50 protein-coding genes and 1 pseudogene (2 of these 51 running past the window's edge) are annotated in these 55,537 nt (G+C 71.9%); 30 read left to right on the top strand and 21 right to left on the bottom strand.

The genetic code is table 11. The features are described 5' to 3' along the window. Window positions 1-388 carry the 5' end (the start) of a metallophosphoesterase family protein gene (locus C7444_RS01095; protein ID WP_110398970.1) on the bottom strand. 599 nt of this gene lie to the left of the window's left edge, so the window shows 388 of its 987 coding nt (coding positions 1-388); the start codon lies at window positions 386-388; its stop codon lies beyond the left edge, outside the window. A gap of 87 nt (window positions 389-475) precedes the next feature. On the opposite strand from C7444_RS01095, the gene C7444_RS01100 reads away from it, so the two are divergent. Further along, window positions 476-1,603 carry an aminotransferase class V-fold PLP-dependent enzyme gene (locus C7444_RS01100; RefSeq protein ID WP_110398971.1) on the top strand — a complete coding sequence of 376 codons (1,128 nt, stop codon included), beginning with the start codon at window positions 476-478 and terminating at the stop codon, window positions 1,601-1,603. A 94-nt stretch (window positions 1,604-1,697) separates the two neighbouring features. Next, on the top strand, window positions 1,698-3,377 hold the full coding sequence (locus tag C7444_RS01105; protein WP_110398972.1) for a magnesium transporter CorA family protein: 1,680 nt from the start codon (window positions 1,698-1,700) through the stop codon (window positions 3,375-3,377). A gap of 12 nt (window positions 3,378-3,389) precedes the next feature. On the opposite strand, the gene C7444_RS01110 is transcribed toward C7444_RS01105, so the two are convergent. Genes C7444_RS01110 through C7444_RS01125 form a run of 4 tightly spaced genes read right to left on the bottom strand, consistent with a single transcriptional unit; the run spans window position 3,390 to window position 9,578 of the window. Continuing rightward, window positions 3,390-4,385 (bottom strand): LLM class flavin-dependent oxidoreductase, encoded by a 996-nt coding sequence (locus tag C7444_RS01110; protein ID WP_110398973.1) that lies wholly within the window; start codon window positions 4,383-4,385, stop codon window positions 3,390-3,392. Window positions 4,386-4,393: 8 nt separating this feature from the next. After that, the gene (locus C7444_RS20145; protein ID WP_170130584.1) at window positions 4,394-5,248 is read right to left on the bottom strand and encodes a hypothetical protein; all 855 of its coding nucleotides are present in this window, start codon (window positions 5,246-5,248) and stop codon (window positions 4,394-4,396) included. 30 nt (window positions 5,249-5,278) lie between these two features. Further along, on the bottom strand, window positions 5,279-8,998 hold the full coding sequence (locus C7444_RS01120) for a hydantoinase B/oxoprolinase family protein (protein ID WP_110398974.1): 3,720 nt from the start codon (window positions 8,996-8,998) through the stop codon (window positions 5,279-5,281). 37 nt (window positions 8,999-9,035) lie between these two features. Next, window positions 9,036-9,578 carry a winged helix DNA-binding protein gene (locus C7444_RS01125; RefSeq protein WP_245909347.1) on the bottom strand — a complete coding sequence of 181 codons (543 nt, stop codon included), beginning with the start codon at window positions 9,576-9,578 and terminating at the stop codon, window positions 9,036-9,038. Between the two features lie 287 nt (window positions 9,579-9,865). Between C7444_RS01125 and C7444_RS01130 the strand changes: the two genes are divergently transcribed. The 3 genes from C7444_RS01130 to C7444_RS01140 are packed head-to-tail and all read left to right on the top strand — an operon-like array spanning window position 9,866 to window position 12,734. Further along, window positions 9,866-10,843, top strand: coding sequence for a TRAP transporter substrate-binding protein (locus C7444_RS01130; RefSeq protein WP_110399153.1), 978 nt, complete (start codon window positions 9,866-9,868; stop codon window positions 10,841-10,843). A gap of 18 nt (window positions 10,844-10,861) precedes the next feature. Next, window positions 10,862-11,422 carry a TRAP transporter small permease subunit gene (locus tag C7444_RS01135; protein ID WP_110398976.1) on the top strand — a complete coding sequence of 187 codons (561 nt, stop codon included), beginning with the start codon at window positions 10,862-10,864 and terminating at the stop codon, window positions 11,420-11,422. Window positions 11,423-11,432: 10 nt separating this feature from the next. Then, on the top strand, window positions 11,433-12,734 hold the full coding sequence (locus C7444_RS01140; protein ID WP_110398977.1) for a TRAP transporter large permease: 1,302 nt from the start codon (window positions 11,433-11,435) through the stop codon (window positions 12,732-12,734). An 81-nt stretch (window positions 12,735-12,815) separates the two neighbouring features. Here the strand turns inward: C7444_RS01140 and phaP are convergent, their stop codons facing one another. The 3 genes from phaP to C7444_RS01155 all read right to left on the bottom strand — a co-directional run bounded on the left by phaP (window position 12,816) and on the right by C7444_RS01155 (window position 15,686). Continuing rightward, window positions 12,816-13,397 (bottom strand): TIGR01841 family phasin, encoded by a 582-nt coding sequence (phaP, locus tag C7444_RS01145; protein WP_110398978.1) that lies wholly within the window; start codon window positions 13,395-13,397, stop codon window positions 12,816-12,818. 125 nt (window positions 13,398-13,522) lie between these two features. Next, the gene (locus tag C7444_RS01150; protein WP_110398979.1) at window positions 13,523-15,241 is read right to left on the bottom strand and encodes an AAA family ATPase; all 1,719 of its coding nucleotides are present in this window, start codon (window positions 15,239-15,241) and stop codon (window positions 13,523-13,525) included. A gap of 100 nt (window positions 15,242-15,341) precedes the next feature. Further along, window positions 15,342-15,686 carry a hypothetical protein gene (locus C7444_RS01155; RefSeq protein ID WP_110398980.1) on the bottom strand — a complete coding sequence of 115 codons (345 nt, stop codon included), beginning with the start codon at window positions 15,684-15,686 and terminating at the stop codon, window positions 15,342-15,344. A 99-nt stretch (window positions 15,687-15,785) separates the two neighbouring features. Between C7444_RS01155 and trhO the strand changes: the two genes are divergently transcribed. The 3 genes from trhO to C7444_RS01170 are packed head-to-tail and all read left to right on the top strand — an operon-like array spanning window position 15,786 to window position 19,392. Beyond that, window positions 15,786-16,616, top strand: coding sequence for an oxygen-dependent tRNA uridine(34) hydroxylase TrhO (gene trhO, locus C7444_RS01160; RefSeq protein ID WP_110398981.1), 831 nt, complete (start codon window positions 15,786-15,788; stop codon window positions 16,614-16,616). Between the two features lie 40 nt (window positions 16,617-16,656). Next, entirely contained in the window at window positions 16,657-17,556 is a 900-nt protein-coding gene (locus tag C7444_RS01165; protein ID WP_245909348.1) for a pseudouridine synthase, read from the top strand. A gap of 30 nt (window positions 17,557-17,586) precedes the next feature. Next, on the top strand, window positions 17,587-19,392 hold the full coding sequence (locus tag C7444_RS01170; protein WP_110399154.1) for a SulP family inorganic anion transporter: 1,806 nt from the start codon (window positions 17,587-17,589) through the stop codon (window positions 19,390-19,392). A gap of 15 nt (window positions 19,393-19,407) precedes the next feature. On the opposite strand, the gene C7444_RS01175 is transcribed toward C7444_RS01170, so the two are convergent. The 3 genes from C7444_RS01175 to C7444_RS01190 all read right to left on the bottom strand — a co-directional run bounded on the left by C7444_RS01175 (window position 19,408) and on the right by C7444_RS01190 (window position 22,425). Next, window positions 19,408-20,244, bottom strand: coding sequence for a DNA/RNA non-specific endonuclease (locus C7444_RS01175; protein ID WP_211317456.1), 837 nt, complete (start codon window positions 20,242-20,244; stop codon window positions 19,408-19,410). A gap of 132 nt (window positions 20,245-20,376) precedes the next feature. Further along, window positions 20,377-21,459 carry a 3-deoxy-7-phosphoheptulonate synthase gene (locus C7444_RS01185; protein WP_110398983.1) on the bottom strand — a complete coding sequence of 361 codons (1,083 nt, stop codon included), beginning with the start codon at window positions 21,457-21,459 and terminating at the stop codon, window positions 20,377-20,379. 33 nt (window positions 21,460-21,492) lie between these two features. After that, on the bottom strand, window positions 21,493-22,425 hold the full coding sequence (locus tag C7444_RS01190; protein WP_110398984.1) for a LysR substrate-binding domain-containing protein: 933 nt from the start codon (window positions 22,423-22,425) through the stop codon (window positions 21,493-21,495). A gap of 364 nt (window positions 22,426-22,789) precedes the next feature. On the opposite strand from C7444_RS01190, the gene C7444_RS01195 reads away from it, so the two are divergent. From C7444_RS01195 to C7444_RS01230, 8 genes are all read left to right on the top strand, one after another. Then, window positions 22,790-24,895 carry a bifunctional rhamnulose-1-phosphate aldolase/short-chain dehydrogenase gene (locus C7444_RS01195; protein WP_110398985.1) on the top strand — a complete coding sequence of 702 codons (2,106 nt, stop codon included), beginning with the start codon at window positions 22,790-22,792 and terminating at the stop codon, window positions 24,893-24,895. Window positions 24,896-24,924: 29 nt separating this feature from the next. Further along, window positions 24,925-26,217, top strand: a complete 1,293-nt coding sequence (rhaI, locus tag C7444_RS01200) for an L-rhamnose catabolism isomerase (protein ID WP_110398986.1) — start codon at window positions 24,925-24,927, stop codon at window positions 26,215-26,217. Window positions 26,218-26,341: 124 nt separating this feature from the next. After that, window positions 26,342-27,334: a rhamnose ABC transporter substrate-binding protein gene (rhaS, locus tag C7444_RS01205; protein WP_110398987.1), complete on the top strand. Its 993-nt coding sequence runs from the start codon at window positions 26,342-26,344 to the stop codon at window positions 27,332-27,334. An 85-nt stretch (window positions 27,335-27,419) separates the two neighbouring features. Continuing rightward, window positions 27,420-29,009 (top strand): sugar ABC transporter ATP-binding protein, encoded by a 1,590-nt coding sequence (locus tag C7444_RS01210; protein WP_110398988.1) that lies wholly within the window; start codon window positions 27,420-27,422, stop codon window positions 29,007-29,009. Further along, on the top strand, window positions 29,006-30,067 hold the full coding sequence (locus C7444_RS01215) for an ABC transporter permease (RefSeq protein WP_110398989.1): 1,062 nt from the start codon (window positions 29,006-29,008) through the stop codon (window positions 30,065-30,067). Before C7444_RS01210 ends, C7444_RS01215 begins: the two co-directional genes overlap by 4 nt. Continuing rightward, window positions 30,064-31,032 (top strand): ABC transporter permease, encoded by a 969-nt coding sequence (locus C7444_RS01220; RefSeq protein WP_110398990.1) that lies wholly within the window; start codon window positions 30,064-30,066, stop codon window positions 31,030-31,032. Before C7444_RS01215 ends, C7444_RS01220 begins: the two co-directional genes overlap by 4 nt. A gap of 17 nt (window positions 31,033-31,049) precedes the next feature. Further along, window positions 31,050-31,406 (top strand): L-rhamnose mutarotase, encoded by a 357-nt coding sequence (locus C7444_RS01225; protein ID WP_110398991.1) that lies wholly within the window; start codon window positions 31,050-31,052, stop codon window positions 31,404-31,406. A 19-nt stretch (window positions 31,407-31,425) separates the two neighbouring features. After that, window positions 31,426-32,862 carry an FGGY-family carbohydrate kinase gene (locus tag C7444_RS01230; protein WP_110398992.1) on the top strand — a complete coding sequence of 479 codons (1,437 nt, stop codon included), beginning with the start codon at window positions 31,426-31,428 and terminating at the stop codon, window positions 32,860-32,862. Between the two features lie 10 nt (window positions 32,863-32,872). Here the strand turns inward: C7444_RS01230 and C7444_RS01235 are convergent, their stop codons facing one another. The 3 genes and pseudogenes from C7444_RS01235 to C7444_RS01245 all read right to left on the bottom strand — a co-directional run bounded on the left by C7444_RS01235 (window position 32,873) and on the right by C7444_RS01245 (window position 35,151). Next, on the bottom strand, window positions 32,873-33,238 hold the full coding sequence (locus tag C7444_RS01235) for a 6-pyruvoyl trahydropterin synthase family protein (RefSeq protein WP_110398993.1): 366 nt from the start codon (window positions 33,236-33,238) through the stop codon (window positions 32,873-32,875). Window positions 33,239-33,257: 19 nt separating this feature from the next. Next, a pseudogene (queE, locus tag C7444_RS01240) lies at window positions 33,258-33,894 on the bottom strand (7-carboxy-7-deazaguanine synthase). A 60-nt stretch (window positions 33,895-33,954) separates the two neighbouring features. Next, window positions 33,955-35,151 carry an MFS transporter gene (locus tag C7444_RS01245; RefSeq protein ID WP_110398994.1) on the bottom strand — a complete coding sequence of 399 codons (1,197 nt, stop codon included), beginning with the start codon at window positions 35,149-35,151 and terminating at the stop codon, window positions 33,955-33,957. Window positions 35,152-35,300: 149 nt separating this feature from the next. Between C7444_RS01245 and C7444_RS01250 the strand changes: the two genes are divergently transcribed. From C7444_RS01250 to C7444_RS01285, 8 genes are all read left to right on the top strand, one after another. Continuing rightward, window positions 35,301-36,332 (top strand): AraC family transcriptional regulator, encoded by a 1,032-nt coding sequence (locus C7444_RS01250; RefSeq protein ID WP_110398995.1) that lies wholly within the window; start codon window positions 35,301-35,303, stop codon window positions 36,330-36,332. A gap of 57 nt (window positions 36,333-36,389) precedes the next feature. Next, a complete protein-coding gene (locus C7444_RS01255; protein WP_110398996.1) occupies window positions 36,390-36,599 on the top strand; it encodes a hypothetical protein in 210 nt (69 codons plus the stop codon). A gap of 123 nt (window positions 36,600-36,722) precedes the next feature. Further along, window positions 36,723-37,142, top strand: a complete 420-nt coding sequence (locus C7444_RS01260; protein ID WP_245909349.1) for a response regulator — start codon at window positions 36,723-36,725, stop codon at window positions 37,140-37,142. A 14-nt stretch (window positions 37,143-37,156) separates the two neighbouring features. Then, window positions 37,157-38,548, top strand: a complete 1,392-nt coding sequence (locus C7444_RS01265) for a CHASE3 domain-containing protein (RefSeq protein WP_110398998.1) — start codon at window positions 37,157-37,159, stop codon at window positions 38,546-38,548. A gap of 39 nt (window positions 38,549-38,587) precedes the next feature. Further along, the gene (locus C7444_RS01270) at window positions 38,588-38,950 is read left to right on the top strand and encodes a YciI family protein (protein ID WP_110398999.1); all 363 of its coding nucleotides are present in this window, start codon (window positions 38,588-38,590) and stop codon (window positions 38,948-38,950) included. A 92-nt stretch (window positions 38,951-39,042) separates the two neighbouring features. Then, entirely contained in the window at window positions 39,043-40,137 is a 1,095-nt protein-coding gene (locus tag C7444_RS01275) for a response regulator (RefSeq protein ID WP_110399000.1), read from the top strand. Beyond that, entirely contained in the window at window positions 40,134-41,264 is a 1,131-nt protein-coding gene (locus C7444_RS01280) for a PAS domain-containing protein (RefSeq protein WP_146219321.1), read from the top strand. The genes C7444_RS01275 and C7444_RS01280 overlap by 4 nt, the downstream gene beginning before the upstream one ends. Next, window positions 41,261-45,127 carry a PAS domain S-box protein gene (locus C7444_RS01285; RefSeq protein WP_110399002.1) on the top strand — a complete coding sequence of 1,289 codons (3,867 nt, stop codon included), beginning with the start codon at window positions 41,261-41,263 and terminating at the stop codon, window positions 45,125-45,127. Before C7444_RS01280 ends, C7444_RS01285 begins: the two co-directional genes overlap by 4 nt. Window positions 45,128-45,200: 73 nt before the next feature. Here C7444_RS01285 and C7444_RS01290 read toward each other — a convergent pair whose 3' ends face one another. Both C7444_RS01290 and C7444_RS01295 read right to left on the bottom strand, forming a co-directional pair. Then, window positions 45,201-45,572: an HPF/RaiA family ribosome-associated protein gene (locus C7444_RS01290; protein ID WP_110399003.1), complete on the bottom strand. Its 372-nt coding sequence runs from the start codon at window positions 45,570-45,572 to the stop codon at window positions 45,201-45,203. Window positions 45,573-45,623: 51 nt separating this feature from the next. Then, entirely contained in the window at window positions 45,624-46,571 is a 948-nt protein-coding gene (locus tag C7444_RS01295; protein WP_110399004.1) for a LysR family transcriptional regulator, read from the bottom strand. A gap of 139 nt (window positions 46,572-46,710) precedes the next feature. On the opposite strand from C7444_RS01295, the gene C7444_RS01300 reads away from it, so the two are divergent. Then, entirely contained in the window at window positions 46,711-47,493 is a 783-nt protein-coding gene (locus C7444_RS01300; protein WP_110399156.1) for an SDR family NAD(P)-dependent oxidoreductase, read from the top strand. Window positions 47,494-47,521: 28 nt separating this feature from the next. Here the strand turns inward: C7444_RS01300 and C7444_RS01305 are convergent, their stop codons facing one another. Next, window positions 47,522-49,036: a S53 family peptidase gene (locus C7444_RS01305; protein WP_110399005.1), complete on the bottom strand. Its 1,515-nt coding sequence runs from the start codon at window positions 49,034-49,036 to the stop codon at window positions 47,522-47,524. A gap of 217 nt (window positions 49,037-49,253) precedes the next feature. Here C7444_RS01305 and C7444_RS01310 point away from each other — a divergent pair, with 217 nt between their 5' ends. The 4 genes from C7444_RS01310 to C7444_RS01325 are packed head-to-tail and all read left to right on the top strand — an operon-like array spanning window position 49,254 to window position 52,052. Continuing rightward, window positions 49,254-49,511 (top strand): PepSY domain-containing protein, encoded by a 258-nt coding sequence (locus C7444_RS01310; protein ID WP_110399006.1) that lies wholly within the window; start codon window positions 49,254-49,256, stop codon window positions 49,509-49,511. 20 nt (window positions 49,512-49,531) lie between these two features. Continuing rightward, the gene (locus C7444_RS01315) at window positions 49,532-50,074 is read left to right on the top strand and encodes a cytochrome b/b6 domain-containing protein (RefSeq protein WP_110399007.1); all 543 of its coding nucleotides are present in this window, start codon (window positions 49,532-49,534) and stop codon (window positions 50,072-50,074) included. Then, window positions 50,071-50,724: a response regulator transcription factor gene (locus tag C7444_RS01320; RefSeq protein ID WP_110399008.1), complete on the top strand. Its 654-nt coding sequence runs from the start codon at window positions 50,071-50,073 to the stop codon at window positions 50,722-50,724. The genes C7444_RS01315 and C7444_RS01320 overlap by 4 nt, the downstream gene beginning before the upstream one ends. Further along, complete coding sequence (locus C7444_RS01325; protein WP_110399009.1) at window positions 50,721-52,052, top strand: sensor histidine kinase; 1,332 nt, start codon at window positions 50,721-50,723, stop codon at window positions 52,050-52,052. Before C7444_RS01320 ends, C7444_RS01325 begins: the two co-directional genes overlap by 4 nt. Here the strand turns inward: C7444_RS01325 and C7444_RS01330 are convergent. Together C7444_RS01330 and C7444_RS01335 are read right to left on the bottom strand one after the other, a co-directional pair. Then, on the bottom strand, window positions 52,021-52,350 hold the full coding sequence (locus tag C7444_RS01330; RefSeq protein ID WP_110399157.1) for a DMT family transporter: 330 nt from the start codon (window positions 52,348-52,350) through the stop codon (window positions 52,021-52,023). The genes C7444_RS01325 and C7444_RS01330 overlap by 32 nt on opposite strands. Before the next feature lie 70 nt (window positions 52,351-52,420). After that, window positions 52,421-53,275, bottom strand: a complete 855-nt coding sequence (locus C7444_RS01335; protein ID WP_110399010.1) for a hypothetical protein — start codon at window positions 53,273-53,275, stop codon at window positions 52,421-52,423. A gap of 129 nt (window positions 53,276-53,404) precedes the next feature. On the opposite strand from C7444_RS01335, the gene C7444_RS01340 reads away from it, so the two are divergent. Beyond that, entirely contained in the window at window positions 53,405-54,664 is a 1,260-nt protein-coding gene (locus C7444_RS01340; RefSeq protein ID WP_110399011.1) for a DEAD/DEAH box helicase, read from the top strand. Window positions 54,665-54,685: 21 nt separating this feature from the next. On the opposite strand, the gene mepK is transcribed toward C7444_RS01340, so the two are convergent. After that, window positions 54,686-55,243, bottom strand: a complete 558-nt coding sequence (gene mepK, locus C7444_RS01345; protein ID WP_110399012.1) for a peptidoglycan L,D-endopeptidase MepK — start codon at window positions 55,241-55,243, stop codon at window positions 54,686-54,688. A 10-nt stretch (window positions 55,244-55,253) separates the two neighbouring features. Beyond that, window positions 55,254-55,537: the final stretch of a L,D-transpeptidase family protein gene (locus C7444_RS01350; RefSeq protein ID WP_245909350.1), read on the bottom strand. The gene runs 1,309 nt beyond the window's last position; only the last 284 of its 1,593 coding nucleotides appear in the window; its start codon lies beyond the right edge, outside the window; its stop codon occupies window positions 55,254-55,256.

Raw genomic sequence — 55,537 nt, forward strand, 5'->3', positions numbered from 1 at the left:
GCAGGGCCGCCGCGGAGGCCAGGGCATCGAAGTCGGTCCACAGCGTGCTGCCGATGAAGCGCACGCCGTCGATCCGCACCACCTGCTCGTCGAGCCAGACGATGCCCAGGCGCTCGCAGGCCGAGCGCAGCCGCAGCCGGGTCACGCCGTGCTCGAGCGCGTCGTATTCGTGGTTGCCGGGCACGTAGAGCACCCGCTTCCAGCCCGCCCCCGGGCGCAGCGGCGAAAAGCGCCCGAGCCCGAAGTCCGCCTCGTTCATCAGCGCCGAGCCCGGCTGGTAGGAGCCGATGTCCCCGGCCAGCACCAGCAGGTCGACCCCCGGCGCGGGGCGGGCGACGAACCCGGGGCTGGATTCGAGGTGCAGGTCGGAGAGCAGTTGCAGGCGCATGGTCACGGCAGTCTAGTGGTCTGCGGCGCGGTGATAAGCTGAAACGGTCCGCTTGCCGAACCCACCCGATCCGATACGGAGCCCAAGATGCCCGCCCTGCTGCCCGACGTCGATCCCGACGGCCTGCTCGAATATTCGGTGGTCTACACCGACCGTGCGCTCAACCACATGTCGGCCCGCTTCCAGGGCGTGCTGAAGGACATCTCCAGCGTGCTGAAGGAGGTCTACGGCGCCCGCTCGGCCATCGTCGTGCCGGGCAGCGGCACCTTCGGCATGGAGGCGGTGGCGCGCCAGTTCGCCACCGACCGCCGCGTGCTGGTGATCCGCAACGGCTGGTTCAGCTACCGCTGGACGCAGATCTTCGACATGGGCCGCATCCCGGCCGCATCGACGGTGCTGAAGGCGCGCCGCATCGCCGACGAGCCGCAATCGCCGTTCGCTCCGGCGCCGCTCGACGAGGTGCTGGCCACCATCGCCGCGCAGCGCCCCGAGGTGGTGTTCGCGCCGCACGTCGAGACCGCCTCCGGCATGCTGCTGCCCGACGCCTACCTCCAGGCCGTGGCCGACGCGGTGCACGCGGTGGGCGGGCTGTTCGTGCTCGACTGCATCGCCTCGGGCACGGTCTGGGTCGACATGGCCGCCACCGGCGTCGACGTGATCGTCAGCGCGCCGCAGAAGGGCTGGAGCGGCCCGCCGTGCTGCGCCCTGGTGATGCTCGGCGAGCGCGCCCGCGCCGCCATCGACGCCACCACCAGCACCAGCTTCGCCTGCGACCTGAAGAAGTGGCTGCAGATCATGGAAACCTATGAAAGCGGCGCCGTGGCCTACCACGCCACCATGCCGACCGACGCGCTGGCGCAGCTGCGCGACGTGATGCTCGAGACCCGCGCCTACGGCTTCGCCAGGGTCAAGGCCGAGCAGATCGAGCTGGGACGCCAGGTGCGTGCGCTGCTGGCGCGCCAGGGTTTGCGCAGCGTGGCGGCGCCCGGTTTCGAGGCACCGGGCGTGGTGGTCAGCTACACCGACGATCCGCTGATCCACAACGGCCAGAAGTTCCGCGCCGAGGGTCTGCAGATCGCCGCCGGCGTGCCGCTGCAGTGCGACGAGCCGGCGGACTTCCGCACCTTCCGCATCGGCCTGTTCGGACTCGACAAGCTGCACCACGTCGAGCGCACGGTCGAATGCCTGGATCGGGCGCTGAGCCAGCTGGCCTGAGCGCGGCGCGGCCCCCGGGCCGTGACCTCCTGGCGGCCCCCTAGGGGACAACCTGCATGCCCATGGCGCCGGCCTGCCGCTCCAATCGGCAACCATGTCCTCCTGCACCGTGCGCCACTTTCACCAGAGCCTGCTCTGGCCCCTCCAGCTCATGCCGGGCGAGGGGGCCCGGCGCCTGGAGCCGCCCTGGCAGGTGCTGCTCCAGGCCGGCGGGCCGTGGCGCGAGGTGCACGACGAGTTCACCGGCGACCACCGCGATTTCCACGAGCGCCACTACAACGAGTTCGTCACCTTCCTGCCCTTCGTGCAGCGTTTCCTCTATGGCGACGGCACGGCGCGCGGCGCGCGGGGGCGCACCGGCGGCAGCTCGTCGATGCGGGTGCTGCGCCGCGACGACGTGCGGGCGGTGCGCCTGCAGCTGGCCGAGGGGGAGCCGGCCTTCGAGCTGCAGGTCGAGCAGGTCGACCTCTACTTCTTCCATGACGTCGACGTCATCCTGCTCCAGGTCGCGGTCCAGGGCCACGACCTGCCGCTGGCCCGCGTGCAGGAGCTGCTCTACCGCTTCGGCCGGGGGTATCCGCCGGGCTGGGACGGGCAGGGGCGCGGCCTGCACTGCCCCGCGGCGGTGGCCTGGCTGGACGCGGCCGGCCAGGCGCTGGCGGCATCGGACGCCGGTGACCGCGAGGCTTTCCTCGGTTTTGTCGGCCGCCACCGCGCGCCGCGCCTGGCGGCCCACTGGCGCTGGCTGCTGCAGCCGCTGATTCCCGATCACGAGGAAGAGGCCGGCGCGCTGCGCTTCCGGCAGATCGAATACCACCGCATGCCGGTCATGGCCTATCTGGCGCTGGACGAACCCGCCGCGCTGCAGCGCGCCGACTTCGTCCGGCTGGGCCTCGTGTCGGGCCAGGGGGACGGGGCCGAGGCGGCCGTGTCCACGGCCGATGACGACGACGCCTGGACGGGCGCGGGCGAGCTGCCGTTTGCCGAGCAGCACCTGGCCGACTTCGAGCAGCGCCACTGCTACGACCGCTTCTGGTGCCGCCGGGGCGCGGCACCGCAGACGCGCTACCTGTGCTGCGGCCATGCGCTGGTGGTGGTCGGCCGGGCCGATGCGGCCTTCTTCACCGATGCCGAGCGTGGGGTGCTGGCGCAGTTCCGTCACCAGCATTTCCTGCTCTTCCTGATCGCGCACTTCCAGAAGGCGGCGCTGCTGATGTTCTCCGACCGCCTGGTCGTGGCGCTGGACGCGCTCAGCATCGCCGACGCCGACTCGGTCAAGCGCTTCAAGCGGGCGGTGCGGGCGAACTTCGAGAACTTCCTGCGCTTCACCCACCGCTACTGGTTCCACGACATCTCCGAGCAGGTGCAGACGCGGGCGCTGCACCGCCTGTGCGTCGAGCACCTCGGCCTGGAGACGCTCTACCGCGAGGTGCGCGAGCGGGTCGGCGAGATGAACACCTACCTCGACACCGACAGCCTGCGCCGCCAGGCCAACACCGTCGTGCGGCTGACGGTGGTGACCATCGCCGGGCTGATCGGCACGCTGTCCACCGGCTTCCTCGGCATGAACCTGCTGGCCGAGGCCGAGGCGCCCTGGAGCCGGCGTGCCGCCATCTTCGGCTTCACGCTGCTGGCGGCCTTGCTGGTGACGGGCTACACCATCGTCAAGTCCAAGCGCCTGTCGGACTTTCTGGACGTGCTGTCCGACGAGCGCCTGAGCCTGGCGGAGAAGTTCGGCGCCTGGCGCTCGGTGTGGCGCCACGAGGGCGGCTGAGCCGCCGCGGCGTCAGTCGCGGCCGGGGGCGCAGGCCATCGCCAGCTCGTAGGAGCGCAGCCGCGCGTGGTGGTCGTGCATCGCTGCGGCGAGGATCAGCTCGTCCGCGCCGGTGCGCTCCACCAGCGCCTGCAGGCCGCGGCGCACCGTGCCGGGCGAGCCCACCACCGACACCGCCAGCATGCGTTCGACCTGATGCTGCTCGGCCGGGCTCCACAGCCCGTCCATGCGCTCCACCGGCCGGGGCAGCGGCCCGCGCCGGCCGCGGATCATGCCCAGGAAGCGCTGCTGGATCGACGTGAAGTGCCAGGCGGCCTGCTCGTCGGTGTCGGCGGCGATGACGTTGGCCGCCACCATCGCGTGCGGCCGCGCCCATTCGGCCGACGGCCGCCAGGTGCGGCGGTAGATCTCGAGCGCGTCCATCAGCAGGTCGGGCGCGAAGTGCGAGGCGAACGCGAAGGGCAGGCCCAGGTGAGCCGCCAGCTGGGCGCTGTAGAGGCTCGAGCCCAGCAGCCAGATCGGCACCTTCGTGCCGGTGCCGGGAATGGCCCGCACGCTGCGGTCCGGGCGGGCGTCACCGAGGTAGTCCTGCAGCTCGACCACGTCGCGCGGAAAGCTGTCCTCGCCGGCGCTGGCCAGGTGGTGGCGCAGCGCGCGGGCGGTCGCGCCGTCGGTGCCGGGCGCGCGGCCCAGACCCAGGTCGATGCGCCCGGGGTAGAGCGTGGCCAGCGTGCCGAACTGCTCGGCCACGACCAGCGGTGCGTGGTTGGGCAGCATCACCCCGCCCGAGCCGACCCGGATGCGCGTCGTGCCTCCGGCGATGTGGCCCACCAGCACGGCGGTGGCCGAGCAGGCCAGGCCGTCCATGTTGTGGTGCTCGGCGAGCCAGTAGCGCTGGTAGCCCAGGCGCTCGGCGTGGCGCGCCAGGTCCAGGGCGTGGTGCAGCGCGGTGGCAGCGTCGCTGCCTTCGGCGATGGGGGCGAGGTCGAGCACGGACAGCGGAGTCATGCATGCCATCATGCCGCGCCCTCGCGGCCGACGTGCGCGCACGGGTTTGGGCCGAGCCGGCGGGCCCCCGCGGCGGCCAGCACGGCCGCGGCCATGCCCAGCGGCCAGACCAGCGCGGGCGGCGCCCGGTCCAGGCCGAGCGCCATCACCGTCGTGTAGGCGACCATGCCGTGCAGGCCGCGTGCGAAGCCGGCCAGCAGGCGCACGGTGGCCAGCGCCCCATGGCGCGGCAGCGTGAAGCAGGGCAGCACGCTGCCGGCGATCGGCAGGGCCAGCAGCGCACCGCTGAAGGTGTCGGGCAGGCCCATCGGCGCGCCGGCCAGCACGGTGGCCGCCAGGGCGACCGCGGCGACGATGCGCAGCCCCAGCTCGCCGTTCGGGATGGCCACCGCCCCGGTGCTGGTGTCCACCCGGCCCGACCGGTGCAGCGCCTGCTGCAGGCGGTCGGCCTGCCGCTGCAGCCCCCACGTCGCCAGCGACGGCAGGCCCAGTGCCAGCAGCACGGCCGCCCCGACGGGCGGGCGCCAGGTCAGCAGCCCGGTGGCCAGCATGGCGAAGGCGAGGGTGGCTCCGGTCATGCAGCGTGGCCAGGACCCGCCCCGCTGCGCCAGGGCGGCAAACACCACGCTGTGCAGCAGCATCGCCGGCAGGCAGACCAGCGTGGCCGCGGCCATGGCCTGCGCCTGGGCCGCCCGGCCGTCGAGCAGCAGCAGCCCGAGCACCGGGCCGACCACCATGGGCAGGCCCGACAGCAGCCCGGCCATCGCATGGCCGCTGCGGCGGGCGGCCAGGCTGGCCAGCAGCAGCGCCGTGGCCACCAGCAGCAGCTTGAGGGCCAGGCCGGCGAGGGCGGCGCCGGTCATCGCTGGCCGCGCCCGGCGTGCGCCGCCACCTCAGCGGTCCTGCGGCGCGCCGCAGCCACCGCCGCCCGGGGTCTCGATCACGAAGACATCCCCGGCCTGCATCTGCACCTCGCCGAGGTGGCCCAGCACCTCGACCGTGCCGTCGCTGCGCTCGACGAGGTTGCGCCCGACCTGGCCCGGCCGGCCTCCGGCCAGGCCGAAGGCGCCGCTCAGCCGCCCGTTGCTGAGGATGGAGGCCGTCATCGGCTCGAGGAAACGCAGGCGGCGCGTGCCGCCGTGGCCCCCGCGCCAGCGGCCGGCCCCACCCGAGCCGGGCCGGATCTCGTAGCCCTCGAGCCGCACCGGGTAACGCCACTCCAGCACCTCCGGGTCGGTCAGCCGCGAATTGGTCATGTGGGTCTGCACGACGCTGGTGCCGTCGAAGCCGGGGCCGGCGCCCGAGCCGCCGGAGATGGTCTCGTAGTACTGGTGGCGCTCGTTGCCGAAGGTGAAGTTGTTCACCGTGCACTGGCTGGCCGCCATCACGCCCAGCGCACCCAGCAGCGCGTTGGTCACGCAGGTGGAGGTCTCGACATTGCCCGCGACCACCGCCGCCGGCGGCTCGGGCGCCAGCATGCAGCCGGTGGGGATGATGACCTGGAGCGGCTTCAGGCAGCCGGCGTTGAGCGGGATGTCGTCGTCCACCAGCGTGCGGAAGACGTAGAGCACCGCGGCCATCGTCACCGCCTTGGGGGCGTTGAAGTTGTTGGGCTGCAGCGCGCTGGTGCCGGTGAAGTCGATGGTCGCGCTGCGGGCGCTCGTGTCCACCCGCACGCTGACCTGGATGCGCGCGCCGTTGTCCAGCGGCAGCGTGAAGTCGCCGTCGTGCAGCGCCGTGATGACGCGGCGCACCGACTCCTCGGCGTTGTCCTGCACATGGCGCATGTAGGCGGTCACGGTGTCGCGGCCGAACTGCGCCACCATCGCCTGCAGCTCCTGCACGCCCTTGCCGTTGGCGGCCACCTGGGCCCGCAGGTCGGCCAGGTTCTGCGCCGGGTTGCGTGACGGATGGCGCCCGCCCTGCAGCAGCGCCATGATCGCGGCCTCGCGCAGCACCGGGCCGTCGGGGCCGGCCTCGATCAGCTTCACGTTGTCCAGCAGCACGCCCTCCTCGTCGATGTGGCGCGAGAACGGCGGCATCGAGCCGGGCGTGATGCCGCCGATGTCGGCGTGGTGGCCACGCGAGGCGACGTGGAAGGCCGGCCGCGGCTCGCCGTCGAGGAAGACCGGCGTGATCACGGTGACGTCGGGCAGGTGGGTGCCGCCGTGATAAGGGTCGTTGAGCACGAACACCTCGCCGGGCCGCATGTCCGGGTTGCGCTCGATGACGGTGCGGATCGACTCGCTCATCGAGCCCAGGTGCACCGGCATGTGCGGCGCGTTGGCGATCAGCTGGCCGGCCGGGTCGAACAGCGCGCAGCTGAAGTCCAGCCGCTCCTTGATGTTCACCGAGTGGGCGGTGTTCTGCAGCCGCAGGCCCATCTGCTCGGCGATGTTCATGAACAGGTTGTTGAACACCTCCAGCATCACCGGGTCGGCGGCCGTGCCGATGGCGTGGCGGGTCACGCGGGGGCGCACGCGCTGCAGCTCCAGCGCGCCCGAGGCGCTCAGGCGGGCGCACCAGCCGGGCTCGACCACGGTGGTGGCGTTGCGCTCGGCGATGACCGCCGGGCCGTGCACCACGGCCCCGGGCTGCAGGGCCTCGCGCCGGAACAGGCCGGCCTCGCGCCAGCCCGCCGGCTGCTCGTCGGCGTCGCAGTGCATCCGCACCCGGGTCAGCGGCGTCGCGGCATGCTCGATCGCCGGCGCCGCCGCCGCGCCCGGGTCGACCGACGCTCCCGCGGCGATCGCCTCCACCGACACGGCCTCGATCACCAGCGGCTTGCCCGGCATCAGGAAGGCGAAGCGCTGGCGGTAGGCCGACTCGAAACCGCCCTGCAGCGCCTCGATCAGCGTGTCGGTATCGGTGCCGCCGCGCGGCGGCAGCGGCACCGGCAGCGCGGTGTCGGTGCCCTGGTAGCGCAGGTGCAGCTGCTGGCGGTGCAGCACGTCGCCGGGCGCCACGCCCTGCTGCACCAGCTCCGCCGCGGCGGCGTCGGCCAGCGTGTCGGCCCGTTGCCGGGCCTGCTGCAGGCCGGCCTGGTCCAGCGTCTGCTCGACCGAGGCCTCGCGCAGGGCGATGCGGTCGGCCAGGCCCATGCCGTAGGCCGACAGCACCCCCGCCAGCGGATGGATGAACACGCGGCTCATGCCCAGGGCATCGGCCACGCCGCAGGCGTGCTGGCCGCCCGCGCCCCCGAAGCACTGCAGCGTGTAGCCGGTGACGTCGTAGCCTCGGGCCACCGAGATGCGCTTGATGGCATTGGCCATGCTGGTCACCGCGATCTGCAATGCCCCGGCGGCGACCTGCTCGGCGGTGGTGTCCCGGCCGCTCGCCAGGATCATGTCATGAGCCATTCTGGTGAAGCCCTGCACGACCGCGTCCCGGTCCAGCGGCTCGTCGGCCTTCGGACCGAAGACGGCCGGGAAGTGCGCCGGCTGCAGGCGCCCGAGCATCACGTTGGCATCGGTCACCGCGAGCGGGCCGCCGCGGCGGTAGCTGGCCGGCCCCGGATGGGCGCCGGCCGATTCGGGGCCGACCCGCAGGCGAGCGCCGTCGAAGCGGATGATCGAGCCGCCACCGGCGGCCACGGTGTGGATGCTCATCATCGGCGCGCGCACCCGCACCCCCGCCACCTGGGTGTCGAAGGCCCGCTCGAACTCGTCCTCGTCCTGCAGGCCGGCCGCGAAGTGGCTCACGTCGGTGGACGTGCCGCCCATGTCGAAGCCGATCACCTGGCGGTGGCCGGCGGCCCGGGCGGTGCGCACCATGCCGACGATGCCGCCGGCCGGGCCCGACAGGATCGCGTCCTTGCCGGCGAAGCGCCGCGCCTCGGTCAGCCCGCCCGAGCTCTGCATGAAGTACAGCGGCACGCCGGGCATCTGTGCGGCCACCTGGTCGACGTAGCGCCGCAGGATGGGGCTGAGGTAGGCGTCGACCACCGTGGTGTCGCCGCGCGCGACCAGCTTCATCATCGGGCTCACCTCGTGCGACACCGACACCTGGGTGTAGCCGATGGCGCGTGCCAGCGCGGCGGCGGCCTGTTCGTGCCCGGTGTGGCGCCAGCCGTGCATGAACACGATGGCGCAGGCCCGCAGGCCGTCGTCGTGGGCCGCCTGCAGCGCCAGGCGCAGCGCCGCCGCGTCGAGCGGGCGCACCACCTGGCCATCCGCGCCGATGCGCTCGTCGGCCTCGATCACGCGCTCGTGCAGCAGTTCGGGCAGCACGATGTGGCGGTCGAACAGGCGCGGCCGGTTCTGGTAGGCGATGCGCAGCGCATCGCGGAAGCCCCGGGTCGTCACCAGCAGCGTGCGCTCGCCCTTGCGCTCGAGCAGGGCGTTGGTCGCCACCGTCGTGCCCATCTTCACGCACTCGACCTGCGCCGTCGTGATCGGCTCGCCCGGCTGCAGCCCCAGCAGCCGCCGGATGCCCTCGACCGCCGCGTCACGGTAGTGCTCGGGGTTCTCGCTGAGCAGCTTGGCGGTCTCGAGCGTGCCGTCGGGGCGGCGCGCGACGATGTCGGTGAAGGTGCCGCCCCGGTCGACCCAGAACTGCCAGCGGGCAGGGGCGGTGCGGTCGGGCTCGGGCAGGTCGTCGCAGGCTCGGGTCATGGTGGGGTGCTCGTGGACGGGTTGCGGGGCAGGGGAGTCAGAGGGAGCTGGCGGCGCGGGCGGCCTGGTCGTAGAGCGCGGCCATCGAGCGCAGCAGGCGGGCCAGCTCACCGATGTCGCGGTTGAGCTCGGTGTCGAGCGCATCGATCAGGCAGCTCTCGCGCACCTCGCGGTAGCGCAGCGCCAGCGCCTCGCCCTCGGCCGTCGGGCTGTAGTAGACCTCCTTGCCGACCTTGTCGGTCTGCACCAGGCCGGCGGTGACCAGCTTGCGCAGCGCATAGGTCACCACGTGGGTGTCCTCGAAGTTCAGCACGAAGCAGATGTCGGCGAGCTTCTTGTTGCGTGCGCGGTGGTTGACGTGGTGCAGCAGCAGCACCTCGGTCGACGTCAGGTCGCTGCGGCCGGCGGCGGCCATGCAGCGCACCACCCAGCGCGAGAAGGCGTTCCATGACACCGTCATGCCGAATTCGAGCTCCGACAGCTCGACGCTTCGGGGCGAGACCAGGTGCGACGACGAGACGAAGTGGCTGCCGTCGGCTGGTGCATCGTGCACATCGGCAGCGCGTGCCGTGCGTCGCACGCTGGTGCGCTCCGCGGGGCCCGAGCGTGCGGTCCGGCTGGTCGACGGAAGAACGGGCTCATGGGGTGAGCCTGAGTTGACGAGGGGGCGTGCGGTTTTGATGGGCATGATCTTCTCTTCGAGGAGATGACGTTTTATCGACAATTTATTGAAATGGTCTCTCCACATCAAGCAACCCCGGGGCCAGCCCGGGCTCTGGCCGGCGTGGCCGCTGCGCAGGTCTGGCACGGCCGCTGCTTGGAAGGCAGCATCCAACCCGACCTTGTGAAGGAAGCCTGATGAAGACGATGCGTCGTTCCTGGATCCTCGCGCCGCTGGCGCTGGTGGCTGCACTGGGCGTCGCCCCGGCGCAGGCCCAGACCCGCTGGGACCTGCCCAGCGCCTACCCGCCGGCCAGCTTCCACGTCGAGAACATGACCCAGTTCGCCAGCGACGTCGACAAGGCGAGCGCCGGCAAGCTGAAGATCACCATCCACAGCAACGCTTCCCTGTTCAAGGCACCGGAGATCAAGCGTGCCGTGCAGGGTGGCCAGGCGCAGCTCGGCGAGATCCTGATGGTCAGCTTCGCCAACGAATGGCCGGTGTACGGCGTGGACGGCCTGCCCTTCCTGGCCGACAGCTACGACGAGGCCGCCCGCCTCTACAAGGCCCAGAAGCCCGAACTCGAGAAGAAGCTGGCCTCGCAGGGCATGATGCTGCTCTACAGCGTGCCGTGGCCGCCGCAGGGCATCTTCTCGCGCAAGCCGGTGGCCGCGACCGCCGACCTCAAGGGCACCAAGTGGCGTGCCTACAGCCCGGCGACCTCGCGCATCGGCGAGCTCGTGGGCGCCCAGCCCGTGACCGTGCAGCAGGCCGAGCTGAACCAGGCGCTGGCCACCGGGGTGGTCGACACCTTCATGACCTCCGGTGCGACCGGCTACGACGCCAAGGTCTTCGAGCAGGTCAAGCACTACACCGACACACAGGCCTGGCTGCCCAAGAACGCGCTGCTGATGAACCGGGCCGCCTACGACGCGCTCGACAAGCCGACCCAGGCCGCGCTGCTCAAGGCGGCGGCAGACGCCGAGGCACGTGGCTGGAAGCTCAGCGCGCAGAAGAACCTCGAGTACATCGAACTGCTGAAGAAGAACGGCATGCAGGTGACGGCCCCGACGCCGCAGCTCAAGGCCGAGATGAAGAAGATCGGCGACACGATGCTGACCGAGTGGCTCGGCAAGGCCGGCCCGGAGGGCAAGAGCGTGGTCGACCATTTCACCAAGCCCTGATCCCCTGAAAGGCGCACGATGAGTTCCGCAACGGGCATCGCCCTTCCTGCCGCGCCTGCGCGGGGTCTCGGCCGTCGTGCGCTCGACGGCCTCTATGAAGCGTCCATGGCGCTGGCGGCGCTGGCCATGATCGGGCTGCTGCTCATGGTGCTGCTGTCGGTGCTCGGCCGGCAGGTCGGCTGGAACGTGCCGGGGATCGATGCCCACGCGGGCTACCTGATGGCCGCCTGCGGTTTCCTGGCGCTGGCCGGCACGCTCAAGCGTGGCGAGCACATCCGCGTGACGCTGCTGCTCGGGACGCTGTCGGGCACGCCGCGCCGCGCCTTCGAGATCGGCTCGCTCGGTCTGGCCGCGCTGCTGGCGGCGCTGAGCGCCTTCTACGCCGGCCGCCTGGTCTGGCAGTCCTGGCTGTTCAACGACATCTCCACCGGCAACGACGCGACCCCGCTGTGGATCCCGCAGCTGGCGATGGTCGTCGGCACGGTGGTGCTGGCGATCGCCTTCATCGACGAGTTCATCCTCGAGTGCCGCGGGCTGCGGGCCGTGCCGCAGTCGGGCGAAGCCAGCCACAACGAATGAAGGAGTCGAGATGAACGATCTGGCAATCACCTCGCTGCTGGTGCTCACGCTGTTCCTGATCCTGGGCAGCGGCGTGTGGATCGGGCTGGCCCTGTCGGGCGTGGCCTGGATGGGCATGCAGCTCTTCTCGGCCCGCCCGGCCGGCGACGCGATGGCCGTGACCATCTGGGGCGCCTCGTCGAGCTGGACGCTGACGGCGCTGCCGCTGTTCATCTGGATGGGCGAGATCCTGTTCCGCACCCGGCTGAGCTCGGACATGTTCCGCGGCCTGGCACCGTGGATGCAATCGCTGCCCGGGCGACTGCTGCACATCAACGTGGTCGGCTGCGCCATCTTCGCGGCGGTGTCCGGCTCGAGCGCGGCCACCTGCGCGACGATCGGTCGCATGTCGCTGCCGGAGCTGCGCCGCCGCGGCTATCCCGAGGCCATCGCCGTGGGCTCGCTGGCCGGTGCCGGCACGCTGGGCCTGCTGATTCCGCCGTCGATCATCATGATCGTCTATGGCGTGGCGGCCGACGTCTCGATCGCGCAGCTGTTCATCGCCGGCATCATCCCCGGCCTCCTGCTGGCGGGGCTGTTCTCGGGCTACCTGATGCTGTGGGCGCTGCGTCATCCGGACGAGGTGCCTGCCGCCGACGTGCGCATGACCTTCCGCCAGAAGGTGGCCGAGTCGCGTCATCTGCTGCCGGTCATCGTGCTGATCGCCTCGGTGCTCGGCTCCATCTACAGCGGCATCGCCACCGCCACCGAAGCGGCCGCCGTCGGCGTGCTCGCCTCGCTGGTGCTGTCGGGGCTGCAGGGCTCGCTCGATCGGGACAGCTTCGTGGCCGCGCTGCTCGGTGGCGTGCGCACCTACTGCATGATCGCGCTGATCCTCGCCGGCGCGGCCTTCCTCACGCTGTCGATGGGCTACATCGGCCTGCCGCGCCACCTGGCCGAGTGGATCGGCTCGCTCGGCCTGCCGCAGTGGCAGCTCATCGTCGCGCTGATGGGCTTCTTCATCGTGCTGGGCTGTTTCCTCGACGGCATCTCGATGGTGGTGCTGACGATGGGCGTGCTGCTGCCGACGATCCAGAAGGCCGGCATCGATCCGCTGTGGTTCGGCATCTTCGTGGTGCTGGTGGTCGAGATGGCGCAGATCACGCCGCCGGTGGGCTTCAACCTGTTCGTGCTGCAGGGCATGACCGGGCGCGAGGTCGGCTGGATCGCCCGCGTGACGCTGCCGTTCTTCTTCGTGATGGTGCTGGCCGTGGCCCTGATCTGGCTGGTGCCCGAACTGGTCACCTGGCTGCCCATGCGCATGCGCGGCTGAGGCGGACGAAAAAAAGCCCGGCAGGGGCCGGGCTTTCGAGGCACGGCGGGCGCCGTGCCGAGCGGACGGGCCGCTCGGGACTCAGCTGGCGCGCTTGGTGGCGGCGGCAGCGGTCTTCTTGACGGCGTCCGCAGCGGCCTTGGCCGAGGTCTCGGCGTTGGCGGCCAGGGTCTTGAAGTTGGCTTCGGCGGTGGTGGCGGCCTGCTTGGCGGCCTTCTGCACGCTCTCGAAGGCCGTGCTGGCGTTGGCCATGGCGGTCTTCATCATGGCGGTGGCGCTTTCGCTGCCGGCCGGGGCGTTCTTGACGGCGTCGTCCATCAGGGTCTTGAACTGGGCCTGCACGTTCTGGATCTGCGTCTCGGCCAGCTTGGTGACTTCAGCTTGCGTCGAGGCGGCGATGTCGGCGACCTGGCGGCCATAGGCCAGCGCCTTTTCCTGTGCCGGCTGGATCAGGCTGGCCTGCAGGTCCAGCAGGCCCTTGGCGTCCTTCACGCCCATGGCGGCCTTGGCCTTCTCGGCGGTGTCTTCCAGCGTCGAGCGGGCGGCCTGCAGGTTCAGTTCGACCAGGGCTTCGAAGCCCTTGAAGGTCTGCTGGGTCAGCGCGACCAGGGATTCGAGCTGGGCCTTGTTGGCGGCGGCGAGTTGTTCAGGGGTCAGGGACATGTGGAGCTCCGGTTGGATGGTGTTGACAGCGTGATTCGGGCGGTGCTTTTGTTGCACTGCAGCATGACTTCAGTATAGGGGCGTACCAGCGCTTTGCAAGGGTGCATGCTGCACTGCAGCAAAGTCTAGGGGCGACACTCTATTTCGCGGCCCTGCGCCGCGGCCTCGAGCGCCGCCGCGACGCGTTCGATCCAGGGGGAGTGGCCGTGCGCGGAAAGCACCAGCGTGTCCGTGCAGCGGGTCAGCGCCATGCCCAGCACCCGCAGGGTGTCGTCGGGGGTGTCGTCCTGCTGCGCCAGCGCCTGCAGGCCGGCGACCAGGACCAGGCCGGCTTCCAGGCCGCGTGCGGCGGCCATCGTCATCAGCTTCAGGCTGGGCGCGTTCCAGTCGAACTGGCGCCAGCCGGGCGAGGCCATCGACTGCACCGCCACGCCCCGCTGCTGCAGCGCGTGTTCGATCGGGCGCATCAGGTAAGGCGCGCGGCACAGCACCAGCATGTCCTGCACGGGCCGGCCGGCCTCGCGGGCGGCCAGCACCCGTGCGGCGATCAGCTCGGCCTCGTGGGTGCCGTGGCGGGCGAGCATCAGCTCGGGCACGGGCACGGGCACGGGCACGCCAGTGACGATCGGCCGGGGGGCGCCGGTCAGCTGCCGCAGCAGCGCCTGCACCCCGGCGGGGCTGCGCAGCGGGCGCTCGAGCGTGAGCGCCTCGGCCTGGCTGCGCAGGTCGCTGTCGTCGAGCAGCCCGCGGCGACGCCGGCGCAGCGTCGCCGGCAGGGTCTGCGCCTCGTCGCAGAACAGCAGCAGGTGCGGGCGCGACGGCTCGGTCAGCCGCGCGACGGTGCGCAGCCAGGCGGGCTCGAAGTCCTGGGCCTCGTCGATCAGCACGGCCGCGTGGCGGCCCGAAGGCATGCGGCCCGATTCGAGCGCCCGCTCGACCGTGCGGGCCAGCGCGGCGAAATACTCGTCGCCATGGGCGGTGGCGGGCACGTCGAGCCGGTGCTGGCGCACCATGTCCTGGCACCAGTCGTGGAAGGTGCGCACCACGAGACCGGCTGCCGCCGGTGTCGTGCCCAGCAGCAGGCTCAGGCGGTCGGCCAGGAAACGGTTCAGGCACAGCACGAGCACCGGCGACCCGGCCGTGGCGGCGAGCTGCCGTGCACGGGCCAGCAGCAGGCGGGTCTTGCCCGAGCCGGCCGGCCCGTGCACGAGCCGCACGCCGTCGTCGAGCCGGTGCAGGATCGCCTCCAGCGCCCCGTCCAGCGTGCGCGGCGAGGCGGGCGGGCCGTCCAGTCGATGCGTCGGGAACAGGTGGCCCCGCAGGCGGTCCAGGCCGTCGGCGTCGAGCGTGTGCGGATAGTGCACGGTGTAGAGGCCGTGCAGCCGGCGCTCGAAGGTGCGGGGCTCGAGTTCCGGTGCCAGGTCGTCGGCGTGCAGCAGGCGGTGCGGTGCGCAGCCGGGGAGCGGGGGCGTGGTGTCGTGGCCCCGAGGGCGCGGGCCGGGCATCACCAGGCCCCAGCCGCAGGGCGAGCGCAGCCGGCCGGCGAAGTGGCCGTCGGCGTGCACCAGCCGCGCATCGCCGGCCATCTGGCCGACCAGGGTCTGCAGCTGTTCGCGCACGATCGGTGGCCGGTCGGCCCCGGGCGCCATCACCTGCAGCAGCAGCACGCCCCAGCGCGGGCTGAGCACGACCAGGTCGACCGGCTGCGCCGCCTCGCCCACGGGCAGGTGGTGCCAGATCAGGTGCTGGTCATCGAGGCAGCGTCGAAGCTGGTGAAGGACGGGGCGCTCCTCGGCACGGCAGCGTGCCTCGAGGCGCTCGAATCCTTGCGGAAACTGGGCCATGGCTGATCGTTTTCCCCGTGCCGGACGGGCCGGCACGGTCCCGCAGGGCGGGACAAAAATGAAAAAACGTTCACCTTACCACCGGAACCACCCGGCCCGGTCAGCGGGTGTCGGCGGGCCGCAGCGGCGCACGCGCCTGGGCGATGGCCTGCAGCGCCGCATGTTCGCTGCGCAGCGAGTCCTCGAGCGGCGAGCGGCACAGCCCGGCATGGGCGTAGTGCAGGTTCTCGTAGAGCTCGGCCGTGGCCGGGTGGGTGTCGAGCACCACCTGCAGCACGGGGCCGGGTTCGGCGGTTTCCAGGGCCTTGCCCAGGCGCTGCATCAGCAGCCGGTACTGGTCGATGCCGGCGCCGGTCGGGTCACGATCCAGGCGCTCGAACAACTGGGCGAGCGAGATCAGGTTCTGCATCCTGGCACTGGGGCGCAGGGTCTTGGCGGTCGACATGGATGAATGCTCCTTGATACAGCCTTGTGCATCTGTCACACGATCGGATGTCGGGGTGGGGCTCCCGACTTCAAGAGCGCGGGCGGCGAGAATCGGGGCATGACCGACACCCTGCTGCACAGCTCGTTCTACCGATTTGTCCCGTTGACCGATCCCTCTGCCGTGGTGAGCACGCTGCGCGAGCGCAGCGCGGGGGTGCTGGGCAGCATCATCGTCGCGGCGGAGGGCCTCAGCGGGGTCGTTGCCGGGACACCGGCGGCGGTCGAGGCCTTCGAGCAGATGCTGCTCCATGATCCTGTTTTCGGCGGGGCGCTGGCCGGCTTGAGCTTCAAGCGCAGTCGCTGCGTGACCCCGCCGTTCGCCCGGCTGGCGGTGCACCTCAAGCCGGAGCTGGTCGCCTACGGCCAGCCGGGGGTCAGCGGTGCGCCCGACGCGGCCACCCACCTGAGTCCGGCGCAGTGGCGCGAGCTGCTGGCCCGTGACGACGTGGTGCTGATCGACAACCGCAACAGCTTCGAGTTCCGGCTGGGGCATTTCCGCGGCGCGGTCGACCCCGGGGTCGACAACTTCCGCGACTTCGCCGCCTGGCTGCACGAGCAGATGCCGGACTGGCAGGCGCAGGGCCGCACGGTGGCGATGTACTGCACCGGTGGCATCCGCTGCGAGAAGATCGGCCCCTGGCTGCGCGAGCGTGGCCTGCCGCTGCTGCAGCTCGACGGCGGCATCCTCAACTACCTGCAGAGCCTGCCCGATGCCGAGCGGGAGTGGCAGGGCGAGTGTTTCGTGTTCGACAACCGCATCGCGCTGGATGCCCGCCTGCAGGAGACGGCGACCACCGCCGAGCAGGTCTACGACCCGGCGCGGCCCGACGAGGCCTGGCGCCTGGAGCGCGCCCGCCGGCTCGACGACAGCGTGGCCGCGCGCGACTGAGCCGCCGATGGCCCGCCCGCGTCCTGCCTGGAGTCCGCCGATGCGCGACGGTGTCGGCGCCAGCCGGGTGTCGGTGCCCGCGGGCAGCTGGCCCGACCTGGCCAGCTTCCTGGCCGAGCGGCTCGACGCGGTCAGCCTCGATGGCTGGCGCCAGCGCCTGGCGCGCGGCGACGTGCTCGATGCCGACGGCCGGCCCCTGCCGGCCGATGCGCCGTGCCGGGCACACCAGACGCTCTGGTACTGGCGCCAGCTCGACGCGCCCGAGCCGCTCATCCCCTTCGAGCACGAACTGCTGCACCACGATGCCCGCCTGCTGGCCGTCGACAAGCCGCATTTCCTGCCGATGACCCCCAAGGGCCGCCATCTGCAGCAGACCCTGCTGGTGCGGCTCAAGCGCCAGCTCGGCCTGGAGACGCTGGTGCCCATCCACCGCCTCGACCGCGAGACCGCGGGCGTGGTGCTGTTCTCGGTCGACCCGGCCACCCGCCCGGCCTACCAGGCGCTGTTCCGCGAGCGCCAGGTGGTCAAGGTCTACGAGGCGATCGCGCCCTGGCGGGCCGACCTGCCGCTGCCGCTCGAGCGCAGCAGCCGCCTCGAGCAGCGCACCGACGCCTTCATGCAGATGCAGGAGCTGCCCGGCGAGCCCAACGCCCACACCCGCATCGAGCTGATCGAGCGCCTGGGCGGCGAGCCCGACCGGGCCCGGTACCGCCTGTGGCCGCACACCGGCCGCAAGCACCAGCTGCGGGCCCAGCTCAGTGCGCTGGGCCTGCCCATCGAGGGCGACCGCATCTACCCGCAGCTGCAGCCCGAGCCATCACCGTCGGCCGAGCCCGACTGGTCCGGACCGCTGCAGCTGCTGGCGCGTGCCATCGAGTTCACCGACCCGGTCAGCGGCGAGCGGCGGCGGTTCGAGAGCCGGCGCACGCTGTCCCCCTGAGCCGGGGCGGGTGCCAGAATGGGCTCGACCATGCGCCCCGATCCTGCTGCCCGAGCCGACTTCATCGTGCCCCCGCCCGCCGCGGCCTGGCGGCGCTGGCTGCCGGGCCTGGCGCGGCTGGTGGCCTGCCGGCTCGACGGCCTGCGCCATGACCTGGTGGCCGGCGTGGTCCTGACCGCCGTGCTGGTGCCGGTCGGCCTGGGTTATGCCCAGGCGTGCGGGCTGCCGGTGATCCACGGCCTGTATGCGTCGATCGCGGCGCTGGTCGCCTATGCCGCGTTCGGCCCGAGCCGCTACCTGATCCAGGGGCCGGACTCGTCGCTGACGGCGCTGATCGTCGCCAGCACCGTGCCGCTGGTGGCCGCCTCGGGGGTCCCGGCCGCGCCCCTGGCCGCGCTGCTGGCGCTGCTGGCCGGGGCGCTGTGCGCGCTGGCGGGGCGGCTGCGCCTGGGCCTGGTCACCGACCTGCTGTCGCGGCCGATCCGCCAGGGGTATCTGCACGGCATCGTGCTGACCGTGCTGGCGGGCCAGCTGCCGCGCCTGCTCGGGGTGCCGACCGACGGCAGCAGCCTGCTGTCCGCGCTGGCGCACCTGGCGAGCCAGCTGCTGCAGGGCCGGGTGCACGGGCCGACCCTCACGCTCGGCCTGGGCACGCTGGCGGTGATCCTGCTGCTGCGCCGCCGGTGGCCGGCGCTGCCGGGGGTGCTGATTGCCCTGGTCGCCGCCACGCTGCTGATCGAAGGCCTGGGCGGGCCGGGCGCGTCCGGCGTGGCCGTGGTCGGGGCGCTGCCGCAGGGGCTGCCGTCGCTGGCCTGGCCGCCGCTGACACCCGCCCTGCTGTCGCAGCTGCTGCCGGGGGCGGTGGCGATCGCGCTGGTGGCGTCGGCCGACACCAGCGTGCTGTCGCGCACCTATGCCGCGCGCACCGGCGATGCGGTCGACAGCAACCAGGAGCTGATCGCGCTCGGGGCGGCCAACCTCGCGGCCGGGCTGTTCCAGGGCTTTCCGGTCAGCGCCAGCGCCTCGCGCACGCCGGTGGCCGAGGCGGCCGGCGCCCGCTCGCCGCTGACCGGGCTGGTCGGTGCGGCCTGCATCGCCGGGCTGCTGCTGTGGGCGCCCGGGCTGATCGCGGCGCTGCCGCAGGCGGCGCTGGCCGCGGTGGTCATCGCCGCCTGCCTGTCGCTGGTCGACCTGCCCGGCTGGCAGCGGCTGCACCGGCAGCGCCGCAGCGAATGGGTGCAGGCGCTGGTGGCGCTGGGCGGGGTCGCGCTGTTCGGCGTGGTCAGCGGCATCTTCATGGCCGTCGGGCTGGCGCTGATGATGTTCGTCTGGCGCGCCTGGCGGCCGCACGACGCGGTGCTGGGCCGGGTCGACGGCCTGAAGGGCTACCACGACATCACCCGCCACCCCGAGGCCCGCCGCATCGACGGGCTGGTGCTGTTCCGCTGGGATGCGCCGCTGTTCTTCGCCAACGCGGAGGTGTTCCGCGAGCGGGTGCTGCAGGTGCTCGACCAGGCCCCGACCCCGCCCGCGTGGCTGGTGGTGCTGGCCGAGCCGGTCACCGACATCGACACCACCGCCGCCGAGATGCTGCTCGCGCTCGACGCGCGGCTGAAGGCCGCGGGCGTGCACCTGTGCTTCGCGGAGATGAAGGGCCCCGTCAAGGACCGGCTGCGCCACTACGGCCTGTACGGCCACTTCGAGCGGCAGGGCTTCTTCCCGACGGTGGGGCAGGCGGTCTCCAGCTACCTGAAGGCCACCGGCGTGCCGTGGCACGACTGGGACGAACACCCCGCCGGGCCGCCGCGCGGGGGCGCCGAACCCTGCCGCGACTGAGCCGGTGCCGCGCCGTCAGCCCAGCCCGCAGCCGGCAGGCAGCGCCCAGGTGCTGGCCGGCTTCGACTGGCGCACCGCCAGCGGCAGCGTGCCCAGCCCGACCCGGTCCGCCCCCACCTGCTGCTCCAGCGCCTCGATGCTGACGAGGTAGCTGTCCAGCGTGTTGAGCATCGGCCGGTTCGGGATGAACCAGGCGATCGCCCGGGTCGCCCCGCTCGTGTCGGTGGTGACGATCACCTTCCAGAACCAGTCCGGCGTGCGGATGCCGTGGCTGCTGACGAAATGGTCGTTGCTGATGTCGTCGTAGACCACGCCGCCGACCACCTGCACCGGCGCGAGGTCACGGTGGCACTCGGCCACGTTCTCCGCGTCCAGCCAGATGCCCTGGTTGAAGGTGGAGACCTGAGGCACGATGTTGCTCATGTGGTTGGCCCGCGCGATCAGCGCCGCGCTGGCGTCCATGTGGTTGGACGTCACCAGGTGGCCGCGGTCCCAGCCCGGCATCACGCTGGCGTAGCTCGAGGTGCTGGTCTGCTGCGCGCAGCCGGCGGGCAGGTCCGGGTCGAGCGTGAAGGCCGACGGCCGGGCGGCACTGCCGGTGTCCACGTCCAGCGTGTACTCGTAGCGCATCGCCGTGTGCGCGCTGCAGTCGTACTGCAGCGTGAAGCCGCCATGGTCCAGCGTGATCAGCGTGCTGCTGCTGGCGCCGGTTCCCGTTCCGGTGCTCGTGCCCGTGGTGCCCGTGGTGCCGGTGGGGGTCTCTGCGGTGCCGGTGTCCGATGAGCCGCCTCCGCAGGAGGTCAGCAGGATCAGCAGCGTGGCGCAGCAGGCGGCCGGTACGGAACGTTTCAAGACGATGTCTCCCCGATGGATGAGCGTGAATGCGGACGCGATTCAAGCACGCCCGACCGGGGCGGGGGCGGCACCACCGGCCGGGCCGCCGTGACGGGGATCACGGCGGGGACCGGCGGGCCGCGCGGGGCCTCAGGCGCGGGCGCGGCGCGTGCGGACGGCCCGGGCCAGGCCGTCGAGCACCGGCCGCGTCTGCGCCAGGCTGATGCAGGCGTCGGTCACCGACACGCCGTGGCGCAGCGGCTGGCCGGGCACGATGTCCTGGCGGCCTTCGTCGAGGTGGCTCTCGATCATCACGCCGGTGATGCGCTGCTCGCCCCCGGCGATCTGGCGGGCCAGGTCCTCGGCCACCTCGATCTGGCGGCGGTGCTGCTTGCTGCTGTTGGCATGCGACAGGTCGACCATCACCTGCTCGCGCAGGCCCGCGTTGCGCAGCATCGTGCAGGCGGCCTCGACGTCGGCGGCCCCGTAGTTGGGCTGCTTGCCCCCGCGCAGGATGACGTGGCAGTCGTCGTTGCCGCGGGTCTCGAAGATCGCGGCCTGGCCCATCTTGGTCATGCCCATGAAGGAGTGGCTGGCTTGCGCGGCCTGGATGGCGTCGCTGGCGACCTTGACGCCGCCGTCCGTGCCGTTCTTGAAGCCCACCGGGCAGGACAGGCCGGAGGCCAGCTGGCGGTGGCTCTGGCTCTCGGTGGTGCGCGCGCCGATCGCGCCCCAGCTGACCAGGTCGGCGATGAACTGCGGGCTGAGCAGGTCGAGGAACTCGGTGCCCACCGGCAGGCCCAGGCCGACCACGTCGAGCAGCAGCCGGCGCGCCAGCTCCAGGCCCTCGTTGATGGCGAAGCTGCCGTCGAGGTGCGGGTCGTTGATGTAGCCCTTCCAGCCCACCGTCGTGCGCGGCTTCTCGAAGTAGACCCGCATCACCACCAGCAGCTCGCCGGACAGGCGCAGGGCCTCGGCATGCAGCTGGCGCGCATAGTCCATCGCCTGGTCGTGGTCGTGGATGGAGCAGGGGCCGACGACGACGATCAGCCGGTCGTCCTGGCCGTGCAGCACGCGGGAGATCGCGGCCCGGCTGGATTCGACCAGCGCCTGCGCCTCGTTCGAGGCGGGCAGCCATTCCTGCAGCAGCGCGGGCGTGATCAGCGGACGCACCGCACGGATGCGGGTGTCGTCGATGCGGGTGGTGTCGTGGGTGCGGTGGTCTTGGGTCATGGTGGCGTGGCAAGTGCGGCTCGGGCGTGCAGATTAACGCGGTGGCGCGGCCGTCTCGCAGCGCGTCAGCGCCGCGCCTTCGCTGAGCACGTAGTCGCGGAACAGCGCGGTCACGCCGGCGGGCAGGGTGTCGCGGCGGTGCAGCACGCACCAGTCGATCGACTTGGGCATGTCCACCACGTCCAGCACCGTCAGCGCGCCGGTGCGCAGCTCGAGCTGGAAGGCGTGGGCCGACAGGAAGCTGATGCCCATGCCGGCCATCACCGCCTGCTTGACCGTCTCGTTGCCGTCGAGCTCGATGCTCACGTGCACCTGCAGCGCATGCGACTGCAGCAGGTGCTCGAGGAACTGGCGGGTGGCCGAGCCGGCTTCGCGAAAGATGAAGGGCTCGTCGCGCAGCGCCTCCCACGGGATCGCGCGCTGGCCGGCCAGCGGGTGGTCGGGCGGCGCGACGATGCAGTGTGGATGGCGGGCGAAGGACACCGCCTCGACCTCGGCGTCCGAGGGCGGATAACCGGCGATGGCCAGGTCGAGCTTGTGTTCGCCCAGCAGCGCCAGGACCTGCTCGCGGCGGTGCACGCTGAGCTTGAGCCGCACCTGCGGGTGGCGGCGCCGGAAGGCGGTCATCAGCAGCGGGGCGAAGTAGTGCGCGGTCGACACCACGCCCAGGTGCAGCTGGCCGCGGGTGCTGCCGTGCAGCGTGGACAGCGCGTCCTCGGCCGTGCGCACCTGCGCCAGGATGGCCCGCGCGTGGCGCAGCAGCTCCCGCCCGGCGTCGGTGAGCGCCAGCGAGCGGCCCTGGCGCTCGAACAGGCTCAGCCCCAGCTCCTGCTCGAGCTGCTGCATCTGCATCGACACGGCCGGGCGGCTCAGGTCGAGCTGCTCGGCGGTGCGGGTGTAGCTGCAGCAGGAGGCGGCTACCTCGAAGATCTGCAGCTGTCGGAGCGTGCCGGTGGTTCTGAACATGGGGTGATGGATGGGGATCGGACGGTGTCGGGAGGCTGACGGGCCGGGCGCCGGCTGTCATCCGGGCAGTCCCCGCCGGCCGGCCGGCGCCGGGGCCACGACCGTCGCCGCGCGGGCCCGTGCGACCTCGGGACTTTCCTGGGGGTGCTCACCGTCGGGTCGTGCCACGGGCTGACGTGCGGCGGGTCGCCGCCGGCCGGGCCCCGGGCGCGGCCGTCCGGCGGGCGCTCATGTGCAGCAATGGTAAGAGAAGCTGACGCAAGGTGTCAGAAAACGTCAATCGATCTGCCGGGGACGCTTGCCTACAGTGCGTCCCAAGCCCGGAGCCTGCTCTTCCTCCCCGAACCCCTTGCCGTCGAGTGCCATGACCCAGCCCACCACCGCCCCGTTTCCCGTCTGGAACGCCGCCCACGCGGCCACGCTGGACGATGCCCATCAGCTGCTCTACCGCTCGAACCTGCTCGGTTCGGACCTGCGCATCACCAACTACGGCGGGGGCAACACCTCGGCCAAGATCCGCCAGACCGATCCGCTGACGGGCGAGCCGGTCGAGGTGCTGTGGGTCAAGGGCTCGGGCGGTGACGTCGGCTCGATGAAGCTCGATGGTTTCTCCACCCTCTACATGGACAAGCTGCGCGCGCTGAAGGGCCTGTACCGCGGCCTGGCCCACGAGGACGAGATGGTCGGCTACCTGCCGCACTGCACCTTCAACCTCAACGCCCGCGCCGCCTCGATCGACACGCCGCTGCACTCCTCGCTGCCGTATGCGCATGTGGACCACATGCACCCGGACGCGGTGATCGCGATCGCGGCGATGGCCAACTCCGAGGCGCTGACGCGCCAGATCTTCGAGGGCACGGTCGGCTGGCTGCCCTGGATGCGCCCGGGCTACGAGCTGGGCCGGCGCCTGGCCGAGTACGACGCGGCCCACCCCGGCCTGCGTGGCATCGTGCTGGGCGGCCACGGCCTGTTCAGCTGGGGCGACACGTCCAGGAGCTGCTACGAGAACACGGTCGACCTGATCGAGCGCGCCCAGACCTGGCTGCACCAGGAGCGCCATGCCCGCCAGCTGCCGGTCTTCGGTGGCGTGGCCACGGCCTCGCTGACCGATGCCGAGCGTGACGCCACGCTGGCCCGCGTGCTGCCGGTGCTGCGCGGCCTGTCGGCCGAAGGAGCCCCCAAGCTGCTGCACCTCAACACCTCGGCCGAGGTGATGGCCTTCGTCAACTCGAAGGACCTGGAGCCGCTGGCCGCGCTGGGCACCAGCTGCCCCGACCACTTCCTGCGCACCAAGATCCGCCCGCTGATCGTGCCCGAATCGGTCTACACGCTGCAGGGCGCCGAGCTGAAGGCGCGCCTGAGCGAGCTGCTGGCCGGCTACCGCGCCGACTACGCCGCCTACTACGAGCGCTGTAAGCGAGCGAACAGCCCGGCGCTGCGCGACCCCAACCCGGTCGTGATCCTGCTGCCGCGCATCGGCATGGTCACCATCGCCAAGGACAAGGCCACCGCCCGCATCGCCGGCGAGTTCTACGTCAACGCGATCAACGTGATGCGCGAGGCCAATGCGGTGGACCGCTACGTCGGCCTGCCCGAGCAGGAAGCCTTCGACATCGAGTACTGGCTGCTCGAGGAAGCCAAGCTGCAGCGCATGCCCAAGCCCAGGCCCATGGTCGGCAAGGTGGCGCTGGTCACCGGCGGCGCCGGCGGCATCGGCCAGGCGATCGCCCGGCGCATCCTGGCCGACGGCGGCTGCGTCGTGCTGGCCGACATCGACCAGGAAGCGCTCGACAGCGTCGGCGCCGATCTGGCCAAGGCCCATGGCCGCGACCACGTGCGCGGCGTGCGCTGCGACGTGACGGACGAGGCCAGCGTGATCGCCGCCTTCGACCGCGCGGCCATCGAGTTCGGCGGCGTGGACATCCTGGTCAGCAACGCCGGCATCGCCTCGGCCGCGCCGATCGAGGAGACCTCGCTGGCGCTGTGGAACCGCAACCAGAGCATCCTGGCCACCGGCTACTTCCTGGTCGGCCGCGAGGCCTTCAAGCAGATGAAGGCCCAGGGCACCGGCGGCGCCATCGTCATGATCGCCAGCAAGAACGGCATGGTCGCCAGCAACCAGGCCACCGCCTACTGCGCCGCCAAGGCCGCCGAGATCCAGCTCAGCCGCAGCTTCGCGCTCGAAGGCGCGCCGCTGGGCATCCGCTCCAACGTGGTCAACCCCGACGCGGTGATCCGCGGCTCCAAGATCTGGACCGGCAAGTGGAGCGAGGAGCGCGCCGCCGCCAACAAGGTCGGCGAGGGCGACCTGGAGGCCTTCTACCGCGACCGCAGCATGCTCAAGCGCAGCGTGCTGCCCGAGGACATCGCCGAGGCGACCTACTTCTTCGCCGCCGAGCACCTGAGCGCCAAGAGCACGGGCAACATCCTCAACGTCGACGCCGGCAACCTCGCCGCCTTCACGCGGTGAACGGGCCCACGCCCGACCAAGGACTTCTCATGAGCACCAACCTCATCGACGCGGGCGCCATCGCCGCGCACAACGACACCCTGCTGAGCCAGGTCGGCAGCGACTACGCCCACCTGGGCGAGCAGCTCGGCCGCCGCGGCATCGACATCGAGCGCGTGCGGGCCCGGGTCGCGGCCTTCGGCGTGGCCATCCCCAGCTGGGGCGTGGGCACCGGCGGCACCCGCTTCGCCCGGTTCCCGGGCCAGGGCGAGCCCCGCCACGTGTTCGACAAGCTGCAGGACTGCGCCGTCATCCAGCAGCTCGCCCGCGCCACGCCCACCGTCTCGCTGCACATTCCCTGGGACCGCTGCACCGACTGGAGCGAGCTGCGCCAGACCGCCAGCAGCCACGGCCTGGCCTTCGACGCGATCAACTCCAACACCTTCTCCGACCAGAAGGACCAGGCGCACAGCTACAAGTTCGGCAGCCTCAGCCACACCGACGCGGCCACCCGGGCGCAGGCGGTGGCCCACAACATCGACTGCATCGAGATCGGCCGCGCGCTGGGCAGCAAGGCGCTGACGGTGTGGGTCGGCGACGGCAGCAACTTCCCCGGCCAGCAGCACTTCCGCCGCGCCTTCGACCGCTACCTCGACAGCGCGCAGCAGATCTACGCCGCGCTGCCCGGCGACTGGCGCATGATGCTGGAGCACAAGATCTGCGAACCGGCCTTCTACAGCACGGTGATCCAGGACTGGGGCTCGAGCTTCCTGGCGGCCCAGACCCTGGGACCGAAGGCGCAGTGCCTGGTCGACCTGGGCCACCACGCGCCCAACGTCAACATCGAGCTGATCGTCGCGCGCCTGATCGCCGCGGGCAAGCTGGCGGGTTTCCACTTCAACGACAGCAAGTACGGCGACGACGACCTCGACGCCGGCAGCGTCTCGCCCTATCGCCTGTTCCTGGTGTTCAACGAGCTGGTGGCGGCCGCCCACGAGGGCGTGGCCTTCGATCCGGCCTACATGCTCGACCAGAGCCACAACGTGACCGACCCGATCGAGAGCCTGATGACCAGCGCGGTGCAGGTGCAGCGCAGCTTCGCCCAGGCCCTGCTGGTGGACCGCGCCGCGCTCGATGCGGCCCAGGACGCCAACGACGCGATGACCGCCACCCACCTGCTCAAGGCGGCCTTCCAGACCGATGTCACGCCGCTGCTGCAGCGGGTGCGCCTGGAGGCAGGCGGAGCGATCGATCCGGTCGCCGCCTACCGCGCCAGCGGCTACCGCCAGCGGGTGGCCGTGCAGCGCCCCGCCGTGGCCGGCGGCAGCGGCGGCATCGTCTGAACCTCGCCACCCTGGCGATCCCGCATCCTGCGTGCCGGCCCGCCCGGGCCGGCACCGGAGCCCGAGCCCGCGTGGCCTGACGCCGCGCGAGGCCCACCCTGCAACGAGAAGAGGAGACAACACCATGAACAAGCGCCTGTCCATCCTGACCGCCGCCGTGCTCAGCCTGGCGGCTGCCCAGCCGGTCCTGGCCGCCGACAAGATCGCCCTGGTCGTCAAGAGCCTGGGCATCGGCTTCTTCGACGCCGCCCACCAGGGCGCGCAGGAGGCGGCCAAGGAGCTCAAGGACGTCGAGATCATCTACACCGGCCCGGCCAAGGCCACCGCCGAGGGCCAGATCGAGATCATCAACTCGCTGATCGCGCAGAACGTCAAGGCCATCGTGATCTCGGCCAACGATCCGGATGCGCTGGTGCCGGTGACCAAGAAGGCGATGGCCCGCGGCATCAAGATCATCTCCTTCGACTCGGGCATCCGCAAGGATGGCCGCCTGATGCACCTGGCGCCGTCGTCGAACGTGCTGATCGGCGAGAAGCTGGTGAAGATGGCCGAGCAGGCCGGTGGCCGCAACGCCGAGATCGCCGTGCTGTCGGCGACCGCCCAGGCGACCAACCAGAACACCTGGATCGGCGAGATGAAGAAGGTGCTGGCGCAGCCGGCCTACTCGGGCATGAAGCTGGTCAGCGTGGTCTATGGTGACGACCAGACCGACAAGAGCTACCGCGAGGCCCAGGGTCTGTTCAAGAGCCACCCCAACCTGAAGGTGGTGGTCGCACCGACCACCGTGGGCGTGGCGGCCGCGGGCAAGGCGGTGCAGGACGAGAAGAAGATCGGCCAGGTCTTCGTGACCGGCCTGGGCCTGCCCTCGGAGATGGCCGGCCACGTCAAGAGCGGCGCGGTCAAGTCCTTCGCGATCTGGAACCCGATCGACCTGGGCTACTCGTCCATCCAGGCCGCCTACGCCTTCGTCAAGGGCACGGCCAAGGGCACGCCGGGCGAGAAGATCTCGCTGGGCCGGGTCGGCACGGTGACGCTGGACAAGGACGGTGAAGCGGCGATGGCCGAGCCGTTCACCTACGACGCCAGCAACGTCGAGAAGTTCGCCAAGTTCTTCTGATCGGCTGTCGATCCTGCCGGACCCGGCGGGCGCCCGACGGCGCCGCGGCCGGGGTCCGGTCTCCTGTTTCCTGGGTGCTACCGAGATGAACATGAACGACGCGGGCCTGCCGTCCACCCCGCCGGTGCTGCAGCTGCGTGGCCTGCACAAGCGCTTCGGCGCCACGCATGCGCTGCGCGGGGTCGACCTCGACCTGGTGCCGGGCCAGGTGCTGGCCCTGATCGGCGAGAACGGCGCGGGCAAGTCCACGCTGGTCAAGACGCTGACCGGCATCCACCAGCCCGACGAGGGCGAGATCCTGGTCGACGGCCGGCCGCTGCGGCTGGACCGGGTCGATGCGGCGCGCGAGGCGGGCATCGTCGCCGTGCATCAGGAGACCGTGATGTTCGAGGCGCTGAGCGCGGCCGAGAACATCTTCGTCGGCCGCCAGCCCCTGCGCAGCGGCCTGCCGGGCCGGCTGGGCATGATCGACTGGCCGCGGATGAACCAGGAGGCGCAGCGCGTGCTCGACCAGGTCGGCGCCGGCTTTTCGGCGACCACCCCGGTGCGCCAGCTCAGCTTGGCGCAGCGCCACCTGATCGAGATCGCGCGCGCGCTGTCGCAGCAGGCCCGGGTGGTGATCCTCGACGAGCCCACCGCGGCCTTGTCCCAGCAGGAGATCCGTGATTTCTACGGCCTGGTGCGCGGGCTGCGCGACCAGGGCCTGGCGGTGCTGTTCATCACGCACAAGTTCGACGAGATCTTCGCGGTCTGCGACCGCTACGTGGTGCTGCGCGACGGCGCCTCGGTCGGTGGCGGGGTGATCGCCCAGGCCAGCGAGCCGGCGCTGGTCGCGCTGATGGCCGGGCGCACCATCGAGCAGATCTACCCGCCGGTGCCCGGCGCATCCGGCGAGGTGCTGCTGCAGGTCCAGCACCTGAGCCACCCGACCGAGTTCCGCGACCTGAGCTTCGAGCTGCGGCGCGGCGAGATCCTGGGCTTCTACGGCCTGGTCGGCGCCGGCCGCAGCGAGGCCATGCTGGCGCTGATGGGGCTGAACCCGGCAGCCACCGGCGAGGTCCGCCTCGACGGGCAGCGGCTGGACATCCGCCGCCCGGGCGACGCGATCGCCGCGGGCATCGCCTTCGTGCCCGAGGAGCGCCAGCGCCAGGGCGGCATCCTGGGCTTCTCGGTGCGCCACAACATGAGCCTGGCCGGCCTGGCGCGCTGCGCCCGCGGGCCGTGGCTGTCGCCGCAGCGTGAATCGGTGCTGGCCGCGGGCATGATCGAGCGGCTGCGCATCAAGACCGCCAGCCAGGACACGCCGCTGTCGGGCCTGTCGGGCGGCAACCAGCAGAAGGTGATCATCGCCAAGTGGCTGGGGCTGAACCCGCGCATCGTCATCCTCGACGAGCCGACCAAGGGCATCGACGTCGGTGCCAAGCAGGCGGTCTACCACCTGATCGCCGAGATGGTCGAGCAGGGCCTGTCGGTCATCCTGGTCTCGTCCGAGCTGCCCGAGGTGATGAACCTGGCGCACCGCATCGTCGTGATGCGCCGCGGCGTGGCCGTGGCCGAGTTCGACCGGGCCCAGGCCCAGGCCGAGGCCATCGTCGCGGCGGCCTCCGGCGCGCAGCTGTCGCCGCCGGCCGGGCCGGCCGCCTTCCGTCCTTCCGTCCAGGAGCTTGTGGCATGAGCGCCGTTTCCTTTCCCGCCGCCGCGCCCTGGCGCGAGCGGCTCCTGCAGCGTGAATCGCTGCTGCTGCTGATCATCGTGGCCATCGTGCTGATGGTCGGTGCCCGCGCGCCGGTGTTCCTGACCTGGCGCACGGCCCTCGACGTGGCCAACGACTCGGCCATCCTCGCCATCCTGGTGATGGGCCAGATGCTGGTGCTGCTGACCCGCGGGGTCGACCTGTCGGTGGCCTCGAACCTGGCGCTGACCGGCATGCTGTGCGCGCTGGCCGGTCGCCACTGGCCGGCGCTGGGCGCGCCCGCGCTGATCGCCCTGGCGATGGCCATCGGCGCGGCGCTGGGCGCGCTCAACGGCTGGCTGGTGACCCGTTTCCTGCTGCCCTCCATCGTCGTGACGCTGGGCACGATGTCGGTCTACCGCGGCGCGATCTTCGTGGTCAGCGGCGGGGCCTGGGTCTCGGACCACCAGATCCACCCGGCCATCAAGGCCTTGCCGCGCGAGACCTGGCTGGGCCTGCCGGCGCTGCCCTGGCTGGCGGCGGCGGTGGTGCTGCTGGTGTGGTGGCTGCTGACCTGGCGGCGCGAGGGGCGTGACCTCTACGCCTTCGGCGGCCATCCGAGCGCGGCCGTGGTCGCGGGCATCCCCGGGCCGCGCCGGCTGATGCTGGCCTACACCCTGTCGGGCGTCTGCGCCGGGCTGGCCGGCCTGCTGTGGGTGGGCCGCTACGCGATCGCCTTCACCGAGCTGGCCGCGGGTTTCGAGCTGACCGTGATCGCCGCCTGCGTGATCGGCGGGGTCAGCATCGGCGGGGGCGTGGGCAGTGTCGCGGGCGCGGTGCTGGGCGTGCTGTTCATCGGCGTGATCAACGGCGCGCTGCCGGTCATCCAGGTCTCGCCCTTCTGGCAGCAGGCCATCGCCGGGGCGGTGATCCTGATCTCGGTGGTGCTGAACTCGCGGGCCGGGCGCCAGGCCGGACGCCAGATCCTCGAGGTCGGCGGGCCCGCCGCGCCGACCCCTTCCATCCATTCCCGTCCGGCAGGGCAAGGAGCCGCCGCATGAAAGTCCATGACACCTGGGAGCGGGTCCTGCTGGTCCTGCTGCTGCTGGTCTACCTGGGCTTCGGCCTGGGCGTGGAGGGCTTCCTGAGCCCCTACGCGCTGGCCGACAGCACCTACAACTTCTCCGAGAAGGCGCTGATCGCGCTGGCCATGGCGCTGCTGGTGATCGCCGGCGAGATCGACCTGTCGATCGCCGCGACGATGGCGCTGTGCTCGCTGGCGATGGGCGTGGCGATGAAGCTGGGCGCGAGCCTGCCGGTGATGGTGGCGGTCGCGCTGCTGACCGGGGCGCTGTGCGGTGCGCTCAACGGCTGGCTGGTGACCCGCTGGGCGCTGCCGTCCATCGTCGTCACCATCGGCACGCTGTCGCTGTACCGCGGCATCGCGCTGGTGGCATTGGGCGACCAGGCGATCACCGGTTACCCCGAGGCGCTCAGCGTGCTGGGCAACGGCACGCTGGGCGACCTGATCGGCCTGCCGGGGCTGATCGTGCCCATCGAGTTCGTGATCATGCTGGTGGCCGCGGCGGTCATCGGCCTGGGCCTGCACGCCACGGTGCACGGCCGGCGCCTCTACGCGATCGGCGCCAACCCGGTGGCCTCGCGCTTCTCGGGCATCGAGGTCGACCGCTACCGCCTCGGGCTGTTCGTGCTGGCCGGCGTGATGGCCGCGCTGGCGGCCATCCTGCTGACCGGGCGCATCGGCAGCACCCGGCCCAACCTCGCGCTGGGCTGGGAGCTGGAGGCGGTGACCATCGTCATCCTCGGCGGCGTGGCCATCGAGGGCGGGCGCGGCAGCATCACCGGCACGGTGCTGGCCGCCGTGCTGCTGGGCAGCTTCACCTTCGGGCTGGGCATGCTCAACGTCTCCGGCATCGTGATGTCGATGATCGTCGGCCTGCTGCTGGTGCTGGCGATGGTGCTGCCCCGCCTGCGCCTGAGGCTGCGCCGGCCCCGCCTGGCCTGAACCCGGAGTCCGCCGCCATGACACGTTCCTTTTCCCCGTCGCCGTCCCCGGGCCGGCCGGCCGAGCAGATCGCCTTCTGCATGTTCCTGCGCCCGGGCCTGGCCCAGGAATACCGCCGCCGCCACGACCTGATCTGGCCCGAGCTGGTCCGCCTGCTCGGCGACAGCGGCGTGCGCGACTACAGCATCCACCTCGACGAGAGCACCCACATGCTGTTCGCGGTGCTGCGCCGCACGCCCGACCACCGCATGGACCGGCTGCCCGAGCACCCGGTGATGCAGCGCTGGTGGGCCCACATGGCCGACCTGATGCTCACCAACGAGGACCGTTCGCCCGTGGTGCGTGCGCTCGTGCCGATGTTCCACCTCGACTGACGGCCCCGACCGCTGCGACATGTCCCTGCCTGTCCACCATTGCGCCGTCCTCGATGTCGGCAAGACCCGCGTCAAGCTGCTGGTGATGAACGGCGCCGGCGAGGTGCTGCACCAGTGCGATCGCCCCAACGCGCCCGTGCCGTCGTCGCTGGGCTATCCCGCGCTGGACGTCGCGGGCATCGAGGCCTGGCTGCTCGAGCGGCTGGCGGGCCTGGGCGCGCTGCGCTCGCGCATCCGCCACCTGATCGTGTCGACCCACGGCGCGGCCTTTGCCGCGCTGCAGGACGACACGCTGCTGCTGCCCGTGCCCGACTACGAGAGCGAGGTCTACGAGTGCACGCCGCTGGCGCCCTGGGCCGACGAGATCGATCCCTTCGAGCAGACCTGCTCGCCGCTGCTGCCGGCCGGGCTGAACGCCGCCCGCCAGTGGCACTGGCTCGAGCAGGCGCACCCGGCGCTGTGGCAGCGGGTCGACACGCTGCTGCCTTATCCGCAGTACTGGGCCTGGCGCCTGACGGGCGAGCGCTGCGCCGAGCTGTCCTCGCTGGGCTGCCACACCCAGCTGTGGCAGCCCGGGGCGGCGACCTGGTCGGCGCTGGCGCAGCGGCGCGGCTGGGCGCGGCGCATGCCGCCGCTGCGGCGGGCCTGGGACGTGCTGGCGCCGCTGCGCAGCGACCTGGCGAGCCGGCTGGGCCTGCCTAGCGACTGCGCGGTGCACGTCGGCGTGCACGACAGCAACGCCTGCCTGGCGGCCTACCTGCGCTCGATGCCCCGCATGACGCTGGTCTCCACCGGCACCTGGATCGTCATCATGGCCCCCGGCGGCAGCACCGCCTCGCTCGATGCCGGGCGCGACATGCTGGCCAACGTCTCGGTGCGCGGCGAGACCGTGCCCACCGCGCGCTTCATGGGCGGGCGCGAGCTCAAGCTGCTGCTGGCCGGCGCCGATCCGGCCGCCGCCGACGAGGACACGCTGGCGGCGCTGCTGCGCCGCGACGTGATGGCGCTGCCGGCCTTCGTGCACCAGGGCGGTCCGTTCGGCGAGCGGCCCGGCGAGGTGCGCGAGGCGGGTCGCCGCATCGACGCCGTGAGCACCCTCGACGCGGCCGAGCGTGCCACGCTGGGCGCGCTCTACTGCGCGCAGGTCACGGCCTGGCTGATCGAGCACCTGCGCGCGCCCGCGCCGGTGGTGGTCGACGGCCCGTTCGCCGGCAACCCGGTCTATGTGCGTGCGCTGGCGGCGCTGCTCGATGGCGCCGAGCTCAGCGTCAGCGCCGATCCGCTCGAGGGCACGGCGCGTGGCAGCTGGCTGCTGTCGCGCTGGACGGCGCTGCAGGCGCCCGCGCCGCGCCTGCAGCCGGTCGCCCCCAGTGCCGCGGGGGCGGCGCTGCGGGCCTATCACGCCCGCTGGCTGACCCTGCTGCCCGACGAGGCCCTGAGCGTGGCCGCGGCGTGAGCCGGCGGCTTCAGCGGGTCAGGCGGCAGGCGTCGCCGCTGGCTTCGCGGCGCACCTCGATGGCCGCCAGCGTCGTGCCGTAGATCGCCTCGAAGGCACGCCAGAGGTAGGTGCAGAGGTTCTCCAGCGTGGCCGGACCGATGCCGTCGACCTCGTCGAGGAAACGGTGGTCCAGGCGTTCGCGCACGGTCTCGATCTCGCGGCGCAGGTGACCGAGGTCGACCACCATGCCCGACTCGGGGTCAGGCGTGGCCGACAGCGTGACCTCGGCCAGGTAGGTGTGGCCGTGGATGCGCCGGCTCGGCTCGGCGTCGACCTGGCGGCGCAGCGTGTGGGCGGCTTCGAAGAAGAAACGTTGGCTCAGGGCGTACTTCATGGTCGTTCTCCGGCGGGGCTCAGCGGATGCCCATCACCTTGTGGGTCTGCACGCTCAGGCGCCAGCGTGGATCACGCAGGCACAGCTCGATCGCCAGGCGCTGGTGCTCGCGGGCGAGCAGGTCGTCCATCGGCTGCAGGAAATGGTGCTCGAAGGGCAGGGCGGCGAGCGCCTCGAGGTCCTGCCCGGCCTGCGGCACGACCACCTTCAGCTCGTGGCCGCTGGTCTGCACGAGCGTGCTGCCGGCCTTGGGGCTGACGCAGATCCAGTCCAGCCCGGGTGGCGCGGCGATCGTGCCGTTGGTCTCGACCGCCAGCGTGAAGCCGCGCGCGTGCAGCGCGTCGATCAGCGCGCCGTCGACCTGCAGCAGCGGCTCGCCGCCGGTCAGCACGACCAGTCCGGGCCGCGTGCCCGCCGGCCACTGCGAGGCCACGGCATCGGCCAGCGTGTCGGCTCGTTCGTACTTGCCGCCCAGCGTGCCGTCGGTGCCGACGAAGTCGGTGTCGCAGAAGCGGCAGACCGCGCCGGCGCGGTCGGCTTCGCGGCCGCTCCAGAGGTTGCAGCCGGCAAAGCGGCAGAACACCGCCGGCCGGCCGGCCGGCGTTGGCGCCTTCGCCTTGCAGGGTGTAGAAGATTTCCTTGATGGCGTAGGTCATCGCGGGCACGTGTGGCGGAAAACCCGCCAGTATGACGGCGAAATGGTCGATCGTGCCGGATCAGACCCTTCTGGCCCCGAGGGCGAGCAGTCCGGCCGCCACGACGATGAGCGCCATCGCGACCGTCAGCGAGGTGGCGTGGGCGATGCCGCCGATCAGCGGCGGGCCGACCAGGAAGCCCGAATAGCCGATCGACGAGACCGAGGCGATCGCCGCGGCGCGGCTGGTGCCGGGCACGCGGGTGGCGGCGTTGTAGAGGATGGGCACGACCAGCGCCAGGCCGGCGCCGACGCAGACGTAGCCGGGCAGCGCCAGCTCAGGCTGGCCGCTCAGCAGCACCACCGCCATCGCCACGCCGGCCAGCAGCGCGCCGCGGCGCAGCAGCAGTCGCTCGGCAAAACGTGCCCGCAGCGCGTCCCCGCCGAAGCGGGCCGCGGCCATCGCCGCCGAGAAGGCCGCGTAACCCAGCGCGGCCCGGTCCTGCGGCATGCCGACCTCCTGCTTCAGGTAGAGCACGCTCCAGTCGTACATCACCCCTTCGGCCGTCATGCCGGCGAAGATCAGCAGGCCGATGACCAGCAGCGGACCTCGGGGCCAGGCGAAGTGGGCCTGATCCTGCCCGCCTTCCTCGTGGTGGGCGTGCGCGGGCAGCATGCCGCGCGAGGCGAGCAGGCTCACCACCGCCATCAGCAGCGGGATCAGCAGCAGCTGCTGCGGCGCAGTCACGCCGGCGCGCAGCAGCGCGGCGCCGAGCGCCGCGCCGGCCATGCCGCCGAGGCTGAACATGCCGTGCAGCTGGCCCATCACGGCCCGTCCGCCCAGGCTCTCCAGGGCCGTGCCTTCGGCGTTGATCGCGACGTCGAACTGGCTCATCGCCGCGCCGAACACCACCATCGCCGGCAGCAGCAGCGCCATGCCGGGCCACTGCAGCACCAGCGCGAGCATGCCGCACAGGATCAGCATCGCCAGCGCCGTCGTGCGCTGCACGCCCAGCCGCGCGATCACCCGGCCGGCGAACAGCAGCGACAGCAGCGCGCCCACGGCCGCGGCCAGCAGCACCACCGCCAGCGTGCCTTCACCCAGGCCGTACTGCGCCTTCACCGACGGGATGTGCACCCCCCAGGCGCCGCCGATGATGCCCAGCGCGCCGAACTGCACCCGGGTGGCGCGGCGGGCGCGTGACAGCGTGCCGTCCGGCAGCGGCAAGGTCGCGGGGGCGGTGGCAGGCAGGGGGGGGGTGGCGGCGTGGGCGCTCATGGGCGGGTGTGGTGCGGGGGCGTGGGTCGGGACATGACAGAAATCCGGCCGCCGACCAGAATGGCGGGCCGACCGGTGATCGGGCCTTGCAGCTTAAGGGGCCGTGGCCTGCGGAGACAACGATGAACGCTGCGACGAAACCCCGATCGATGCAAAAAAACCAGGATCCTTGTGCCAGCGCCCGACGGGTGCCGGCCGCCCATCAGGGCGGTCCGGACCAGGCCCGTGCGCTGCGCGAGGGCCTGGCCGCCTTTGCGCTCGCCGCCGCCCGTGGCGAGCTGGATCTGCTGCTGCCCAGCCCGGCCGGGGCGCTGGTGGCCGGCGGGCGCGGGCATTTCCACCTCGGGGCCGAGCTGTTCCTGCAGCTGGCGGGGCGCACCGACTTCGAGTTCCCCAACGCCCGCCTGGCCCTCGCGGCCGGCCAGGCCATGGTCGTGCCGGCCCAGGTGCTGCACGACGAGCGGGTGCAGGGCGAGGGCCCGGCGCCGGAGCAGGCCTTCCGCAACATCGTCGTCTACGCCGATGCGGTGGCCGTGTCCTGCCACCTCGCGCACGAGGCCTGGCCCGGGCTGCCCGACATCCTGCACCTGGAGGCCCGCCACCATGCGCAGTCCGCGCCGATCCAGTCGTGGCTGGCCGAAGCGGCCCGGCTGGGCGGCCCGACCGCCGGCGCGACGCGCAGCGGCTGGCCGATGGTGCAGGCCCGCGCGCTGGTCGGGGCGGCCATCGCCGGGGTGCTGCGGGTGCTGGACGAGCCCGATCCGGCCGATCCGGCCCGCACGGCCGAGCCCGCGCTGCTGTCGCGGGTGCGCATGCTGATCCAGAACCAGCTCGGCGAGCACACGCTCAGCGTGCGCCAGCTGGCCGGGCAGTGCGGCTGCACCGCCGATCACCTGTCCCACCTGGTGCGCCGCCACACCGGCGAGCACCTGGCCGCGCTGATCAGCCGCCTGCGCATGGAGCGGGCCGCCCGGCTGCTGGCCGACAGCACGCTGTCGGGCAAGGAGATCGCATGGGCCTGCGGCTTCGCCGGCCCCAGCTATTTCATCCGCACCTTCCGCAGCCACTTCGGCATGACGCCGCAGGCCTGGCGCGCCGCAGCCGGGACGGATTCCGCCTCGCATGGCCTGTTGTCCTACACGACGCAGCGTCCGATGCCGACTCCCCGCACCGCCCCCTGATGCCTAGACTGGAACGCTGACGAAGAGCCCTTTGACGACAGCGACGAGGAGAAGCCCGTGTCCATCCTGCATCCGACCAGCCGTTCGAAGGGCGGCCTGCTCGCCTGGTTCCAGCGTCGCGGGGGCGACGAGGTGGATCCGGTGCTGGGCTACGAAGCGGCCCTGCCCTTCCTGCCGGGCTGCACGGCGGCCCTGCCGGCCCGTGACGAGGACCGGGCGCCCGACACGCCGGCCGATGCCGTCCTGCGGGATCCGCGCACGCCGTAGGACAGGTCCTACCGCCGATGCAGTCGGCGCCTGATGCCGGGCGGCCGGCCGTTGCGATCAGAATCGGGTCTCGTGCATCGACTTCCTGCGCCGGCGGGGTCGGGCGTCCAACCGGTCTGCATCGTGACTCTGACTTCGCCTGAACCTGCTTGCCCGCCTGCGGCCCTGACCTGTTTCCTCGTCGAGGACAGCCCGGTCATCCGGCAGAACCTGATCGCCACGCTCGAGGAGATGCTGGCGATGCAGGTCGTCGGTTTTGCCGAGGACGAAGGCGCGGCGCTGCAGTGGCTGCGCACCCCCGGGCTGCGCTGCGACCTGCTCATCATCGACATCTTCCTGAAGACCGGCACCGGCCTGGAGGTGCTGCGCCAGGCGCGTTCGCTGCAGCCCGGGGCGCAGCTGGTCGTGCTGAGCAACTACGCCACCGCCGACATGCGCCGGCGCTGCCTGCAGCTCGGTGCGGACCGGGTCTTCGACAAGTCGGCCGAGCTGGAGGAGCTGCTGGCCTACTGCGCCGAGCTGCCCGGCCCGGCCTGCCACTGAGCCGGGAAGCCGTGATGCGCGCCCGGGTGGCCGGACTGAGCGATCGCGTGCAGCGCAGCGCCTACGCCTTCCCGCTGGCGGCGCTGGCGGCGGCGCTGATGCTGATCATCAGCGAGCTGGCCTACCACGGCGCCGAGTCCCAGCTGCGCACGCTGATGGCGATGGGCCGCGCCCGGATCGAGCTGCTCAGCGTCGCGCGCCGCATCACCGACGCCGAGTCGGCCCAGCGGGGTTACATGCTGACCTCCCGGGCGGACTACCTGACCCCTTACCGTTCGGCCCGGCAGTCCGCCCTCGACGGGCTGGTCACGCTGCAGCAGGCCTACCAGCGCCTGGGCAGCTTCGAGGCCGAGGCGCGCCGCCAGCAGCTCGCCCAGGCGGTCGACACCAAGCTCAGCGAACTCGACGAGGTGCTGCTGCTGTTCGACTCCGGACGCAAGGACGCGGCGGCCGAGCTGATGCTCACCGGCATCGGGCGCGACCAGATGGAGCTGATCCGCCACCATGTCGACGCGCTGCTGGCCGAGGAGAACCGCCGCATCGGCGCGGGGGTGCGCGACGTCTTCGACACGCTCCTGCTCAACCGCATCGGCGTGGCGGCGATGACCGTCATCAGCCTGCTGGCGCTGGCGATGTTCCTGCGCCAGAGCCGGCTGCTCGACCTCCAGCGTGCCGGGCAGCAGGCGCAGATCCTGGCCGAGCGTGACCGGCTGGAAGCCGAGGTCCTGCGGCGGACCACCGAACTGACCGAACTCGCCCGCCACCTGCAGACCGCCCGCGAGGACGAGCGCGCCCGCCTGGCCCGCGACCTGCACGACGAGCTCGGCGCGCTGCTGACGGCGGCCAAGCTCGACGTCGCCCGCATCCGCCCCAAGCTGCAGCAGAGCGCGCCCGACCTGATGCCCCGCCTCACCCACCTGACCGAGGCGCTCAACAGCGGCATCGCGCTCAAGCGCCGCATCATCGAGGACCTGCGGCCGTCGACGCTGGACAACCTGGGCCTGGTGCCGGCGCTGGAGATCCTCTGCGGCGAGGTCGGCGAGCGCCTGGGGGTGCCGGTGCAGGTGCGGCTGGAGCCGGTGTCGCTGACGCCCAGCGCCCAGCTCACGCTGTTCCGCCTGGTGCAGGAGGCGCTCAACAACATCGCCAAGTACGCCCGCGCCACCACGGTCGGGGTCACGCTGGCCGAGGAGGGCGGCCAGGCCCGCATCCAGGTGCGCGACGACGGCGTCGGCTTCGATCCCGGGCAGGTCGAGCGCGCCACCCACGGCCTGCTGGGCATGCGCTACCGCGTCGAGGCCGAACGGGGGCAGCTGAGGGTGCATTCGGCGCCGGGCCAGGGCACGACGGTGAGTGCCTGCCTGCCGCTGAAACCTGCCGCGTCGCCGGGACAGTCGTCACAATGAGGTGATCTCGAGCCGCGCCGTCGGGTCCGGAGAGCCCTCATGCCCTACCTGCTTCTGATCATCGAATCCACCGGCCCGCGCCGGATCCGCCCCCGGGACGCCACGCAGGCGCGCCAGGCGCGCATGCAGCAGTTCAGCGCCGACCTGCAGGCGCGTGGCGTGCTGATCGCCGGCCACTCGCTGGCGTCGACCGCCCAGGCGGTGCGGCTGCGGGTGCACGACGGTCGCTGCACCCTGACGGACGGCCCGTTCGCCGAGGTCAAGGAGACACCGGGCGGATTTTTCCTGCTCGACGTGCCGACCCGCCAGGAGGCCCTGGCGATCGCGGCCACCTGTCCGGCGGCCGAGTGGTGCACGATCGAGGTCCGGCGGATGGGATCGCCCCACGAGTTCGTGGACTGATCCCCACGTTGACCGCATTTCCCCCTGAGATGCGATACGCGTCACCGTTCACAATGCAGCATTGTCCGAGCAGAGGGAAGGCAAGAGGCGAAATGCCGATGAACACCAACGCGACGATCCTGGTCGTCGACGACTCACCCGAAAGCCTGGCGGTGCTGGCGGAGCTGCTGCAGCCGTCCTACCTGGTGCGTGCCGCCAATTCGGGCGACAAGGCCTTGCGCATCGCGAACACCTCGCCACGACCCGACCTGATCCTGCTCGACGTGATGATGCCCGACATGGACGGTTATGGCGTGCTGTCGCGCCTGCAGGCCGATCCGGCGACGGCCGACATCCCCGTCATCTTCATCACCGCCATGGGCAGCGTGGCCGACGAGCTGCACGGCCTGGAGGTCGGTGCGGCCGACTACATCACCAAGCCCATCGTGCCGCCGGTCGTGCTGGCACGCGTCGGTACCCACCTGGAGCTCAAGCGGGCCCGCGATCGCCTGAAGGACCAGAACGCCTGGCTGGAGGCCGAGGTCGGTCGCCGCATGGCGGAAAACGACCTGATCCAGCAGGTCAGCATCCGCGCGCTGGCCCATCTGGCCGAGATCCGCGACCCCGAGACCGGCAACCACATCCTGCGCACCCAGGGTTATGTGCAGACGCTGGCGCTGGGCCTGCAGCACCATCCGGCCTACCGGGACGAGCTCAGCGACCACTACATCGAGCTGCTGACGCGCTCGGCGCCGCTGCACGACATCGGCAAGGTGGGCATCCCCGACGCCATCCTGCTCAAGCCGGGGCCGCTGACGACCGCCGAGTGGGCGGTCATGAAGACCCACTCCCGCCTCGGGGCCGCGGCCATCGAGCTGGCCGAGCGCGACATCGCCACGCCGGTCGAGTTCCTCAAGCTCGCCAAGGAGATCGCCTGGTGGCACCATGAAAAATGGGATGGCACCGGTTACCCGGACGGGCTGGCCGGCGAGGCCATTCCGGTCTCCGCGCGCCTGATGGCCGTCGCCGACGTGTTCGACGCCCTGATCTCGGTGCGGGTCTACAAGCCCGCGCTGTCGGCCGAGCAGGCCCGTGACATCGTGCTGTCCGGGCGCGGCGCCCACTTCGATCCGGCGATCGTCGATGTCTTCGAGCAGAAGTTCGACACCTTCGTCGCGATCGCCAACCGTTTCCGGGACGCGGCGTGACCTCCCCGGCCGGCCTGGATCGGGCCCACCCGTTCACCCGGACGGGGGTGCTGAGACTGGTGCTGGCCTATGCCACGCTCGCGGGCCTGTGGATCCTGCTGTCCGACCGGGTGCTCGATGGCCTGGTGAGCGACCCCGAGCTGCGCGCCTGGTTCAGCCTGTTCAAGGGCTGGGCCTTCGTCGCCCTGACCTCGCTGCTGCTCTACGGGCTGCTGCACCGCCTGGCGGTCGGATCGGAGCAGTACCAGACCGAGCGCCTGCGGGCGCTGATGCTGCTCACCGCCGTGGTCGAAAGCTCGACCGACGCGATCTTCGCCAAGGACATGGACGGGCGCTACCTGCTGTTCAACCGTGCCGCGGGCGAGTTCGTCGGCCAGCGGCCGCAGGACGTGCTCGGCCGCGATGACCGGGCGCTGTTCCCGGCCGATCAGGCCCGCCTGCTGATGCAGGCCGGCCGCCAGGTGCTGGCCGACGGACAGGTGCGCACGGTCGAGGAGGTGCTCGACACGCCGGGCGGACGGCGGGTGTTCCTCGCCACCAAGGGGCCGCTGCGCGACGAGGCGGGCCAGGTCGTCGGGCTGTTCGGCATCTCGCGCGACATCACCGAGCGCCAGCAGGCCGAGCAGTCGCTGCGCGACCGCGAGCGCAAGCTCGACGCGATCGTCGGCAACTCCCCGTCCGTGCTGTCGCTCAAGGACGGCCAGGGCCGCTACCTGCTGGCCAACCCCAACCTGCAGCGCATCCATCACCTGGCCGAGGGCCAGATCGTCGGCCGCACCGACTTCGACCTCTACCCGGCCGAGGTGGCGCAGGTGTTCCAGGCCAACGACGAGCAGGTCTTCCTGAGCCGGACCCGGCGCACGGTCGAGGAGATCGTGCCGGTGGACGGCCAGCCGAGGCTGCACCTGTCGCACATCTTTCCCATCCTGGCCCAGGACGGAACCGTCCAGTGCGTCTGCCGCATCTCGTTCGACATCACCGAGCGCCAGCGGGTCGAGGTGGCGCTGAAGGCCCGCAACGCCGAGCTGGAGCGTTTCAACCGCGCGATGGTCGACCGCGAGCTGGACATGGTGGCCCTGAAGAAGCAGGTCGAGGAGCTGTCGCGCCAGCTCGGACGGGAGGCATGATGAGACGCGGTTGGGTGTTCCTGCTGGCGTTCGTCGGCCCGATGGCCGTCCACCTGCTGATGCTCGGCATGCCGGCGCCGTTCCGCGACCGGCCGCTGCTGATCCTGTTCATGCTGCCCATCGTCGTCAGCGCGATGCTGGGGGGGCTGATGCCGGGCCTGCTCGCCACGCTGGTGGCCGCGCTCGGCACGATCTGGACGCTGCTGCCGATGCTCGGCGACCTGACGCTGCAGACCTGGCACGAGCTGTTCCGCTGGTCGGTCCTGGTGGTCAGCGGGGCGCTGGTGAGCCTGCTCGGCGGGCGCCTGCAGCGTGCCCGGCAGCAGGAGCGCGCCCGCTGGCAGCAGCTCGCCGAAGCCCGGGGGGCGCTGGACCGCAGCGAGGGGCGTTTCGTGTCAGCCTTCGAGCAGGCGGCGGTGGGCATGGCGATGGTCGCCCCGGACGGTCGCTGGCTGCGGGTCAACGACACGCTGTGCAAGATCGTCGGCTACCGGCAGGACGAGCTGATGGCGCTGACCTTCCAGGACATCACGCACCCGCAGGACGTGGCCTCCGACGTGCAGCAGGTGCAGCGCATGCTGGCGCGCGAGATCGACCGCTACGCGATGGAGAAGCGCTACATCCGCAAGGACGGCAGCGTCGTCTGGATCCACCTGACCGTCGCGCTGTCCTGGCATCCGGATGGCACGCCGGCGTATTTCATCTCCGCGGTCGAGGACATCCAGCAGCGCAAGACCGTCGAGCAGGCGCTGCGCGACAGCGACGAGCGGCTGCACCTGCTCATCGAGCACGCGCCGGTGGCCTTGGCCATGTTCGACCGCGAGATGCGCTACGCCGCCGTCAGCCGGCGCTGGCTGCTCGACTACGGCCTGGAGGGCCGGGACGTGATCGGCCACTCGCACTACGAGGTGCTGCCCGAGGTGCCCGACTACTGGAAGTCGGTGCACCGGCGCGGCCTGGCCGGCGAGATCGTGCAGATGGACGAGGAGCCGTTCGCGCGCGCGAACGGCACGCTCCAGTGGCTGCGCTGGGAGGTCCGCCCCTGGCACCACACCGACGGCCGCGTGGGCGGCATCGTGCTCTTCACCGAGGACATCACGGCCCGCAAGCAGGCCGAGCAGGTGCTGCTCGCCCACCAGGCCAGCGCGCTCGAGGAGCAGCAGCGCGCCCGGCTCGCGGCCCTGAACCTGATCGAGGACGCGGTGGCCGCGCGCGAGCGCACGGAGGCCGCCAACGCGGCCCTGCAGGCCAGCCAGGACCGGCTGGCCGAGTCCCAGCGGCTGGCCCGCATCGGCGGCTGGGAGTTCGACCTGGCGTCCGGCGAACTGCGCGGCTCCGACGAGATGTACCGCATCTTCGGCCTGGAGCCGACCGGGGGAGCCGTCACGGTCGAGGCCTTCATGGACGTCGTGCATCCGGACGACCGCGACTGGGTCGAGTCGGTCTTCGCCCTGGCCGTGAGCAGGCACACCCCGCTGGACGCGGTGCATCGCCTGGTGATGGACGACGGGCAGATCAAGCATGTGCACGCCCGGGGCGAGACCCGCCACGCGGCCGACGGCCGGGCCGAGCGGCTGATCGGCACGGTCCAGGACGTCACCGACCGGGTCACTGTCGAGACGCAGCTGCACAAGCTGGCCCAGGCGGTCGAGCAGAGCACCGAGAGCATCGTCATCACCGACCTCGAGGGGCGCATCGAGTACGTCAACGAGTCCTTCGTGCACAACACCGGCTACAGCCGCGCGGAGGCGATCGGCCGCAACCCGCGCATGCTGCAGTCGGGCCAGACCCCCGCGGGGACCTTTGGCGAGCTGTGGACGACCGTGCGGTCCGGGCGCACCTGGAAGGGCGAGCTCTTCAACCGCCGCAAGGACGGCACCGAGTACATCGACTTCGCGATCGTCACGCCGCTGCGCCAGCACGACGGCCGGATCACCCACTACGTGGCCGTGCAGGAGGACATCACCGCCAAGAAGCGCATGCGCGAGGAGCTCGACGAGCACCGCCACCGCCTCGAGGAGCTGGTGGACAAGCGCACCGCCGAGCTCAGCCTGGCGCGGGCGGCGGCCGAGTCGGCCAACCGGGCCAAGAGCGCCTTCCTGGCCAACATGAGCCACGAGATCCGCACGCCGATGAACGCCATCCTCGGCCTGACCCACCTGCTGCGCCGCGACCGCCTGGCCGACTACCAGGCCGAGCGGCTGAGCAAGATCGAAGGCGCGGCGCGCCACCTGCTGTCCATCATCAACGACATCCTGGACATCTCCAAGATCGAGGCCGGACGGGTGCAGCTCGAGGACCGCGACTTCGCGCTGGCCTCGGTGCTCGACCACGTGCACTCGCTGATCGGCGAGTCCGCACGCGCCAAGGGCCTGCGGGTCGTCGTGGATGGCGACCATGTGCCGGGCTGGCTGCGCGGGGACGTCACCCGGGTGCGCCAGGCCCTGCTCAACTACGCCGGCAACGCGGTCAAGTTCACCCCGTCGGGCAGCATCACCCTGAGCGCCGAACTGCTGGAGCAGCGTGACGACCAGCTGCTGGTGCGCTTCGCCGTCCAGGACACCGGCATCGGCCTGGATCCGCAGCAGCTCTCCCGGCTGTTCGAGGCCTTCGAGCAGGCCGATGCGTCGACCACCCGCCAGCATGGTGGCACCGGCCTGGGCCTGGCCATCACCCGCCGCCTGGCCCAGCTGATGGGCGGGGATGCCGGTGCCTCGAGCGTGCCCGGCCAGGGCAGCACCTTCTGGTTCACCGTGCGGCTCCAGCGGGGCCAGCCCGTGCGGCCCGGCGCGGCCGATGCGCTCCAGGCCGAGGCCGCGCTGCGTCGCCGCCATGGCGGGGCCCGCCTGCTGCTGGTCGAGGACAACATCGTCAACCGCGAGGTGGCCACCGAACTGCTGCACAGCGTCGGCCTCGAGGTCGACGTGGCCGAGAACGGCCGCATCGCCGTCGACAAGGTGCGCGAGCGCTCCTACGACCTCGTGCTGATGGACCTGCAGATGCCCGAGCTCGGCGGGCTGGCCGCGACGCAGCGCATCCGTGCCTTGCCCGGGCGGCTGCTGCCGCCCATCCTGGCGTTGACGGCCAATGCCTTCGAGGAGGACCGGGCGGCCTGCCTGGCCGCCGGCATGAGCGACTTCATCACCAAGCCCGTCGAGCCGCAGGCCCTGTACGCCACGCTGCTGAAGTGGCTGCCCCCGGAGGGACCGCAGGACGAGACCGCGGCGCCGCTGGTCGACCCCGGCGATGCGCTGGACGCTTTCCTCACCCAGCTGGCCAGCCTGCCGGGCCTCGACGTCGCCCGCGGGCTGGCCTCGCTGCGCGGGGCCAAGGACAAGTACGTCGGCCTGTGGACGCAGTTCGCCGACCTGCACCGCCACGATGCCCGGCGGGTGGCCGAGACCCTGGCGGCCGGGGACGCCCCGGGCGCCCGCCGCATCGCGCACACCTTGAAGGGCGTGGCCGGCACGATGGGAGCGATGGCCCTGGCCGACGCGGCCCGGGCGCTGGAAACCGCCCTGCAGGATCCGGAGGCCGGCCGGGTCCGCGACGACCGTGGCATCCCGGCGCTGATCGAGCAGGTCGCGCTGCGGCTGGATCCGCTGCTGCACCTCGTCGCGACCCGGGCGCCGGGGGCCGGCCCCGCTCCGGTCGGGGCCGAGGTCCTGCCGCCGGACGTGCTGCAGTCCCGGCTGCTGCTGTGGCTGCGCCAGAGCGACACCCGGGCGCTCAAGCTGTGCCGCGAACAGGCCGGCCCGCTGCGCCAGCTGCTGGGGTCGGACTTCGACACGTTCCTGCGGCAGCTGCAGGCCTTCGAGTTCGAGGATGCCAGCGCGATGCTGAGCGCGCTGCGGCCGCACTGACGGGGCGGTACTGACGCCGCCCGCCCGGCCGGCCCGATGGCCGGTGCCGGGCGGACTCCCTCGGGGGCCGGGTTCAGCGGGACGGATCGATCGGGGGCTGCTGCGCGGAGTCCGGCGCGCCGACCCGCCGGGGATCGTGCTGCTTGTCCAGCGTGTGCGCCACGGCCCGCAGCAGCTTGCCGACGGCCCCGTTGATCGCCTGGTGGGCGTTGCCGGCGTGGTCCTTCACGACGACGGGATCGCGGCCGACCAGCCGGGCCTCCAGCACGCAGTGGATCTCGTCGGGCTGGGCCTTGGCCGTGCCGTGGGCGTCCGACAGGTGGGCCTCCACCCGGGTGATGCGTTCGCCGAAGCGGCCGAGCGTGTCCTTCACGACGGCCTCCAGGTGTTCGGCCATCAGGTGGCTGCCATCGGTGTGGGGATCGGTGTTCAACAGGACTTGCATGCAGTCTCCTTGCCGGGTGGGCCCGTGGACGGGTCCCGGACCATCATCGGCTCATCCGGCCCGCCTGTCATCCGCATCCGGCGAGGCCTTGTGCGGCGTCAGGTGAGGCGCCATCACCTGCGCCACCCAGGCCATGAACACCTGCACCCGCCGCGGCAGATGGCGGCGGTGGGCGTGCAGCAGGGAGACGGGCAGGGGCGCGGCCTGATGCCGCGGCAGCACCTCGACCAGCTGGCCGGCATCGACCAGCGCCTGCACGCCGAGGGCCGGGACCTGGATCAGCCCCAGCCCGGCCAGGCAGGCGCTGATGTAGGCCTCGGAGTTGTTGACCGTGACGGGGCCCGGCATCGGCAGGCAGCGTTGCTCGCCGGTGTCGATCTCGACATGCTCGAAACCGACCGGGCGTGCGCCCAGCGTCGGCAGGTAGTGCACGAGCCGGTGACGGGCCAGATCATCGAGCGTGCGCGGCGTGCCGTGGCGTGCCAGGTAGGCGGGGCTGGCGAGGTTGATCTGGCGATGCAGGCCGAGCGGGCGGGCGATCAGGCTGGAATCGGCCAGCACGCCCACCCGCAGCACGCAGTCGAAGCCTTCCCGGACCGGGTCGACACGCCGGTCGGTGCTGCTGATCTCGAGGTGCAGGCCCGGGTGGGCGTCGAGGAACTCGGGCAGGCGCGGCAGCACGATGTGGCGCGCGATGCCCAGAGACATGTCCACCCGCAGCCGGCCGGACAGCGCCGCGGGGCCGGTGTGGAACAGGGTCTGCAGGTCATCGAGGTCGGCGAGCAGATCCTGGCAGCGCTCGAGGCAGACCTGGCCGTCCTGCGTCATCCGCACCCGGCGGGTGGTGCGGTGCAGCAGGCGGGTGCCGAAATGCGCTTCCAGCCATTGCACCGCACCCGACACGCTGGCCCTGGGCAGGCCCAGGCGGGTGGCGGCCTGCGTGAAGCTGGCCAGTTCGGCCACCTGCACATAGATCTGCATGGCTTCGAGCTGGTTCATGGCGTGCAGTGGATTGTTCGTTGCTGTTGAACAGTCTATGCCGATGAGGATGATTTATCTCGTCGAATCATCTCAATACAGTGGACTCACTCGACGCGCCGCCGGCCGCCGATATCCGATGCACCCGATGGAGTTCGACATGAGCCGCCAACACGACCACAACCCCCCTCACCAGATCGCGATCATCACCGGCGGGAGCCGGGGCCTGGGGCGCGACATGGTGCTCAAGCTCGCCGCGCAAGGCGTGCACAGCCTCTTCACCTACCGCAGCCGCGAAGCGGAGGCGGCCGAGGTGGTCGCCGAGGTCGGGCGCCTGGGCGCCCGCGCACTGGCCCTGCCGCTGGACGTGGCCGACAGTCGCAGTTTTGCCCCCTTTGCCGCGGCGGTGCGCGAGGCCCTGGCCGTGCACTGGCAGCGCGAGCGTTTCGACTTCCTGGTCAACAACGCCGGCATCGGCCTGCACGCGCCGTTTGCGCAGACCAGCGAGGCCCAGTTCGACGAGCTGATGGCCATCCAGCTCAAGGGCCCGTTCTTCCTGACCCAGGCGCTGCTGCCTTGGATCGCCGACGGCGGGCGGATCCTGAACGTCTCCACCGGCCTGACCCGTTTTGCGCTGCCCGGGTATGCCGCCTACGCGGCGATGAAGGGCGGGATCGAGGTGCTGACGCGTTACCAGGCCAAGGAGCTGGGCGCGCGGGGCATCACGGTCAACGTGATCGCCCCGGGGGCGATCGAGACCGACTTCGGTGGGGGCCGGGTGCGTGATGACGCCGGGCTCAACGGTTTCGTGGCCTCGCAGACCGCGCTGGGCCGGGTCGGCATGCCCGACGACATCGGCGACGCGGTCGTGCTGCTGCTGTCGGACGGGGCCCGCTGGATCAACGCCCAGCGGGTGGAGGCCTCGGGCGGGATGTTCCTGTGAAACCTCCCGTCCGAGGGCCTGCCGGGCTTCAGTACGCCTGGAGCGCCGTCAGCAGCGAGCCGGCGTTGGGGCTGCCCAGCCCGGTCGCGAGGTCGTAGCCGGTCACCGCCGAGCAGGTGGTGCAGCTGCCGTTGCTGCCGGTGGTGATGTCGAGCAGCGCGGCGGCATAGGTCGCCGACACCGCGGCGATGCCCTGGTAGAGCGCCGGGTGCGGCTGGCCCAGCACGGCCTTGCCGGCGCGGGCGCGCCGGGCGTTGGCGATCGCCAGGCCGGCGGCCCACTGTGGCGCGCCGGCGCTGGTGCCACCGAAGACGTACCAGGTGCCGGTGGTCGCGCCCGAGGCGGTCAGGTAGACGTAGTGGCCGCTGTAGGGGTCGGCGTTCGAGGCGACGTCCGGCCCGGCGCGCTTCGGGCTGCTGCCGTTCTTGCCGGGCACGCTGACGGCGCCCTGGTAGCTCGGCATGGCCACGTAGGCGCTGGTGCCGCCGCCGCTGCCCGACCAAGTGGTCTCGCTGCGGGCGCTGCCGCTGGCGTAGCTCAGCGTGGTGCCGCCCACCGACAGCACCGAGCCGGAGACGGCTGGCCAGTTCATCTGCGTGCCGTTGTCGCCCGAGGCCGCGACGTAGGACAGGCCGCTGGCCTTGAAGACGCCGTCGACCTGGCTGGTCCACGTGCCTTCGCTGGCGCCGAAGCTCATCGACACCACCCCCGGGCCCATCTTCGCGGCCAGCTGGATCGCGCTCAGCAGGCTGTTGACCGAGGCGTCGACGGCCTCGATCAGCACGATGCGCGCCATCGGGGCGACCGCGTGGGCCCATTGCACGTCGAGCGCGATCTCGCTGGCCCAGCCGGCGTTGTACTTGGGCGCGCTCGACGCCAGGCCGGCCTTCGTGCTGGCGTAGGCGATCGTCAGCGCGCAGCCGGAGCCGGACGCCGGTGTCGCCAGCGGCAGCCGGGTCGAGGCGCTCAGCGTGGTGGTCGTGCAGGTGGGCAGGCCGAACTTCTGGTTGAAGACCGCCAGGTCCTTGGCCACGTTCGGGTGGTGGTAGGCGTTGACGATGTAGATCGTCTGCGCCGAGCCGAAGCTGGCGGCCTGGTCCGCGCTCAGGGTCGTGCCGGTGGCCGCCAGCGTGGGGTAGCCGTAGGCGGCCCGGATCTGTGCCGGCGTGTAGACGGTGGCGGTGGTGCTGGTGGCCAGCGTGCCGGCCTGGTCGCTGGCGGCGGCGGCGCGTGCGCGCAGCTGGTCGGGCAGCAGCCGGGCGGTCGACAGCGCGGCCTGGGTGGCGGGCACCTGCAGCGTCTGCGGGGCCGTGCCGGCCGACTGGCTGCTGCCGTCGGCATCGATGTCCGACGGCTCGTCGGGCAGCACCGGGGCCATGTGGAAGACCGGCAGGGCCTCGACCCCGTCGGCTTCGGCCGCCGCGATGGTGCTGGTGTCCTCCGCGGCGGCGCTGTCCTCGCCGCCGCCTCCGCAGCCGGCCAGCAGCAGGGCGACCGCCGCGGCGGTCAGGGTCAGGGTGGAGCGGACGGACGATGCGGGCATGGGGACTCCTCGGGACGCTGGATCAGCGCAATGCATGACGTTTCGGCGGTTTTTCCGCGGACCTGAAGCCCTTCAGTGTGAAGATTGATTGCCGAGCGGTCCGGGGGAGGATTCCGCGTACGCCTTCAGCTGGTCTTCAGGCGCCGGGGCTCCAATGCATTGGTCGGCCGCACGAGCCGGCACCTCTGAACTCCACCCCGATCACCAAGGATCCACCATGAAGAAGCTGTTCGCCGCCGCCGCCCTGACCCTGCTGGCCTCCACCGCCTTCGCCGGCCCCGCCTGCAACGTGCCCGAAGGCCAGTGGATGAAAGAAGCCGACTTCAAGACCCGCCTCGAAGGCCAGGGCTACCAGATCAAGACCTTCAAGGTCAGCAAGGGCAAGTGCTACGAGATCTACGGCTTCGACAAGGCCGGCAAGAAGGTCGAGATCTATTTCGACCCGGCCACCGCCGCCGTGCTGGAAACGAAGTGAACGCCTGAGGGGCACGACCGATGAACTCCACTCTGCCTGCCGGTCCGGTCCGGGTCTGGGACCGCTTCGTCCGGGTGTTCCACTGGAGCCTGGTGACCTGCGTGGTGCTGAACTACTTCGTCATCGACGACGGCGAGGCCGTGCACCAGTGGCTCGGCTACACCGCCAGCGCGCTGGTGGCGGCCCGCATCGTCTGGGGGTTCATCGGCAGCCGCCATGCCCGTTTCCGCGATTTTTTCCCCACGCCGGCCCGGCTGATCCGCCATGTGCGCCAGCTGCTGGCGGGTGAGCACGAGGTGCACGTCGGCCACAACCCGCTGGGCGCGCTGATGATGCTGGCGCTGATCGCCGTGGTGCTGGCGCTGGGGTTGAGCGGGTTCCTGCAGACCACCGACCGCTTCTGGGGCGAAGAATGGCTCCAGGAGCTGCACGAGCTGCTCGCCTCGACGCTGATCGCGCTGGCGGGCCTGCACGCGGCGGCGGCCCTCGTCATGGGCCGCCTCGAGGGGGTGAACCTGGTGCGTGCCATGATCACCGGCGTCAAGGACCGGACGACACGATGAGACTGCTGCTGCTCGAGGACGACACGACGCTGGGCGAAGGCCTGGCCGCCTTCCTGCGCAGCGAAGGCCATCTGGTCGACTGGTTCACCCGCCTGGCCCAGGTCCGCACGCTCGGTGCCGAGCCGTACGACACGCTGCTGGTGGACTGGCAGCTGCCCGACGGCTCGGGGCTGGACTGGATCGCCAGCCTGCGTCGCCACGGCAACGTGACCCCCATCGTCGTGCTGACCGCGCGGGACCTGATCCGCGACCGCATCCAGGGCCTGGACAGCGGCGCCGACGACTACCTCGTCAAGCCCTTCGACCCCGAGGAGCTGGCCGCGCGGGTGCGGGCGCTCGGGCGCCGCTGGTCGGGGCTGGCCGGACACCGGCGCCGCATCGGCCCGGTCGAGGTCGACCTGACGGCCAAGGCCGTCTGGCACGACGGCCGGGCCGTCGACCTCACCGCGCGGGAATGGACGCTGCTCGAGGCGCTGCTGCTGCGCAGCGGGCGCATCGTCGCCAAGAGCGACCTGGAGTCGCTGGTGCACGGCTTCCAGTCCGAGCACGTCAGCAACACGCTGGAGGTGCACGTCAGCAGCCTGCGCCGCAAGCTCGGCCGCGAGCTGATCGAGACCGTGCGCGGCCTGGGCTACCGCATCGGCACATGACGATGCTGCCGTCGATCCGGGCCCGCCTGGCGCGTGCGCTGGGCCTGATCTCCATCCTCTGGTGCCTGGCGGTGACGCTGGCGGTGGCGCTGGTGGTGCGCCACGAGGTCGACGAGCTGATGGACAACAGCCTGCAGGAGTCGGCCGAGATCATCCACGGCGTGCTCGAGCTGAATGCCCGCCAGCTGCCGCTGGGGCGGCTGCCCGGCGGGGCGATGGCGGCCGCCCCGCATGAAGAACACCTGGTCTGGCAGCTGGTCGACGCCGACGGCACGGTGCTGCTGCGCTCGCACCGGGCACCTGACCGGGCGCTGCGCTCCGGGGCGGTCACCGGCCTGGGTGACGCCGGTGATCAGTGGCGGGTCTACGGCGTCGCGTTCGGTGCGGCGGGCGAGGGCCGCGGCCTGATGCTCTACGTGGCGCAGGAGATGACCGAGCGTGCGGAGGTCCGGGCCGACTCCGCGCTCTATGCCATCGTCGCCGCGCTGGGGGTCGGGCTGCTGTGCGCGCAGTGGCTGCGGGTGCGCCTGCGGCGCGAGCTGCTGCCGCTGGCCGAACTGTCCGCGGCGGTGAGCCGCTTCGATCCGCTGCAGCCCGGTGCCGTGCTGCCGCCGGCCTCGCGCACCGAGCTGGCCCCGATGCAGCGCGCCATCACCGACCTCGGGGAGCGGCTGGCGCGCCGGGTGGCCAACGAGCGGGCCTTCACCGCCCACGCCGCCCATGCGCTGCGCACCCCGCTGGCCGGCATGGACGCGCAGCTGGCGGTGGCGCTGCGCGAGTGTCCGCCCGAGCTGCGGCCCCGCCTGGTGCGCTCGCGCGAGGCGGTCGGCCGGCTGCGCCGGGTGGTCAGCGCGCTGCTGACCCTGTTCCGCAGTGGCGCCGAGCCGCGCTGGGAGGCGCTGCAGCTCGACGAGCTGCTGGTGCACCTGCCGTTCGAGGGCCTGGACCTGCAGGCCCGCCAGACGGGGCCGCTGCAGGCCGACCCCGACCTGCTCGCCGCCGCCTTGCTGAACCTGCTCGACAACGCCCAGCGCCATGGCGCCACGCAGGTGATCGTGTGCACCCGCGGGCAGGGCGAGGACACGCTGATCGAGCTGCACGACGACGGCCGCGGCATCGAGCCGGCCGAGCGGCTGCGCCTGCAGGCCGCGCTCGATGCGCAGGACTACGCCACGCTCAGCGGCCTGGGCCTGATGCTGGCCGATCTGGTGGCGCGCACGCATGGCGGCGCGCTGCACCTGCTCGAGACGCCCGCCGGCTTCGGCGTGCGGATCCGGCTCGGGCCGCCGCCGGTGCTCAGTGCCCCGATGCCGACGACGACAGGTTGATCACCACCACGCCGGCGACGATCAGGCCGATGCCCAGCATCGCCGGCAGGTCCAGGCGCTGGCGGAACAGCACGGCGGCGACCACCGAGATCAGCACCACGCCAGCGCCCGACCAGATCGCGTAGGCCACGCCGACCGGCACGACCCGCAGTGCCTGCGCCAGCAGGTAGAAGGAGCAGGCGTAACCGGCGGCGCTCAGCAGCGAGGGGCCCGGCCGCGTGAAGCCGTCGCTGGCCTTCAGCGCGCTGGTGGCGGCGGTCTCGAACAGGATGGCCAGCAGGAGTTGGAGCCAGTGCATGGCCGACTCTGCCATGCCGCCCGCGTGGCGCTTGGCCGCAGGCGACACGCAATGGCGCGCCGGCGCCACCTCAGGGGCTGAGCCGGTCGACCAGCGTCAGCGGCGGGGCCGCCCGCTCGGGGCGCAGCGTGCCGGAGAGCTCGGCCCCCAGGTCGACCAGCATGTCGCGGGTCAGCACCTGGTTCATCTTGTCGCGGAACCAGTGGCCGTTCTCGTGCGCCTCGCCGGTCAGGCCGTCGACCTCGATCACGCCGGTGCGCTCCGTGGTCGACCAGAGGAACTCGAAGGCGTAGACCGGCCGCACGAACAGGTGCAGCCGCTCGAAGGTCAGGATGTCGAGCTCGATCTCGTCCGCATCGATCGCCTCGGCATTGAGCTGGTCGCTGGCCCGCTGGCGCGCCGCGGCCTGCGGCACCAGCAGCCGCACCAGCTCCGGGCGGTCCAGCGTGTCGACCTCGGTGTGCGGGTAGCGGGCGAGGTAGTGCTCCAGCAGCGTGGGCCGGATCTCGCGCTGCAGGCCGTCGACGAAGGTCTCGAAGGTGAGCCGGCGCTGGCAGTGCTCGACCACCGACAGGTCCAGGCGGCCGCGGTCGCCGTGGCGCGTCACCTCGCGGCGCGTGTCGAGCAGCGACACCTCGCGGGCGTCCGGGTTGTGCACCGGCACCGGGTAGTGCACCTGGCGGTGGTAGTCGACGCTGCGCTGCGCGCTCAGGTGCCAGAAGGGCTCGAGCCGCAGCTCCTGCCGGACCAGCTCCACCGTGTCCTCCTTGGGGCGGTGCAGCGGGTTCCACCGCGCCAGCAGGCCGAAGGCGCCGAGCTTGCGGCGTTCGGCCAGCGCCTGTGCCGCGGGCTCCGTGCAGACGGCGTCGAACACGAAGATGCGGTTGGCGGCCGCGTCGAACTGGACGATCTGGGACGTGGACATGGGTGCGGATTTCGACGATCGCGTCCTCAGGGTGACGCCTTGAACGATGGTACTGCGCGCGTGCTGCCGCGCCGTCCGCCGAACTCGTCACAATCCATCCTCCCGCCCCCCAATTTTTCCTGACGCCCCATGACCTTCGCCTCCCTCGGCCTGACCCCTGCGCTGTGCCGCGCCGTGCGCGAACTCGGCTTCTCGGCGCCCACGCCCATCCAGGCGGCCGCCATCCCCGCCGCCCTGCGGGGCGACGATGTGCAGGGGGCGGCCCGGACCGGCTCGGGCAAGACGGTGGCGTTCGCGCTGCCGCTGCTCCAGGGGCTCAAGGACATCCGCTTCGAGTGGCCGCGCCGGCCGCAGGCGCTGGTGCTGGTGCCGACCCGCGAGCTCGCGGTCCAGGTCGGCGAGGTGCTGCGCGACCTGGCCGGCGCGATGCCCGAGCCGCCGCGGGTGGCGGTGCTGTTCGGCGGGGTGTCGATCAATCCGCAGATGATGGGCCTGCGCGGGGGCACCGAGATCGTCGTGGCCACGCCCGGGCGCCTGCTCGACCTGGTCGAGCACAACGCGCTGCGGCTGGACTCGATCCGCACCCTGGTGCTCGACGAGGCCGATCGCCTGCTCGACCTGGGTTTCGCCGACGAGCTCGCCCGCGTGCTGGCGCTGCTGCCCGAGCGGCGCCAGAACCTGTTCTTCTCCGCCACCTTCTCCGAGGCCGTGCAGGCCCTGGCCGCCGGCCTGCTGCGCGACCCGGTGCGCATCGAGCCGCCCGCCGGTGGCGAGGACACCCCGGCCATCACGCAGCGCGCCATCGAGGTCGACGCGGCGCGGCGCACCATGCTGCTGCGCCACCTGCTGGCCGATCCGGCCTGGGACCAGGTGCTGGTGTTCGTGGCCACCCGCTACGCCACCGAGCTGGTCGCCGAGAAGCTCGGCCGCGCCGGCCTGGCCGCCGGCTCGCTGCATGGCGAGCTGAGCCAGGGCGCCCGCACCGAGGTGCTCAAGGCCTTCAAGCAGCGGCGTGTCCAGGTGCTGGTGGCCACCGACGTCGCCGCCCGAGGCATCGACATCGCGGCGCTGCCGGTGGTGGTCAACTACGACCTGCCGCGCTCGACCGACGACTACACGCACCGCATCGGCCGCACCGGCCGGGCGGGCTCGCCGGGCCTGGCGGTCAGCTTCATCAGCGCCTCCACCGAGGCGCATTTCCGCCTGATCGAGAAGCGCCAGCACCAGCGCGTGCCGCGTGAGCGGATCCCCGGCTTCGAGCCGGTCGAGACCGCCACGCCCGAGCAGGCGGTCGGTGGGGTCAAGGGCACCCGGATGAGCAAGAAGGACAAGCTGCGCGCCGCGGCCGCCGAGGTCCTGCCCCCGCCACACCCGGTGCGGCGTTCCTGAGGCCGGCCGGGCCGGCGCGCTTCACCAGGAGCGCACCCGTCCGGTGTCGAGGTGCACGAAGGCCTCGCGCGGGTAGTAGCCCACGCCCCCCGCCTTCAGCGACAGCGCCGCCTCCCGCAGCTCGGCCAGCGGCACGCCGGGCAGGCGCACGTCGATGGCCCGGCCGTCCATGTGCAGGCTGTGCCGGGCGACCCCGCCGCCGCGGCTGCCGCGCAGCTGCTCGTTCGTGGCCGGCGAGCGGTAGGCCGAGATGATCTGGAACGTGCCCGCGTGGCCCAGCACCTGCTGGACGCGGTGCATCAGGTCGAACACCGTCGGGTCGATGCGGCCGACCTCGCCGCTGTAGTGGTCGCGCAGGAAACGGTTCAGCGTGCCCAGCGCCTCGGGCAGGTAACGCTCGCCGCTGGCGTAGACCAGGTCGATCCGCTCGTGCGTGTGGGTGTGCGCCATCACCAGGCTGCGGGCCTCGGGGATCGACGCGCGGGCGTGCGCGGCCAGCGTCGGCAGCGCGCCCAGCGTGGCCAGGCGGGCGGTGTGGTGCAGGAAGCGGCGGCGGCTGCCGGTGCGGGTGTCGGTCATGCGGGCTCCGTCAGGGGGCGGGCGGGCGCGGGCGCCGCAGCGCGGCGTCGAGCAGCCGGTCCAGCCCGTAGAGGTCGTCGAAGAAGTGGATGCGACCGTGCTTGACGAGCGCGGTTCCGTAGGCGATCAGCACCGGCAGCGGCTCGTCCAGCCGCAGCGTCCTCGACTCGCCGCGCTCCATCGCCTCCCGGATGCGGGCTTCGGTCCAGCCGGGCTGGTGCGCCAGCACGAAGGTGGCCAGCGCCACCGGCTGCTCGACCCGGATGCAGCCGTGGCTGAAGTCGCGCCGGTCAC

Origin of the sequence: Sphaerotilus hippei (assembly GCF_003201595.1) — a bacterium.
Classification (GTDB): domain Bacteria; phylum Pseudomonadota; class Gammaproteobacteria; order Burkholderiales; family Burkholderiaceae_C; genus Sphaerotilus; species Sphaerotilus hippei.

Excerpts from the sequence above, each read along its gene's own strand:
- C7444_RS01100 (WP_110398971.1), top strand. The coding sequence starts at position 476 with ATGCCCGCCCTGCTGCCCGACGTCGATCCCGACGGCCTGCTCGAATAT.
- C7444_RS01105 (WP_110398972.1), top strand. The coding sequence starts at position 1,698 with ATGTCCTCCTGCACCGTGCGCCACTTTCACCAGAGCCTGCTCTGGCCC.
- C7444_RS01110 (WP_110398973.1), bottom strand. The coding sequence starts at position 4,385 with ATGACTCCGCTGTCCGTGCTCGACCTCGCCCCCATCGCCGAAGGCAGC.
- C7444_RS20145 (WP_170130584.1), bottom strand. The coding sequence starts at position 5,248 with ATGACCGGCGCCGCCCTCGCCGGCCTGGCCCTCAAGCTGCTGCTGGTG.
- C7444_RS01120 (WP_110398974.1), bottom strand. The coding sequence starts at position 8,998 with ATGACCCGAGCCTGCGACGACCTGCCCGAGCCCGACCGCACCGCCCCT.
- C7444_RS01130 (WP_110399153.1), top strand. The coding sequence starts at position 9,866 with ATGCGTCGTTCCTGGATCCTCGCGCCGCTGGCGCTGGTGGCTGCACTG.
- C7444_RS01135 (WP_110398976.1), top strand. The coding sequence starts at position 10,862 with ATGAGTTCCGCAACGGGCATCGCCCTTCCTGCCGCGCCTGCGCGGGGT.
- C7444_RS01140 (WP_110398977.1), top strand. The coding sequence starts at position 11,433 with ATGAACGATCTGGCAATCACCTCGCTGCTGGTGCTCACGCTGTTCCTG.
- phaP (WP_110398978.1), bottom strand. The coding sequence starts at position 13,397 with ATGTCCCTGACCCCTGAACAACTCGCCGCCGCCAACAAGGCCCAGCTC.
- C7444_RS01150 (WP_110398979.1), bottom strand. The coding sequence starts at position 15,241 with ATGGCCCAGTTTCCGCAAGGATTCGAGCGCCTCGAGGCACGCTGCCGT.
- C7444_RS01155 (WP_110398980.1), bottom strand. The coding sequence starts at position 15,686 with ATGTCGACCGCCAAGACCCTGCGCCCCAGTGCCAGGATGCAGAACCTG.
- trhO (WP_110398981.1), top strand. The coding sequence starts at position 15,786 with ATGACCGACACCCTGCTGCACAGCTCGTTCTACCGATTTGTCCCGTTG.
- C7444_RS01165 (WP_245909348.1), top strand. The coding sequence starts at position 16,657 with ATGCGCGACGGTGTCGGCGCCAGCCGGGTGTCGGTGCCCGCGGGCAGC.
- C7444_RS01170 (WP_110399154.1), top strand. The coding sequence starts at position 17,587 with ATGCGCCCCGATCCTGCTGCCCGAGCCGACTTCATCGTGCCCCCGCCC.
- C7444_RS01185 (WP_110398983.1), bottom strand. The coding sequence starts at position 21,459 with ATGACCCAAGACCACCGCACCCACGACACCACCCGCATCGACGACACC.
- C7444_RS01190 (WP_110398984.1), bottom strand. The coding sequence starts at position 22,425 with ATGTTCAGAACCACCGGCACGCTCCGACAGCTGCAGATCTTCGAGGTA.
- C7444_RS01195 (WP_110398985.1), top strand. The coding sequence starts at position 22,790 with ATGACCCAGCCCACCACCGCCCCGTTTCCCGTCTGGAACGCCGCCCAC.
- rhaI (WP_110398986.1), top strand. The coding sequence starts at position 24,925 with ATGAGCACCAACCTCATCGACGCGGGCGCCATCGCCGCGCACAACGAC.
- rhaS (WP_110398987.1), top strand. The coding sequence starts at position 26,342 with ATGAACAAGCGCCTGTCCATCCTGACCGCCGCCGTGCTCAGCCTGGCG.
- C7444_RS01210 (WP_110398988.1), top strand. The coding sequence starts at position 27,420 with ATGAACATGAACGACGCGGGCCTGCCGTCCACCCCGCCGGTGCTGCAG.
- C7444_RS01215 (WP_110398989.1), top strand. The coding sequence starts at position 29,006 with ATGAGCGCCGTTTCCTTTCCCGCCGCCGCGCCCTGGCGCGAGCGGCTC.
- C7444_RS01220 (WP_110398990.1), top strand. The coding sequence starts at position 30,064 with ATGAAAGTCCATGACACCTGGGAGCGGGTCCTGCTGGTCCTGCTGCTG.
- C7444_RS01225 (WP_110398991.1), top strand. The coding sequence starts at position 31,050 with ATGACACGTTCCTTTTCCCCGTCGCCGTCCCCGGGCCGGCCGGCCGAG.
- C7444_RS01230 (WP_110398992.1), top strand. The coding sequence starts at position 31,426 with ATGTCCCTGCCTGTCCACCATTGCGCCGTCCTCGATGTCGGCAAGACC.
- C7444_RS01235 (WP_110398993.1), bottom strand. The coding sequence starts at position 33,238 with ATGAAGTACGCCCTGAGCCAACGTTTCTTCTTCGAAGCCGCCCACACG.
- C7444_RS01245 (WP_110398994.1), bottom strand. The coding sequence starts at position 35,151 with ATGAGCGCCCACGCCGCCACCCCCCCCCTGCCTGCCACCGCCCCCGCG.
- C7444_RS01250 (WP_110398995.1), top strand. The coding sequence starts at position 35,301 with ATGCAAAAAAACCAGGATCCTTGTGCCAGCGCCCGACGGGTGCCGGCC.
- C7444_RS01265 (WP_110398998.1), top strand. The coding sequence starts at position 37,157 with ATGCGCGCCCGGGTGGCCGGACTGAGCGATCGCGTGCAGCGCAGCGCC.
- C7444_RS01270 (WP_110398999.1), top strand. The coding sequence starts at position 38,588 with ATGCCCTACCTGCTTCTGATCATCGAATCCACCGGCCCGCGCCGGATC.
- C7444_RS01275 (WP_110399000.1), top strand. The coding sequence starts at position 39,043 with ATGCCGATGAACACCAACGCGACGATCCTGGTCGTCGACGACTCACCC.
- C7444_RS01285 (WP_110399002.1), top strand. The coding sequence starts at position 41,261 with ATGATGAGACGCGGTTGGGTGTTCCTGCTGGCGTTCGTCGGCCCGATG.
- C7444_RS01290 (WP_110399003.1), bottom strand. The coding sequence starts at position 45,572 with ATGCAAGTCCTGTTGAACACCGATCCCCACACCGATGGCAGCCACCTG.
- C7444_RS01295 (WP_110399004.1), bottom strand. The coding sequence starts at position 46,571 with ATGAACCAGCTCGAAGCCATGCAGATCTATGTGCAGGTGGCCGAACTG.
- C7444_RS01300 (WP_110399156.1), top strand. The coding sequence starts at position 46,711 with ATGAGCCGCCAACACGACCACAACCCCCCTCACCAGATCGCGATCATC.
- C7444_RS01305 (WP_110399005.1), bottom strand. The coding sequence starts at position 49,036 with ATGCCCGCATCGTCCGTCCGCTCCACCCTGACCCTGACCGCCGCGGCG.
- C7444_RS01310 (WP_110399006.1), top strand. The coding sequence starts at position 49,254 with ATGAAGAAGCTGTTCGCCGCCGCCGCCCTGACCCTGCTGGCCTCCACC.
- C7444_RS01315 (WP_110399007.1), top strand. The coding sequence starts at position 49,532 with ATGAACTCCACTCTGCCTGCCGGTCCGGTCCGGGTCTGGGACCGCTTC.
- C7444_RS01320 (WP_110399008.1), top strand. The coding sequence starts at position 50,071 with ATGAGACTGCTGCTGCTCGAGGACGACACGACGCTGGGCGAAGGCCTG.
- C7444_RS01325 (WP_110399009.1), top strand. The coding sequence starts at position 50,721 with ATGACGATGCTGCCGTCGATCCGGGCCCGCCTGGCGCGTGCGCTGGGC.
- C7444_RS01330 (WP_110399157.1), bottom strand. The coding sequence starts at position 52,350 with ATGCACTGGCTCCAACTCCTGCTGGCCATCCTGTTCGAGACCGCCGCC.
- C7444_RS01335 (WP_110399010.1), bottom strand. The coding sequence starts at position 53,275 with ATGTCCACGTCCCAGATCGTCCAGTTCGACGCGGCCGCCAACCGCATC.
- C7444_RS01340 (WP_110399011.1), top strand. The coding sequence starts at position 53,405 with ATGACCTTCGCCTCCCTCGGCCTGACCCCTGCGCTGTGCCGCGCCGTG.
- mepK (WP_110399012.1), bottom strand. The coding sequence starts at position 55,243 with ATGACCGACACCCGCACCGGCAGCCGCCGCCGCTTCCTGCACCACACC.